At 72.2% G+C, this 41071-nt stretch carries 29 protein-coding genes, 6 tRNA genes, 1 pseudogene and 1 riboswitch; of the genes and pseudogenes, 17 read left to right on the plus strand and 19 right to left on the minus strand.

All coding sequences use genetic code 11. From position 1 onward, the window contains the following. Positions 1–304 precede the first annotated feature (304 nt). Complete coding sequence (locus ABZ154_RS28745; RefSeq protein WP_356837292.1) at positions 305–862, minus strand: MarR family transcriptional regulator; 558 nt, start codon at positions 860–862, stop codon at positions 305–307. Between the two features lie 173 nt (positions 863–1035). On the opposite strand from ABZ154_RS28745, the gene ABZ154_RS28750 reads away from it, so the two are divergent. Then, positions 1036–2385: an MFS transporter gene (locus ABZ154_RS28750; protein ID WP_356837316.1), complete on the plus strand. Its 1350-nt coding sequence runs from the start codon at positions 1036–1038 to the stop codon at positions 2383–2385. Positions 2386–2432: 47 nt separating this feature from the next. Here the strand turns inward: ABZ154_RS28750 and ABZ154_RS28755 are convergent, their stop codons facing one another. Next, entirely contained in the window at positions 2433–4175 is a 1743-nt protein-coding gene (locus ABZ154_RS28755; protein ID WP_356837293.1) for a SpoIIE family protein phosphatase, read from the minus strand. Positions 4176–4409: 234 nt separating this feature from the next. Further along, positions 4410–5876 (minus strand): NAD(P)/FAD-dependent oxidoreductase, encoded by a 1467-nt coding sequence (locus ABZ154_RS28760; protein WP_356837294.1) that lies wholly within the window; start codon positions 5874–5876, stop codon positions 4410–4412. A gap of 432 nt (positions 5877–6308) precedes the next feature. Between ABZ154_RS28760 and ABZ154_RS28765 the strand changes: the two genes are divergently transcribed. Continuing rightward, positions 6309–7139, plus strand: coding sequence for a helix-turn-helix domain-containing protein (locus tag ABZ154_RS28765; protein WP_356837295.1), 831 nt, complete (start codon positions 6309–6311; stop codon positions 7137–7139). A 320-nt stretch (positions 7140–7459) separates the two neighbouring features. Next, complete coding sequence (locus ABZ154_RS28770) at positions 7460–9547, plus strand: sigma-70 family RNA polymerase sigma factor (protein ID WP_356837296.1); 2088 nt, start codon at positions 7460–7462, stop codon at positions 9545–9547. A gap of 36 nt (positions 9548–9583) precedes the next feature. On the opposite strand, the gene ABZ154_RS28775 is transcribed toward ABZ154_RS28770, so the two are convergent. Continuing rightward, a complete protein-coding gene (locus tag ABZ154_RS28775) occupies positions 9584–11695 on the minus strand; it encodes an asparagine synthase-related protein (protein ID WP_356837297.1) in 2112 nt (703 codons plus the stop codon). An 868-nt stretch (positions 11696–12563) separates the two neighbouring features. On the opposite strand from ABZ154_RS28775, the gene ABZ154_RS28780 reads away from it, so the two are divergent. The 4 genes from ABZ154_RS28780 (at position 12564) to ABZ154_RS28795 (ending at position 17983) form a co-directional block, all read left to right on the plus strand. Then, positions 12564–14147: a sporulation protein gene (locus tag ABZ154_RS28780; RefSeq protein ID WP_356837298.1), complete on the plus strand. Its 1584-nt coding sequence runs from the start codon at positions 12564–12566 to the stop codon at positions 14145–14147. 108 nt (positions 14148–14255) lie between these two features. Beyond that, positions 14256–15512: an L-2-hydroxyglutarate oxidase gene (lhgO, locus tag ABZ154_RS28785; protein ID WP_356837299.1), complete on the plus strand. Its 1257-nt coding sequence runs from the start codon at positions 14256–14258 to the stop codon at positions 15510–15512. After that, a complete protein-coding gene (trmB, locus tag ABZ154_RS28790; RefSeq protein ID WP_356837300.1) occupies positions 15505–16350 on the plus strand; it encodes a tRNA (guanosine(46)-N7)-methyltransferase TrmB in 846 nt (281 codons plus the stop codon). Before lhgO ends, trmB begins: the two co-directional genes overlap by 8 nt. A gap of 142 nt (positions 16351–16492) precedes the next feature. Further along, a complete protein-coding gene (locus tag ABZ154_RS28795) occupies positions 16493–17983 on the plus strand; it encodes a PrsW family glutamic-type intramembrane protease (protein WP_356837301.1) in 1491 nt (496 codons plus the stop codon). Positions 17984–18069: 86 nt separating this feature from the next. Here ABZ154_RS28795 and ABZ154_RS28800 read toward each other — a convergent pair whose 3' ends face one another. From ABZ154_RS28800 to ABZ154_RS28815, 4 genes are all read right to left on the minus strand, one after another. Further along, positions 18070–19113, minus strand: coding sequence for a M23 family metallopeptidase (locus ABZ154_RS28800; RefSeq protein ID WP_356837302.1), 1044 nt, complete (start codon positions 19111–19113; stop codon positions 18070–18072). An 11-nt stretch (positions 19114–19124) separates the two neighbouring features. After that, a riboswitch (cyclic di-AMP (ydaO/yuaA leader) is annotated at positions 19125–19277 on the minus strand. A 207-nt stretch (positions 19278–19484) separates the two neighbouring features. Continuing rightward, positions 19485–20672, minus strand: coding sequence for a PP2C family protein-serine/threonine phosphatase (locus tag ABZ154_RS28805; RefSeq protein WP_356837303.1), 1188 nt, complete (start codon positions 20670–20672; stop codon positions 19485–19487). 223 nt (positions 20673–20895) lie between these two features. Then, positions 20896–21642 carry a MerR family transcriptional regulator gene (locus ABZ154_RS28810; protein ID WP_356837304.1) on the minus strand — a complete coding sequence of 249 codons (747 nt, stop codon included), beginning with the start codon at positions 21640–21642 and terminating at the stop codon, positions 20896–20898. A gap of 114 nt (positions 21643–21756) precedes the next feature. Further along, a tRNA-Met gene (locus ABZ154_RS28815) sits at positions 21757–21830 on the minus strand. A 114-nt stretch (positions 21831–21944) separates the two neighbouring features. On the opposite strand from ABZ154_RS28815, the pseudogene ABZ154_RS28820 reads away from it, so the two are divergent. Then, a pseudogene (locus ABZ154_RS28820) lies at positions 21945–22142 on the plus strand (tRNA (adenosine(37)-N6)-threonylcarbamoyltransferase complex transferase subunit TsaD); the annotation flags it as partial. A gap of 549 nt (positions 22143–22691) precedes the next feature. Here the strand turns inward: ABZ154_RS28820 and ABZ154_RS28825 are convergent. From ABZ154_RS28825 to ABZ154_RS28850, 6 genes are all read right to left on the minus strand, one after another. Continuing rightward, a tRNA-Lys gene (locus ABZ154_RS28825) sits at positions 22692–22765 on the minus strand. 219 nt (positions 22766–22984) lie between these two features. Then, positions 22985–25363: a DEAD/DEAH box helicase gene (locus ABZ154_RS28830; protein WP_356837305.1), complete on the minus strand. Its 2379-nt coding sequence runs from the start codon at positions 25361–25363 to the stop codon at positions 22985–22987. 238 nt (positions 25364–25601) lie between these two features. Then, positions 25602–26198: a hypothetical protein gene (locus ABZ154_RS28835; protein WP_356837306.1), complete on the minus strand. Its 597-nt coding sequence runs from the start codon at positions 26196–26198 to the stop codon at positions 25602–25604. A 210-nt stretch (positions 26199–26408) separates the two neighbouring features. Further along, positions 26409–26783, minus strand: coding sequence for a fluoride efflux transporter CrcB (gene crcB, locus ABZ154_RS28840; RefSeq protein ID WP_356837307.1), 375 nt, complete (start codon positions 26781–26783; stop codon positions 26409–26411). Further along, entirely contained in the window at positions 26780–27286 is a 507-nt protein-coding gene (locus ABZ154_RS28845; RefSeq protein ID WP_356837308.1) for a CrcB family protein, read from the minus strand. The genes crcB and ABZ154_RS28845 overlap by 4 nt, the downstream gene beginning before the upstream one ends. Further along, positions 27283–27633, minus strand: coding sequence for a metallopeptidase family protein (locus ABZ154_RS28850; RefSeq protein WP_199863126.1), 351 nt, complete (start codon positions 27631–27633; stop codon positions 27283–27285). Before ABZ154_RS28850 ends, ABZ154_RS28845 begins: the two co-directional genes overlap by 4 nt. 204 nt (positions 27634–27837) lie before the next feature. Here ABZ154_RS28850 and ABZ154_RS28855 point away from each other — a divergent pair, with 204 nt between their 5' ends. From ABZ154_RS28855 to ABZ154_RS28870, 4 genes are all read left to right on the plus strand, one after another. Beyond that, positions 27838–29436, plus strand: a complete 1599-nt coding sequence (locus ABZ154_RS28855) for a metallophosphoesterase (RefSeq protein WP_356837309.1) — start codon at positions 27838–27840, stop codon at positions 29434–29436. Between the two features lie 80 nt (positions 29437–29516). Further along, positions 29517–29589 (plus strand) — tRNA-Glu (locus tag ABZ154_RS28860). A 38-nt stretch (positions 29590–29627) separates the two neighbouring features. Next, positions 29628–29702: transfer RNA gene (locus ABZ154_RS28865), tRNA-Asp, on the plus strand. A gap of 21 nt (positions 29703–29723) precedes the next feature. Then, positions 29724–29797: transfer RNA gene (locus tag ABZ154_RS28870), tRNA-Phe, on the plus strand. Between the two features lie 43 nt (positions 29798–29840). On the opposite strand, the gene ABZ154_RS28875 is transcribed toward ABZ154_RS28870, so the two are convergent. The 3 genes from ABZ154_RS28875 to ABZ154_RS28885 form a co-directional block, all read right to left on the minus strand. After that, positions 29841–30695, minus strand: a complete 855-nt coding sequence (locus ABZ154_RS28875) for a cytochrome c biogenesis CcdA family protein (RefSeq protein WP_356837310.1) — start codon at positions 30693–30695, stop codon at positions 29841–29843. After that, positions 30692–31471, minus strand: a complete 780-nt coding sequence (locus ABZ154_RS28880; protein WP_356837311.1) for a DsbA family protein — start codon at positions 31469–31471, stop codon at positions 30692–30694. The genes ABZ154_RS28875 and ABZ154_RS28880 overlap by 4 nt, the downstream gene beginning before the upstream one ends. Before the next feature lie 64 nt (positions 31472–31535). Then, entirely contained in the window at positions 31536–31976 is a 441-nt protein-coding gene (locus ABZ154_RS28885; RefSeq protein ID WP_356837312.1) for a hypothetical protein, read from the minus strand. Positions 31977–32167: 191 nt separating this feature from the next. Here ABZ154_RS28885 and hrpA point away from each other — a divergent pair, with 191 nt between their 5' ends. The 3 genes from hrpA (at position 32168) to ABZ154_RS28900 (ending at position 36738) form a co-directional block, all read left to right on the plus strand. Then, a complete protein-coding gene (gene hrpA / locus ABZ154_RS28890; protein ID WP_356837313.1) occupies positions 32168–36109 on the plus strand; it encodes an ATP-dependent RNA helicase HrpA in 3942 nt (1313 codons plus the stop codon). A gap of 114 nt (positions 36110–36223) precedes the next feature. Then, positions 36224–36298 (plus strand) — tRNA-Asp (locus ABZ154_RS28895). Between the two features lie 140 nt (positions 36299–36438). After that, a complete protein-coding gene (locus tag ABZ154_RS28900) occupies positions 36439–36738 on the plus strand; it encodes a DUF6274 family protein (protein WP_356837314.1) in 300 nt (99 codons plus the stop codon). A 625-nt stretch (positions 36739–37363) separates the two neighbouring features. Here the strand turns inward: ABZ154_RS28900 and bldC are convergent. Together bldC and ABZ154_RS28910 are read right to left on the minus strand one after the other, a co-directional pair. Beyond that, on the minus strand, positions 37364–37570 hold the full coding sequence (gene bldC / locus ABZ154_RS28905; protein ID WP_003949541.1) for a developmental transcriptional regulator BldC: 207 nt from the start codon (positions 37568–37570) through the stop codon (positions 37364–37366). 667 nt (positions 37571–38237) lie between these two features. Beyond that, the gene (locus ABZ154_RS28910) at positions 38238–39101 is read right to left on the minus strand and encodes a hypothetical protein (protein ID WP_356837317.1); all 864 of its coding nucleotides are present in this window, start codon (positions 39099–39101) and stop codon (positions 38238–38240) included. Between the two features lie 176 nt (positions 39102–39277). Between ABZ154_RS28910 and ABZ154_RS28915 the strand changes: the two genes are divergently transcribed. Further along, positions 39278–40360 carry a Glu/Leu/Phe/Val dehydrogenase dimerization domain-containing protein gene (locus tag ABZ154_RS28915; RefSeq protein ID WP_356837315.1) on the plus strand — a complete coding sequence of 361 codons (1083 nt, stop codon included), beginning with the start codon at positions 39278–39280 and terminating at the stop codon, positions 40358–40360. Positions 40361–40641: 281 nt separating this feature from the next. Continuing rightward, positions 40642–40899: a DUF3073 domain-containing protein gene (locus ABZ154_RS28920; protein ID WP_007447468.1), complete on the plus strand. Its 258-nt coding sequence runs from the start codon at positions 40642–40644 to the stop codon at positions 40897–40899. Positions 40900–41071: the final 172 nt, after the last annotated feature.

The following is a 41071-nucleotide window of genomic DNA, read 5'->3' on the forward strand; positions in this document are numbered from 1 at the left end:
TTTCCCTTTCCGGCGAGTCCGACTCTATCAGATCCTTTCGGGCCTGATTCCCAGTCAGCGGGGCTTGTCTTCCCGGCTGTTGGGCCGTTCCGACGTTCAAACTCTAGCGGATTTTCTCGGCGGCTCATAATCGAGCCTTCGAAATTAATTCCGGCATGCCGAAATTCTCCCGGCTGGGAGATCGTGCTGAAGTTTGGTTGCCGCGTATGCGGCGGGATGGTTGCCGCAGAACCGTTCCGGCCCCGTGACAACTCGAAGAACTCTACGGATCGGGCTGGGGCGTGTCAACCCCGCCCCACCGCCGTCAGTCCAGGCCGGTGAGGCGGCCGCCGGCGTCCGGCTGGGCGTGCTCCACACGGCGCAGGAGGCGGACCAGCATTTCGCCGAGGACCCCGCGTTCGTCACCGGAGAGGTCCTGGAGGATGTCCTCCTCGAAATCGGTGGCCATGCGCATCGCCTCCAGCCACTTCGTACGGCCCTCGTCGGTCAGCTCGACGATGACGCGGACCCGGTTGTTCTCGTCGCGGTCCCGGGTGACCAGGCCCTCGCCGGCCATCCGGTCGACGCGGTGGGTCATGGCGGCCGGGGTGAGGCCGAGGCGCTTCGCCAGTTCACCGGGGCCCAGGCGGTAGGGGGCGCCCGACAGGACGAGGGTCTTCAGGACCTCCCACTCGGCGTTGCTGATGCCGAGGGCGGCGACCTGTCTCCCGTACGCGACGTTCATCCGGCGGTTCAGGCGGCCCAGCGCGGAGACGACCTGTTCGACCTGGGGGTCGAGGTCGCGGAACTCGCGCTGGTAGGCGGCGATCTGTTCGTCGAGGCTCGGCTCGTGAGGGCCGGGCTCCTCGGTGCTCTCAGACATGGCGGGCAGTATGGCACGCCCTCACCACCCTTGAAGTCCTTCAGGCTGTAGTTTTCACCTTCTAACTTTAGTGTTAAAGTCTTCGAGTCTGAGTTCATCCGAGATCCACCTCGGGAGCTCAAGGACCTTCTGAAACCTTCTAGACCTTGAGGTAGGTGAGTGTGACCAGGGAGATGGGCGCAGCGCTGCGGCAGATCCAGCTGGGCAGCGCGCTGAGCGCGTTCGGGCTCGGATTCACCGTTCCGTATCTGTACGTCTACGTGGCGCAGGTGCGGGATCTGGGCGCCGGTACGGCGGGAGTCGTGCTGGCGGCCTTCGCGATGGCAGCGCTGGCCATTCTGCCGTTCACCGGGCGGGCCATCGACCGGCGGGGCCCGCTGCCCGTGCTGGTGGTGGCCGCCGGACTCGCCGCCGCGGGCGCCGCGGCCCTGGGGTACGCGAGCAGCGTGCCGGCCGCCGTGCTGTCGGCCGCGATCCTCGGTGCGGGTACCGCCGTCATGCAGCCCGCGCTGGCCACCATGCTCGTCTGGTGCTCCAGCACCGCCACCCGTACGCGCGCCTTCGCCATGCAGTTCTTCCTCCAGAACCTGGGCCTCGGGCTCGGTGGGCTGGTGGGTGGTCAGCTCGTGGACGTGAGCCGGCCCGCGAGCTTCACCATGCTGTTCCTGATCGAAGCCGTGATGTTCGTGGTCCTCGGTGTCGTCACGGTGACCGTGCGGATACCCCGTACGGCTTCCATCGGCGGAGCTCGACCGACCGACGGCTCAGCCAAGGGCGGGATGCGGGCGCTGCTCTCGAACCGGGCCATGGTCCAGCTGTGCGTGCTCGGGTTCGTGCTCTTCTTCGCCTGCTACGGACAGTTCGAGTCCGGGCTCGCCGCGTACGGCACCGAGGCCGCCGGCATCCAGCCCTCGACGCTGGGCTTCGCGCTGGCCGCCAACACCGCGGTCATCGTCATCGCCCAGTTCGTCGTGCTGCGGCTCGTCGAGCGGCGGCGGCGCAGCCGGGTCATCGCGGCCGTCGGGCTCATCTGGGCCTTCGCCTGGATCGTCGCCGGGTACGCGGGGCTCGGGCACGGCAGCCAGGCCATGGCGACGGCCGCGTTCATCTCGACGTATGCGCTGTTCGGGCTGGGCGAGGCGATGCTGTCGCCGACCGTCGCCCCGCTGGTAGCGGATCTGGCGCCGGAGTCGATGGTCGGGCAGTACAACTCGGCGTTCGCCCTGTGCAAGCAGCTCGCGCTCGCCGTCGGACCCGCTGTCGGCGGGCCGATGGGGGCCTCGCTCCACGGGCCGTACATCGTGACGTTCGTGCTCTTCTCGCTGGGCATCACGGTGCTCGCGCTGCGGCTGGGGCGCCGGCTCACCGCCGTACAGGATCAGCCGTCGCTGGCCCTCACCCCCTCGCGGGTGGTGGCCGTGTCGCTGCCCGAGGGTGGGGAGAGCGGTGCGGAGGCGGCCGACCGGGCTGCGTCGGTCTCCGCACCCGCGGCTGCCGCCGCGTCCGCCGCTGCCGGTCGCTGAGCCCGGCCCCAGGTCCGGGTCACCCGGTCACAGAGCCCTGTTCCGCGTCAGCGGGGCAGGGCGAACTCGCACCAGACCGCCTTGCCGCCGCCCGGAGTGCGGCGACTGCCCCACGAGGTGGCGATCGACGCGATGATCTCGATGCCGCGTCCCGCCTCGTCCGCCGGTTCGGCCTGGCGGCGACGCGGCAGGTGGTCGTCGCCGTCGGTCACTTCGATGATCAGCCGCCGGTCCGTGCGGCGCAGGCCCAGGCGCATCGGCGGGGTGCCGTGCTGGAGCGAGTTGGCGACCAGCTCGCTGGCGGCGAGGACGCCGAGGTCGCGGAGCTCGACCGGGAAGCGCCAGGAGGTCAGGACCCCGGTGGCGAAGGCTCGGGCGCGCGGGGTGGCCTCGATGCCGCCGAGGAGGTCGAGCGCGGCGTTGTGGAACAGCTCCGCGTTCGTCCCCGTACGGGCGGGGTGCTGGACCACCAGGACCGCCACGTCGTCGTCATGCTCGGCGGTCACCCCCAGCGAGCGGATCAGCCGGTCGCAGACCACCTGCGGTGATCCCTTGGCGCCGGAGAGCGCGCGGGCGAGGGAGGCGACGCCCTCGTCGATGTCCTCGCTGCGGCGCTCGACCAGGCCGTCGGTGTAGAGGACCGCGGTGGAGCCGGGAGGCAGCGCGATCGTGCCCGAGGTGTGGACCCAGCCGCCGGTGCCGAGCGGTGGCCCCGTGGGGTCGGCGGCGCGGTGGACCGTGCCGCCCTCGTCGCAGACGAGGATCGGGAGGTGGCCCGCGGAGGCGTAGACAAGCTGTCCCTCGTTCGGGTCGTGGACGGCGTAGACGCAGGTGGCGATCTGGCTGGCGTCGATCTCTGAGGCGAGGCCGTCCAGCAGCTGGATCACCTCGTGCGGCGGGAGGTCGAGCCGGGCGTAGGCGCGGACCGCGGTGCGGAGCTGGCCCATGACAGCGGCGGCGCGGACCCCGCGGCCCATGACGTCACCGATCACCAGGGCGGTGCGGCCGGCGCCGAGGGTGATCACGTCGTACCAGTCGCCGCCGACGGCCGCGTCGGTGCCGCCGGGCTGGTAGGTGGCGGCGATACGGAGGTCGTCGGGCTGCTCCAGCTCCTGCGGGAGCAGGGAGCGCTGGAGGGTGACGGCCGTTTCACGGTGGCGGCGCTCGCTGGTGCGCAGGCGCTCGGCGGCTTCGGCGTGGTCGGTGACGTCGGCCGCGTAGACGAGGACGCCACCCTCGCCCCTGTTCTCCTTCTCCCTCTCCTGCTCCTCGCCCTTGTCCTCCGTGCTGGCCCATGGGGCGACCGGAGTGCAGGTCACGGTGTACGAACCGCCTCCGGCCGTTCTGCGGGACTTGACCGTCCGGGCGGTGCCGCTGCGCAGGACCTGGTCCAGCAGCGGCAGCACGCTCAGCTCGGCGAGCTCGGGCAGGGCCTCGGCGGCGGGCACGCCGGAGGGGCGGGGGCCGAACGCGGTTTCGTACGCCTCGTTGACGTACGCGACGCGGTGGTCCGGGCCGCGCAGCAGGGCGACGGCGGCGGGGAGGCGGCCGAGGATCTCGCGGGCGGAGAGGTCGTCCAGGGCGGGCCCGGGGGCAGCCGGGCCGGGCCCGGGGGCAGCCGGGGCAGGGGCGGGGTCGGGTGGTACCGGAAGCGCGCCGTCCGGCAGGGTGGCCGCGGCCTGCGCCTGGGCGTACTCCGCCCGGGCCGCCGGGACGGGACTGCGGTCGTCCCGCGCGGCGGCTCGACGCTGCGTTCCGGGAAGGCGGGCGCTCCAACGCGTGAAGTTCACGGAATCTCTGGCCTCGTGTGTCGGTTCGGTGCGTCGCTGCTGGTCACTGTCGGTCACTGCCGGCCGGGTCACTCTGTGCAGGTGTGGGCCCACCTATGGTCACACGTCCAGTGTGACCGACCGTACTGACAGTCGCCGTCCGGACGCTGTTTGGACGGCGTCCTGGCGGCATCCGAGCGGCGCACGCCGGTGATGGAGTCGGCGTGGCCGGTGACGGCGGTGCAGAGGCCGTGGTCAGTGGGAGGGCCGGGGCGGCGGTCCGCCCGGCGGGTCCTCCGGGCTTCCGTCGGTGTCGGGGCGTGGCAGGGTTCCGGGGCGATGCGGAGCCACCGAGCCGCCACCGGCCGCGAGTTCGAATTCGGCCCGGGGGTGTTCGAGCGAGCCGAGGGAGACGATCTCCCGTTTGAAGAGTCCGGCCAGGGTCCATTCGGCAAGGACGCGCGCCTTCCGGTTGAACGTCGGCACCCGGCTGAGGTGGTACGCACGGTGCATCAGCCAGGCGGGGTAACCCTTGAGCTTGCGACCGTAGACGTGGGCGACGCCTTTGTGCAGGCCCAGGGAGGCGACGGATCCCGCGTATCTGTGCCGGTACTCCTTCGTCGGGCGGCCGTCGAGCGCCGCGAGGACGTTGTCGGCGAGCACCTTCGCCTGGCGGACGGCGTGCTGGGCGTTGGGCGCGGTCTCCTTGCCCGGCTCGGCGGCGGTGAGGTCGGGGACGGCGGCGGCGTCGCCCGCGGCCCAGGCGTGCGGCGTTCCCTCGACGCCGAGGGTGGCGGTACAGCGGAGCCGGCCGCGTTCGGTGAGGGGCAGGTCGGTGCCGGCGAGGAACGGCGCCGGTTTGACGCCCGCGGTCCACACGAGCGTGCGGGTGGGGAAGCGGGAGCCGTCGCTCAGGACGGCGACGCGGTCCTCGCAGGTGTCGAGGCGGGTTTCGAGGCGTACGTCGACGCTGCGGCCGCGCAGCTCCCCGACGGCGTACCGGCCCATGGCCTCACCGACCTCGGGGAGGATGCGGTCGGAGGCCTCGACCAGGATCCATCTCAGGTCCGTGGCCTTGATGTTGTGGTAGTACCGCGAGGTGTAGCGGGCCATGTCCTCCAGCTCGGCGAGTGCTTCCACGCCCGCGTAGCCGCCGCCGACGAAGACGAAGGTGAGGGCGGCGTCGCGGATCGCGGGGTCGCGGGTGGCGGACGCGATGTCCATCTGCTCGATGACGTGATTACGCAGCCCGATGGCTTCCTCGACCGTCTTGAACCCGATGCCGAAGTCGGCGAGGCCGGGCACGGGGAGGGTGCGCGAGACGGATCCGGGGGCGATGACGATCTCGTCGTACCCGATCTCCAGGGCGCCGGTGCCGTCCTCCGCCGTGGCCAGGGTGGTGACGGTGGCCGTGCGTTTGGCGTGGTCGATCCGTCCGGCCTCGCCGATGACGATCGTGCAGTGGTTCAGGACGCGGCGCAGCGGCACGACCACGTGGCGCGGCGAGATCGAGCCGGCGGCCGCTTCGGGGAGGAACGGCTGGTACGTCATGTACGGCTCGGGCGTGACGACCACGATCTCGGCGTCCCCGCTCTTGAGTCTCTGCTTCAACTTCCGTTGGAGACGCAGCGCTGTGTACATCCCGACGTAGCCGCCGCCGACGACGAGAATGCGCACACCGGGCCGGGTGCCGGGGGCCGTCCCCCGGGAATCTGGAGCCATCACCACCCCATGACGCAACGGAGTCGGTGGTTTGTCCACAGGCCCGGCAAATTGTGTGACCGGAGGGCCCTGCGGGGCGGTTCCGGCCTGTCGGCGGGGCGATAGGGAAGCGGTGCAGGTCAGGCGGTGTGCGGAGGGCGAATGGGCGGGGGCTGACGGGGGAGCGGCGCGCTCCTGCTCCGACCGGGGGGCGCACCATGCGGAACTACCCCCTTCTGAATTGACGCGGGCTCAACTATGTTCGTAACCCGTCGGGAGTCGGGTGCGGATTTCGTCGTGCTCGCTCACCGGCTGACACGGCGGGGAAGTCTCCGGGGGGAGACGTCATAACCGGGGGAATTTATGCAGATTCAGGATTCGCATGGGCAGTCCGCGCGCACACACACGCCCAAGGATCACGGGCGTCTGGGCTCCGTGGGAGCGCTCGGTGTCATGAGCTCGGCCGACGCGGTGCGCTCCGCGGCGGCGATGAGCGCCGCGGCGATCGGAGCGCCCACGACAGGAGCGGCTCCGGTCGGTCCCGCCGCGAGCGGGCCGGCACCCACCTCACCTGCGGGCTCCACGCGTTCGGCTCCGCTGCGCGTCGACGCGCAGCGCAATCTGGAGCATGTGCTGCGGGCCGCGCGCGAGGTGTTCGGTGAGCTGGGGTACGGCGCTCCGATGGAGGACGTGGCACGCCGCGCCCGGGTCGGAGTGGGCACGGTCTACCGGCGGTTCCCCAGCAAGGACGTGCTGGTGCGGCGGATAGCAGAGGAGGAGACCTCCCGGCTGACCGAGCAGGCGCGTACGGCTCTGGGGCAGGAAGAGGAGCCCTGGTCGGCGCTTTCCCGCTTCCTGCGGACCTCGGTGGCGTCGGGCGCGGGCAGGCTGCTGCCCCCGCAGGTGCTGCGGGTCCGGGCCGAGACGGAGGAGCCGGAGGCGCCGGTGAAGGGTGGCGCGGGGGACGAGACCCGCGTTCCGCAGCAGCGGCAGGGCGTGTCCCAGGCCGGCTTCCGCGTCGTCGGCGGGCGCACCGGGGGCGGGGACGAGCTCGACGGCCTCGGTGAGGACTCGGGCGCGGGCGAGCTGCTGGAGGTCGTGGGCCGGCTGGTGGACCGGGCGAGGGAGTCGGGCGAGCTGCGGGGGGATGTGACGGTGGCCGATGTGCTGCTGGTCATCGCCACGGCCGCCCCGTCCCTGCCGGACGCCGCCCACCAGGCGGCGGCTTCGGCCCGGCTGCTGGACATCCTGCTGGAGGGGCTGCGGTCCCGGCCTGCTGTCTGACGTCGGCGTCCGAAGTCCGCCCGGCCGCCCTGAGCGCCCCCGGCCGCCGTTCACGCAGCGCTCCGACCGCCGTTCACGTCCCGTGCGGTGGGGTGGTCGGGGCGGGCGGTCGGGGAGCCTCTCGCGTCGGCGGACAGGCGAACGGGTTCCGGTGACCGAAACAGCCAGGATTCATTCCCCGAAAAGGAGTGCCTCCAGCACTCGCATTCGAGAAAACGCCCCGGATGAGTGGTTGGCAGGACTGACGGGCCATCGCGATTGAGCCATGTGGCAGTCTTGGCCGGTATTCGGGTCCGAGGGTGTATACGGGGGCTTCCGCGATGAGCGGTAACGAGCAGCAGGAAGAGCCGCTCGACGAGATCGCTGCGGCGGGCGGGGGCACGAAGGCCGACGGGACGTCCTCCGGGCAGGTGCCGGTCCAGGCGGGGCGTGGACCGTCGGACGGTTCGGGGAGTTCGGACGGTGAGGCCGATGGCGGCACCGTCCTGCCCGGCCCGTGGCCGGCCGTCACCGAGGCCGGTGCCGGGGACGACGCCTCCGGTGGAGCCGGCGCGTACGTGGTGCCCTCGCAGCGCGAGGGCCGCGGCGGGTCCCCCGACACCGGGCTGTCCGACGCCCAGTTGATCGAGGGCATGCGCGAGGGGGACGACCTCGCCTACGAGGAGCTGTTCCGGCGCCACTCGGGCGCGGTCCGCCGGTACGCCCGCAGCTGCTGCCGGGACGGGCACACCGCCGACGACCTGACCGCCGAGGTGTTCGCGCGCACCCTCCAGGCCGTACGGGGCGGCAAGGGCCCGCAGGAGTCCGTCCGGGCCTACCTGATGACCGCCGTCCGCCATGTCGCCGCCGCCTGGACGAAGAGCGCCAGACGGGAGCACCTGGTCGACGACTTCGCTGTGTTCGCCGCACAGGCCTCGCGTACCTCGGAGCTCTCCGACGGCGGCACCCTCGACCTCGGCGCCGATGTGCTGGCGATGCACGAGGCCGAGCGGTCGATGGCCATGGAGGCGTTCCGGAGCCTGCCGGAGCGCTGGCAGGCGGTGCTCTGGCACACCACGGTGGAGGAGGAGTCGCCCAGCGAGATCGCCCCGCTGTTCGGCCTGACCGCCAACGCCACCGCCGTACTGGCGAGTCGGGCCCGCGAAGGTCTCAAGCAGGCCTATCTCCAGGCCCATGTGAGCCAGGCGCTCACCACCGGGGGCGACTGCGCTCAGTACGCCGACCGGCTCGGCGCCTACGCCCGGGGCGGGCTGCGGATGCGGGCCGAGCGCGGGCTGCGCAAGCACCTCGACGAGTGCGCGAAGTGCCGGGTGGCGGCGGGCGAGCTGGAGCACGTGAACGCCGGGATCCCGGCGCTGCTGCCCATCGCGGTCATCGGCTGGTTCGCCGCCGGGTACTCACTCAAGGCCGCGGGCGTCGTGGCGGGCGGTGCCGTCGGCGCCGCCGGTGCGGGAGCCGCCGCCGCGGCCACCGGGTCGGGCACCACCGGTGCCGCTGCCGGGGGCGCCACCGGGGGGGCCTCCTCGGGCTCTGCCGGGGGTGCCGCGGCCTCCGAAGGGCTCGGCGCGCCCGCCAAGGCCGGGATCGCGGCCGCCGTCGCCGTGGCGGCCGCCGCCGGTCTGGTGTGGGCGCTCGTCGGCGACGACCAGCCGAAGCCGGCGCCCAAGCCGGTCGCGAAGCCCCCCGCGGTGGCGCCCGCGGTCCCGGCGCCGGAGCCGCCCGCACCGGAACCTCCGGTCCCGCCCGCCCCCGACCCCGTACCGCCCGCGTCGCCCGAGCCGGCCCCCGAGCCGGAGCCGGAACCGGAACCGGAGCCCCCCGCGCCGGATCCCGAGCCGACCCCTACCCCGCCGCCGAGCGCCGAGCCCACGCCCTCCCCCGAGCCGCCGGACCCCGCACCGCCCGCGCCCAGCCCTCCGCCGTCCCCGCGGCCCACTCCCAGCCCGAAGCCGCCCCCGCCGCCGCCCGCCCCGGCCGTCTACCAGGTCAGCGAGCTCGCGTACTCCCTGCTCGGCGACCACACCGAGCCGGAGGTCGTCACGGGGCGGAGCAGCTGGGTCTGGCAGCGTACGAACGTGGCCATCGCCGAGACGCGGTACGCGCACGGGGTGACCGTGCACGCCCGGTCCTCCGTCACCATCCAGCTGAACCGCCCGTGCACCCGCTACGAGGCGATGGTCGGCGTGGACGACCTGACGATGGGGCTCGGCGCGGTCCGCTTCTCCGTCTACGACGGGGACGGGGCGCGGCTGTGGCGCTCCCCCGTGATGGCGGGCGGGGCGCCCGCCGTCCCGGTCAGCGTCCAGATCGCCGGCCAGTCGTCGATCCGGCTCGTGGTGGAGCCCGAGGGGCCGCTCGGCGGGGTGGCCCTGGCCGACTGGGCGGAGTCCCGGATCAGCTGCGCCTGAGCCTCTTCAGGGCGGGGCCGCCGGCCCGGTTCCCCGTCACGGCTGCAGCGTGCGCCGGGACGGGGCCACGCCGCCCGCCACCGCGCGCTGGCGCGGCGCCGCCGTCCCCGTCCAGCAGGTGCCCCGACGGGTCACCAGCCGGCGCAGCCACAGCTCGGTGGAGGCCAGCTCCGCCAGGCCGTCCAGCGGGAGCGGCTCGCCCTCGGAGGCGGCGCGCAGGGCCTTGCGTACGACGCGGGCCTCGACCAGGCCCGCGTCGGCCAGGAGCGGCGCGTCGAACAGGGCCATCAGGTCGGGCAGCGCGGTGCGCAGGCCGGTCCGGGTGACGGCGGTGGAGGTGGCCTGGGACGGGGCGCCCCAGCCTGGCGGCAGGTCGTGGATGCCCGCCCCGCCCAGCACCCGGCGCAGGATCGCGGCCCGGGCGCCCGGCTGGACGCGGAGCGACTCGGGCAGCGCGCGGGCGGCCCGTACGACCTGGTTGTCGAGGAACGGGGCGTGCAGGCGCTGGCTGCGGATCTCGGCCGCCTGCTCCAGGATCCGGTGGTCGGCGGCGCTGCGGGCGAGTGCGGCGCGGGCCCGGGCCTCGCCGGGTCGCTGGACGGAGGTGGGCCGGATCGCCGCCTCCTGGAGGCGAACCGATACTTCCGCCAGTGCCTCGCCCGTCAGCCAGCGGGCCGCCGGGCCCGGGCGCGACCAGGCGAGGGCGGCCAGTGAGGCGTCGGCGGGGGTGGCGAGGTCGGGGGCGTACCGGTTGGCGTCGGGGAGGAGCCCGGCGGCGGTCTCCAGGCCGGTGCGGTACGACGTACGGGCCAGGCGGCGGGCGGCGCGGTAGAGCGTCAGCGGGACGAACAGGGAGTGCGCCGAAGGGCCTTCGGCCTTGGTGAGGGCGGCGACGGGGCGCAGGAGGTGGCGTCTGCGCCGGTCCATCAGGAGGTCGGCGAGGCGGGCCGGGTGGGCGTCCAGGACCTGCCGGGCGCCGTGGCCCACCAGGTGGTCGGCACTGCCCGCGGCGAGGCGGCGGCGGTGGCGTTCGGCGACGACGAGGGAGGGGCCCGGCTCGTCGGTGAGTGCGCCGGTCTCCAACGAGGCGTAGGGGAGGGCCTCTTCACCCGCCGCGACGACCACGTGGTGCAGGCGCGGGTTGGCGGCGATGGCGCGGGCGCGCTCCAGCTCGTCCTCGTGGCCGCGGGTGGTGAGGTCGTTGAAGGTGACGGCGAGCAGCCGCTCCCCCGCCCCGGTGCCGTGGCCGAGGAGGGTGCCGGGCAGTCCGGGCAGCCCGGCGGCGAGCAGGGCGAGGGTGGCGGAGGCGCTGCCTCCGGAGAGGTCGGCGCCGATTCCGGCCACGGGGGCGCCCCGGGCCGCGCGCCGGTCGGCGGGTCCCATGCCGGGGACGGGCCCCGGGTCAGGCGGCAGGGTCTCCGGGGCGTGCCGGGGCGCGGTGAGCCGGGCGCGTACGGCTTCGACGAGCGCGTCGCGTACGCCCTCCACCGCGTGCACCGGGTCGGCCTGGGGCGCGGCGACGGCGAGGGAGGCGACGGCCTCGTACCCGGTGATCTCCCGCGAGCCCTCCCGCAGGATGAGCGCATGGCCCGGCGGGACCCGCTTCACCCCGGCGTACGGGGTGCCGTCGCCGAGCGCCTCCGGGCTCTCCGGGCAGGCGAGCAGGGCGGCGAGGTGGCCGATGTCGAGCTGGGCCTCGATGAGGTCGGCCAGGGGCAGCGCGGCGGTGGCGTAGGCAGTTCCGTTGGCCCACGGGGTGTGGAAGACGGGCCGGGCGCCGGCGAGGTCGCCCGCGACGGTGATGCGGCGGCCGATCTGGACGACGGCGGTGTAGCTGCCCGGCCAGGCGGTGAGGTGGCGCATCGCCCCGCCGCGTGCGGCGAGCAGTCCGACGCGCAGCTGCTCGTCGGTGGCGCCGCAGCAGCCGAGTACGGCGAGGCGGGCGGTGGGGGCGCCTTCGGGCGTGGCGACCCCGATGACGCGGATCTCGTCGGGGCGCCAGTCGCCGACCGCCCAGAGCGGATCCGGGTCGCCCCACAGGAGTTGGGAGCCCACCGGGTGGACCGTGCGCCCCTCACCGCCGTTGCCGACCGCCCCGACCGTGCCGAAGCTCGCGGCGATACTGCTCCATCCCACCAACCAACGCATCGCCGCCTCCACAGGCTGTGGACAAGCGGCGCACCGTACCGAGTCGCATCGCCGCTGCGGGACATGCTGCCACGACAGGACCGCAGGAGAGGGGGTACGGGCAGCGCACGCCGGATGAGCATGCGCCCCTGGCAAAGGACGGGAGCCCGCATCGCCGCCGTCTTCACCGCATCACCGGCAACGGAAGTGCCGATTCCGGGAGTTAAGGGGGCACCGCGGAATCACCACAGACCCCCGACCCCGCACGGAGGCGCATCAGACACGGACGTCGCCACCCCGGGAGAGCGGTCGAAATCCGGCCATAGCCGGACCGTTGGCCAGACCGTCACCGGACAGTCGATATTCAGCCATTCTCGTCAGGCTCCGCCGCTCGCGCGCACCCGTCCGCGCCCCCGCGGCGGACCCTTCCACGCACAGTCCGGGAGGTGGGCCTCACCTCCCGGACCGGTCCGCCGCCCGCGGGGAATGGAGCGGCGGTATCCCCCAGCCCACTGAGTCCAGTGCAGTGAGCCGACCCACGCGGTACTCAGCCAAGCCCCTCCCGTACGGGCCGGGCCAGAGCGCACGGCCGGGCGCACGGCCACACGCCAGGGGCACGCCCCGCCCCGGCGCGCGCACCCCCGGAGCGCGGACCCCGCCGCCCACACGGACAACAATCCCGCCATACGGACGTCTGCCCCTTAACGGTAGGGATGGGGAGAACTACGCTGTGTTTACTGGTGTTCTCAGCAGGGGGGCATATTCCTCGGGGCTCGGCCACATGCGTGTGCAGGCGGAGTACGAGGGTTCGAACCTGGGGAGCATCGGTACGAATGCCGCGCGCCGTCCTCGGTGACGCGGCGGCTGTCTGTGTGTCGAGGGGTGGCGCATGTCCAGGGAGCAACGCGGGCCGAACGAGAAGCTCGGCACGGTTCTCGCCCTCGCGGGAATCAGTAACGCCGGGCTCGCCCGGCGGGTCAACGACCTCGGAGCACAGCGCGGTCTGACACTTCGCTACGACAAGACCTCGGTGGCCCGGTGGGTCGCCAAGGGGATGGTGCCGCAAGGTGCGGCACCCCATCTGATCGCGGCGGCGATCGGGGCCAAGCTCGGCCGGCCGGTACCGCTGCACGAGATCGGTCTCGCCGACGCGGACCCCGCGCCGGAGGTCGGCCTCGCCTTCCCCCGGGACGTGGGGGAGGCGGTCAGGTCGGCGACCGAGCTGTACCGGCTGGATCTGGCCGGGCGCAGGGGCGGCGGCGGGATCTGGCAGTCGCTGGCCGGTTCGTTCGCGGTGAGCGCCTATGCGACCCCCGCGTCGCGCTGGCTGATAACCCCCGCCGATCCGTCGGTCGCCCGCGACCCGACGGCGGCACGGGCGGCGATCCTCGGCGCCCGGAGCGGCGGCCAGGACGGCGGCGGCGCGCCCGGTCCCCGGGGGCCGCAGGGCGCCCCGGACGGCCGCGGCGCACACATCCCGCACACACCCGGGGGCGCGCCGAGCGGCTCCGTGCCCGTCCAGCCCGGCCCGGAGTCCGTCGCGGACGCCTCGCCGCTGCGGGTGGGCCACAGCGACGTCATGAAGCTGCGCGAGGCGGCCCAGGACGCCCGGCGCTGGGACTCCAAGTACGGCGGCGGCGACTGGCGTTCCTCCATGGTCCCCGAGTGCTTACGCGTGGACGCGGCACCCCTGCTCCTCGGCTCGTACACCGACGAGGTGGGCCGGGCCCTGTTCGGCGCGTCGGCCGAGCTGACCCGGCTCGCGGGCTGGATGGCGTTCGACACCGGCCAGCAGGAGGCCGCCCAGCGCTATTACATCCAGGCCCTGCGCCTGGCCCGCGCCGCCGCTGACGTACCGCTCGGCGGCTATGTCCTCGCCTCGATGTCCCTCCAGGCCACCTACCGCGGCTTCGCCGACGAGGGCGTCGACCTCGCCCAGGCCGCCGTGGAGCGCAACCGGGGGCTGGCGACCGCCCGCACCATGAGCTTCTTCCGGCTGGTGGAGGCCCGCGCCCACGCCAAGGCCGGCGACGCACCGGCCGCGGGGGCCGCGCTCAAGGGCGCCGAGAGCTGGCTGGAGCGGTCCCGGGCGGGCGACGCCGACCCGCCCTGGCTCGGCTTCTACAGCTACGACCGGTTCGCCGCGGACGCCGCCGAGTGTTACCGGGACCTCAAGGCGCCCCGTCAGGTGAGGCGCTTCACCGAGCAGGCGCTCTCCCGGCCGACCGACGAGTTCGTGCGCAGCCACGGACTGCGGCTCGTCGTCTCCGCGGTCGCCGAACTGGAGTCGGGCAACCTGGACGCGGCCTGCGCGGCGGGCACCCGGGCGGTCGAGGTGGCCGGCCGGATCTCCTCGGCGCGCACCACGGAGTACGTACGCGATCTGCTCCACCGGCTGGAGCCGTACGGGGACGAGCCGCGCGTCGCCGAGCTGCGGGAGCGCGCCCGCCCGCTGCTGGTGACCCCGGTCTGAGCCGGGGCGTCCGGTGCGGGCGCCCCGGTTGTGCGCCACGCCCTGCCCGGATCGGGTTTGAGCCCGTTGTCAGTGGGTCAGTGCACTATCGGGGTGGGAGGTGGCGTGATGATGACGCACGCGGCGTACGACTGCGATGTGCTGGTGATCGGCGGCGGGATCGTCGGTCTGTCGACCGCGTATGCCCTGCAGCGCTCCGCTCCCGGCACCCGGGTGACGGTCCTGGAGAAGGAGCGCGGCCCCGCCCGCCACCAGACCGGACGCAACAGCGGAGTGGTCCACAGCGGGATCTACTACCGCCCCGGTTCGCTCAAGGCGCGGTACGCGCTGCGCGGCTCCGCCGAGCTGGCCGACTTCTGCGCCGAGCACTCCATCGCCCACGCCACCACCGGCAAGCTGATCGTCGCCACCGAGCGCTCCGAGCTGCCCCGGCTGCACGGCCTGGTCCAGCGCGGCCGCGAGCACGGACTGCCCGTGCGGGAGCTGGGCCCGGCGCAGATCGCGGAGTACGAGCCCGAGGTCCGGGGCCTCGCCGCGATCCGGGTCGGCACGACCGGCGTCTGCGACTTCACCGCCGTCGCCACCCGCTTCGCGACCGAGGTCACCGCCGCCGGCGGCATCGTGCGCTACGGGGCGGAGGTCATCGCGATAGACCGGCGCGCCTGGGGCGTGGCGGTGCGCACGGCGGACGGGCTGGTGGTCCGCGCCCGCACCCTGGTCAACTGCGCGGGGCTGCACTGCGACCGGGTGGCCCGGCTCGCGGGCGATGACCCGGGGGTGCGGATCGTGCCGTTCCGCGGCGAATACTACGAGCTGGCCCGCCCCGAGCTGGTGCGCGGCCTGGTCTACCCGGTGCCGGACCCGGCTTTCCCCTTCCTCGGCGTCCACCTGACCCGCGGCTTCGACGGCTCCGTCCACGTCGGGCCGAACGCGGTCCCCGCCCTGGCCCGCGAGGGGTACGGCTGGCCGGTGGTGCGCCCCGCCGAACTGCTGTCCACGCTGAGCTGGCCGGGCACCTGGCACATCGCCCGCAGGCACTGGCGGTACGGGGCGGGCGAGGTGCACCGCTCGCTCTCGAAGTCCGCCTTCACCCAGGCCGTGCGACGGCTGCTGCCCGCGGTGCGGGAGGGGGACCTGCACCCGTCGCCCGCCGGGGTCCGGGCCCAGGCGGTGCTGAAGGACGGCACGCTGGTCGACGACTTCCTCATCCGCGAGGCCCCGCACACCGTGCATGTGCTCAACGCCCCCTCCCCCGCCGCGACGGCGTGCCTGCCGATCGGGCGGGAGGTGGCGCGACGGGCGCTGCGCCGGGCTCAGGAGACGGGGTGGAGGCCGCCCGCCGTAGAATCGGGTCATTGTGTCTGAGCAGCCTCTGAACCCCACCACCGCCGCGGCCCCCGAACCCGGGGCGGCCGACGAAGCCGCCGCGCTGCGGGCCGCCTCCTTCGAGCGCGCGCGCCGGCTGCGCCAGGAGCCCCGCTTCCCCGGCGGCCCCGCCGCCGACCCGGCCGGCTCACACCACGAGCGCCGGATCCGCAGCTTCCAGCCGCGCCGCAGCCGGGTCACCACCGGCCAGCAGGACGCCCTGGAGCGGCTGTGGCCGAAGTGGGGCCTGGACATCGACGGCAGAAGCGTCCTGGACCTCGACCAGCTCTTCGACGGCCTGCCCGTCGTCCTGGAGATCGGTTTCGGCATGGGCGAGGCCACCGCGCAGATGGCGGCCGACGACCCGGGCACCGGCATCCTCGCCGTCGACGTCCACACCCCCGGCCAGGGCAACCTGCTGGGCCTCGCGGACAAGGCGGGCTCCACCAACGTGCGGGTGGCCAACGGCGACGCGGTGATCCTGCTCCGCGAGATGCTGGCCCCCGCCTCCCTCGACGGCCTGCGGGTCTACTTCCCCGATCCGTGGCCCAAGGCCCGCCACCACAAGCGGCGGCTGATCCAGCCCGAGTTCCTGGACCTGGTGGCCCCGGTGCTGAAGCCCGGCGCGGTCATCCACTGCGCGACGGACTGGGAGCCGTACGCGGAGCAGATGCTGGAGGTGCTGACCGCGCACCCCCGCTTCGAGAACACGGCGGCGGACGGCGGATACGCGCCGCGCCCGGCGTTCCGGCCGCTGACCCGCTTCGAGGGCCAGGGCCTGGACAAGGGCCACGTCGTGCACGACCTGCTGTTCGCCCGTATCCGAGGCGCTGCCTGACGCACGCCCGACGCGCTGCGGACGCACACCTGACGCACGCCCGACGCGCTGCGGACGCACGCCTGACGCACCGCCTGGAACGGCCACTTCCTGGCCGGATGCACCGTCGCCGGGTGTCAGTGCTCCTCGTTAGGGTCGAGGGGTGTCCGACGGTTCCGTGCAGTACCAGCAGCGGCAGCCGGCGGTCCCGGTCCCCCACGAGCAGCGGTTCGAGGAGGTGCTGGGCGCCGTGCCGGAGCGCGGCCGGTGGAAGTACCGGCCGCGCCGCGTCGGCATGGTGTGGCGCAGCAAGGTGTTCCGCGCCGGGACGGTGATCGTGGCGCTCTCGCTGTGCTGGCTGGTGATCCTGGCCCTCGTCCGCCAGCAGACGGGCCCGGAGGGATTCCTGGTGGGCCTCGGCCTGGCGGTGCTTCCGGTGCCGCTCCTGCTGGCCGCCTTCCGCTGGCTGGACCGCGTCGAACCGGGCCCCTGGCGGAACCTGCTCTTCTCCTTCGCCTGGGGCGCGTGCGCCGCCGCGCTCGTCGCGATCATCGCCAACTCGTTCGCGGTGCGCTGGATAGCCACCGCGACGGCCGACCCGGCGAGCGCCGACACCCTGGGGGCGACGGTGATCGCCCCGGTCGTGGAGGAGAGCGCCAAGGCCGTCTCGGTCCTGCTGATCTTCGTCTTCCGGAGGCGGGAGTTCCGGGGCGTGGTCGACGGCGTCGTGGTAGCGGGTTTCACCGCGACCGGCTTCGCCTTCACCGAGAACATCCTCTACCTGGGCAACGCCTTCGACGAGGACCAGCAGCTGGGCAGCTCCGGGATCGCCTCGGTGACCGCCGGGACGTTCTTCGTACGGATCGTGATGTCGCCGTTCGCGCATCCGCTGTTCACCGTGCTCACCGGCCTCGGCTTCGGCTTCGCGGTCATCAGCGCCCGCCACCACCGGGTCCGCCGGATCGCGTGGCCGCTGCTCGGCCTGCTGTTCGCGATGGGCCTGCACGCCCTGTGGAACGGCTCGTCGGCCTTCGGCCCGTACGGCTTCTACGCGGTGTACGGAATGGTGATGGTCCCGGTGTTCGCGCTGGTGACCTGGCTGGCGGTCTGGTGGCGCCGGCGGGAGCTGCGGACGCTCGCCGCCGAACTCCCCGCGTACGCCACGGCCGGCTGGCTGACCCCGGCCGAACCCCTGGCACTCTCCTCGATGCGGACCCGGGGCGTGGCCCGCGACCTGGCCCGCCACTGGCACGGGAAGCAGGACCGGTCCCGGGGCCGGGCGGCCGCCCGCGCGGTCGCCGAGTACGAGTCGTTCGCGACGACCCTGGCCGGCCTGCGCCGCCGCGCCCGCCACGACGCGGTGGGCCCGGACTTCGCCGAGCGGGAGCGGGAGCTGCTGCACCACCTCTGGCAGCGCCGGGCCATCGCGGCCCCGGCTCTCACCCGCGCGGCCGACATGACCGGCAGGGGCCCGCGACCGCACCCGCGCCCGCCGATGCCCTATGGGTACGGGTACGGGCAGAGCCAGGGGTACGGGTACGCCGAGGGACACGGCCACGGGCAGGGTTACCCAACCGGGTACGGCACCCCGCCCCCGTACCAACTCCCCCACGGCCCGTACGGCACCCACCGCCGGACAGACCGGCAGCCCTGACGTCGGGGGGTGAGCGTCAGGGCTGCCGGGGTTTCGGGGACCGAGGGGCGCGTGCCCTCGTCAGTGCGGAGGCGGGTGCGGGATCCTCAGACGGAGAGGCCCTTGCTGTTCAGCCACGCCGTCGGGTCCATCGCCGAGCCGCCGGCGGTGCGGACCTCCAGGTGGAGGTGGACGCCGGTCACGTTGCCGGTGGCGCCCATGCGGCCGATGGTTTCGCCGGTGCTGACCTGCTGGCCGACCGAGACGTCGATCGAGGACTGGTGGGCGTACCAGATCTCCGTACCGTCCTCCAGCTGGAGGACCGTGCGGTAGCCGTACGAACCGGACCAGCCGGCCGCCGTGATCGTGCCGCCGTGCACGGCCTTGAGCGGCGAACCGGCCGCCCCCGCGAAGTCCAGGCCCGTGTGCTGGCCGGAGGACCACATCGCACCGGACTGACCGTAGGTCGAGGTGAGCGTGTACGAGGAGACGGGCAGGGTGTAGCTGGCGCGGAGCTTGGCGAGGCGCTCCTCCTCGGCCTTCTTCGCCGCCGCCTCCTCCGCCGCCTTCTTCTCGGCGGCGATCCGGGCCTTGACCTCGGCCTCGGCCTCGTCCTGCTGCTTCTTCGCGTCGGCGGCGGCCTTCTCGGCGGCGGCCTTCTCCTCGGCGGCCTTGGCCTCGGCGTCGGCGCTGGCCTGCTGCTGCTCGGCCTGCTGGAGGATGCGGGCGCGCAGGGCCTCGCCGGCGTCGGTGGTGCCCTGATCGGCCTCGGCGGTCGTGATGCCCGCGGAGGTGAGCGGAGCGGCGGTGACCGGTGCGGCCTCGGCCTCGTCGGACATGAAGGACCCGACGCCGGGAAGGGACTTGGCGTCGGGGAGATTGTCCGCGATGGAATCGGGAAGAGAGATGGAGACCGGCGGCTTGCTCTGCGCGGTGGCCATGCCACCCGCACCGACGGCCGCTATGACGCCGACTCCGAGGACGGTGGAGCTACGGGCGAGACCCCGCTGCTTGGCCACGCGGTGCTTGCCGCGCACGGGACGGATGGACTCCGCGGTGGGATTCCACTCCTCCCACGTCCGCTCCGGACCACCGAGGCCATCGGCAGTGAAGGGTGACGGGGCCTCAGGGGCAGGCTTGTTGGACGCCACGTGGGCGCACTCCTTTCCTTCCTTCTCGCCTACCGGGTTAGCTGACGGGTTCGGAGCAGGAAGGTCTCCTACGGGCCCCTCCGTCTCTCACGAGACACAGGCGTCCGATTCACCCCATGTAGGTGGTTCCCCGGTTCCCTTGCGGGATTCGGCGCTCGCGCACGGCGCCGTCTCTGACGACGGCTGGGACGACCGCGCTGCGTTATCGAACGTTAATAGACAGACGGGCCCGATTCCAAGCTGTTCTTGTTGATCATTAACGGCTTCGACGGGGACTTACCGCACACAAGCGGTCTGAATCGGCCGACTTGACGACCGCTCACCCACACCTCTTTTTCTGATGGTGTGTCAACTGTTATGCGGAGCGGTGCTTATCGATTACGCACCGTGTCACCGCCCCGGCCGACAATCTTCACCGTCGTCCGCCGCGGCGGCTGCCCCTCCGCCGGCCGGCTGACGGCGAGCAGCGCCATGTCGTCCGTCGACCGGCCGCCGGTGTGCAGCCGTACGTCGTCGGTGAGCGCCGAGAGCAGCTCCTCGGGACCGGGGAAGATCCGGCCGCGCAGCCGGGCCTCCGGGTCGTAGAACGCCCCCTTCGCGTCCCGCGCCTCGGAGAGTCCGTCCGTGAAGGCGAGCAGCGTCGAACCGGCTGGGAGCTCCCACTCGTCGGACCGGTCGGGCCACACCCCGAGGTCCATCCCCAGCGGCAGCGCGGGCACGGACGGCGCAAGGACCTCCAGGGATCCGTCCGCGTGCAGCAGGACCGGCTCGGGGTGGCCGCGGTTGACCAGCCGCAGCGAGGCCGAACCCGGCGGGATCTCGGCCAGTACGGCGGTGATGAACCCCTCCATGGCGTCCAGCCCGTACCGCCGCGTCCCCTCCCGCGCGAGCGCCCGCTCCAGCCGCTGGGCCACGCCCTCCAGGGACCGCTCCTGCTCGGCGGCCTCCCGGAACGCCCCGATGATCACAGCCACCGCCTCCACGGCGTCCAGCCCCTTGCCGCGCACGTCGCCGACGACCAGGCGTACGCCGTACGGGGTGTCCGCCACCGCGAACAGGTCCCCGCCGACGAACTCGTCCGCCTGCGCCGCCTCGTACCGCGCGGCCACCTGGAGCCCGCCGATCCGCTCCGCCGGGGTGGGCAGCACGGCCCGCATGGCGGTCTCCGCGATGACCCGGGCCGAGGCCAGCTGCTCGTTGCTGCGGCGGACGACCCCGTTGATGACGAGGGCCAGGGCCGCGGCGGTGAGGACCGTGATCATCTCGATGACCGGGACGACCTGGGTGGACGTGCCGTCGGAGAGCCGCATCGCGATGACGGAGAGGAGCGAGGCCACGCCCGTACGGATCGTGCTGGCGAGCGAGAAGAAGGGGGCGGCGATCAGCGGCGCGGCCACGAACAGGGGGACGGCGGTGAAGTTGGGCGGGGCGAGCCAGTCGAAGAGGAGCCCGCCGCCGATGAGCAGCACCGGCAGCAGCCGGACGAACCGCCGGGTGCCGGCACTCCGGGCCACCACCGGCTTTCCCTTCCCGGCGGAGCCGGACTTGCCACGCCCCATGGCGCCCCCTGTGGAGCCGGACAGCCCGCGCCCCGGGACGCCGAAGCTCCCCCTCACGCGTCCGCGCCCCTTCTCCGCCATCCCCACCTGTGCACTCCTGCCCGGTCCAGCCACGGCTGCGGACGGTACCGCGCCCCGTCCAGGCTTCCCGGAGCCGCGCCGTGCGGCGACTCGTCATCGGCCAAATAGGGGGAAGCGGCCCGGAACCCAGCGCTCCGAGTGGTCAGTCGGAGAGCCGTCGTTCCGCGTAGACCGTCAATGCATCCCGTACGAAGGCGGCGGTGCCGTCCCCGTAGCGATCGTAGTTCTTTCCGAAGCGCGGATCGGCGACATACATCTCGCCGAGTCCGATGACGTACGACCGGCTCGGCTCGGCCGTCGTGGACAGCCACGCGCAGTGCCGCCGGGCGATCTCCTGCGCTGCGTCACCGTCGGCACGGGCCCCGGCCTCCCTGGCCAGCCCCCAGTCCCGCGCGATGGCTTCGTGCTCGTCCTGGAAGGCCTTCTTCTCGGCCTCCCCGAGCGAACGCCACCACCGGTCGCCCTTCTCGTACGCCTCGCGGCCCCAGCGCTCGGTCACCTCCCGCTCATGAGCGGTGTGGTCGAAACCGTCGAATACTTCGTCGGCCATGAGCTCCATCCCCTCCTGCGTCTTGTGGAGAGTGGTCCGCACCGAGGCGATCTGCCGCCCGATGCGCGCCTGTTCCTGTTCGAGCAGGCGCAGATGCGCCCGCAACGCCACGGCGGTGTCCCGCTGCCCCTCCAGCACGTCCTTGATCGCGGGCAACGAGAGCCCGAGCTCCCGCAGCAGCAGGATGCGCTGCAGCCGGACGAGGGCGTCCTGGTCGTAGTAGCGGTAGCCGTTGCTCCCGAGCCGGCTCGGGACCAGGAGACCGAGGTCTCCGTAGTGCCGGAGGGTGCGGCTCGTGGTGCCGGCCTTTCTGGCGATTTCCTGGATGGACCACTCCATGCCGGAAACGCTAGATCTTTACGCTGCGTCAAAGTCAAGCGTCTTCGGCGGGGCTCCGGCTCCCGGAAACGACTCGGGCCCGGCACGCTGTGCGTGCCGGGCCCGGATCTTCAGTAGCGGGGACAGGATTTGAACCTGCGACCTCTGGGTTATGAGCCCAGCGAGCTACCGAGCTGCTCCACCCCGCGTCGGTAAACACCACTCTACGCCATCGGAGCGGCCGCTCCGACCACTTTTCCACCGGCCCCCCGACCCGGGCCGCGCAGGTCAGTCGGTCCGGCGCTGGCAGTAGCGGGCGACGCGGGCCCGAGTCGTCGTGAGACGAGACGGGAGCGGGGGTCGTCTCCGGCGGCCGTCTGCTCGCGCACGCCGTGGCGTCGAGCATGGACGAGCCCGCGTACTTCGGCGGGGTCGTACCGGAGATCGCCGCCCGCGCCCATCTCCAGGCGTTCACCCTCGTCGTCAGGGAAACCCTCGCGCAGGCCGGGCTCGGCATGCGGGGCGATGATCGCGGCGGTCGGCGACCTCCTGGTGCGGGCGGGCGCCGACCCGGCGCAGCCGACCTGTCCATCGACCCGTCGGCACCACTGGAGTACGCCGCTCTGCACCCGGCCGCCGCGCCGACGAGGGCCGCGTGCGCTGCGCCGCCTGTCCGGCGCCGAGCTCCTCGCCGGGAATCCGTTCTTTCGCGTCTCGCCGACGAAGGGGCGCGGGGCTCCGACTTGGAAGCGGTACGCGTGCACGCCGGCGTGTGGTTGAACTTCCCGCAGGTGTTCGGCTGTGGCCGCGCACCTCTGTGAGCGCTGCTGTTGTCAGTCGAACTGCTCAACCGTGCTTTGCAGCGGCATCGCCCCCACGCTGCCACGTTTCACCGTTCCCGCATTCTGCCGCGATCTCGGCCGCCGCCTGAGCTCGGCACGGCGCGGCTACGGGTGAACCGGTGGCGATCGCTCACGCACAGGGCCCTGAACACGGGAGCGCCCCGACCGGTCGAAACCGGTCGGGGCGCTCCGCCACAGGTCGGAAGGCTGCCCTTCCCCTGCTGCCGGTAGGCCGTGTGGGACTCGAACCCACAACCAACGGATTAAAAGTCCGCTGCTCTGACCAATTGAGCTAACGGCCCCTGCAACATCACCCCCGAGCATAGCCCGCCCGGTCCCGGCAGCCGATCCGGTATCGGTCTTGGGCCCTGTCGCGCCCCCGCCCTGTCCGTTTCGCGCCGGTTCACGCCACCGGGAACAGCAACAGGGCCCGTACGTCACCGAGTCGGTTCGGTGGCGTACGGGCCCTGCCGGTCTGTCAGGCGGACCTGCTCAGCCGCTTGTCAGCGGCTGGGCGGTGGTCAGCCGTTGCGCTTCCAGCGCGGCTTGTCGTCGCGGCGGCCGAAGGTGCCGGTGTTGGTGCCGGTGTTGGCGCCGCGGTGGTCGTCACGACGGCCGGTCGGGCGGTCGGTACCACCCGAGCGGAAGCCGCCCGCGGGGCGGTCGTCGCGACGGTCACGGTTGAACGGGCGGTCGCTGCCGCCGGAGCGGAAGCCACCCGAGGGGCGCTCGTCGCGGCGGTCACGGTTGAACGCGGGGCGGTCGTTGTCCCTGCGCTCGAACGGACGGCCACCACGGTCGTCCCGACGGTCGCTGCTGCCACCGGAGCGGAAGCCGCCCGAGGGGCGGTCGCTGCCACCGGAGCGGAAGCCACCCGAGCCACCCGAGGGGCGCTCGTCGCGGCGGTCACGGTTGAACGCGGGGCGGTCGTTGTCCCTGCGCTCGAACGGACGGCCACCACGGTCGTCCCGACGGTCGCTGCTGCCACCGGAGCGGAAGCCGCCCGAGGGGCGCTCGTCGCGGCGGTCGCGGTTGAAGGACGGGCGGTCGTTGTCCCTGCGCTCGAACGGACGGCCACCACGGTCGTCCCGACGGTCGCCACCACCGGAGCGGAAGCCACCGGACGGGCGGTCGTCACGGCGGTCGTTGCCGCCGCGGTAGCCGCCACGGTTGTCACGGCGCTCGTAGTTGCCCCGCTCGTCGCGGCGCTGCTCGTCACGGGCGGCCGGCTGCTCCGGCACGGACACGGCTGCCACGAGGGCTGCCTCGGCCTCGGCGGCCACCTCGGCCACCGCCGCCTCCGGGTCGTCGCCCCGCTCACGCGCGGCACGGGCGACCAGGCGGTCGGCCTCCTCGCGGAGCTCCACGGCGCGGCGCTGGATGCGCTCCAGCTGCTTCGTCAGGTCGGCGGCCTCGCGCTCGGCCTGCTTGGCGGCGTTGTTCGCGGAGTCGGCCTGGACCTCGGTGAGCGAGCGGGCGCCGGTGATCTCGGCGACCTCCGGCTCGAAGACGCCCGCGCCCTGGACGATGTGGCGCGAGGCATCGACGCCCGCGTCCTCCATCAGGCGGAAGATCTGGCGGCGCTGGTGCGGGAGCGCCAGCGAGACGACGACACCGGACTTGCCGGCACGGGCGGTACGGCCCGAGCGGTGCAGGTAGTCCTTGTGGTCGCCGGCCGGGTCCACGTTCAGGACCAGGTCGATGCCGTCGACGTGGATGCCTCGGGCGGCCACGTCGGTCGCGACGAGCGCGTTGACGTAACCCTTCTTGAAGTCCTCCAGGACCCGCGTACGGGCGCCCTGGGTCATGCCGCCGTGCAGCGCGTCGGCCTTCACGCCGGACTCGATGAGCTGCTCGGCGATGCGGTCGGCGCCCAGCTGGGTGCGGACGAAGATGATCGTGCGGCCCTTGCGGGCGGCGATGGCGGACGTGACCGGCGCCTTGTCCTTCGGCTTCACGACGAGGACGTGGTGCGACATGGTCGTGACGTTGCCCTGGGCGCTGTCGACCTCGTGCGTCACCGGGCTGGAGAGGTAGCGCTTGACCAGCGTGCCGATCTCGTTCTCCATGGTGGCGGAGAAGAGCATCCGCTGACCGCCACCGGGGATCTGGTCGAGCAGCTCGGTGACCTCGGGCAGGAAGCCCAGGTCGGACATCTGGTCGGCCTCGTCGAGGACGGCGACCTGGACGTTCTCGAGCGAGCAGGCGCCGCGGTTGATGATGTCGCGCAGACGGCCCGGGGTGGCGACGAGGACGTCGACACCGCGCTCCAGCGCGTAGATCTGGTTGCTCATCGACGTACCGCCGCAGACGACCTTCATCTTGAGGCCGAGCACGTCGCCGTACGGCTGCAGCGCGTCCGCGACCTGCATCGCGAGCTCGCGGGTCGGGGTGAGGATGATGCCGCGCGGCTTCTTCTTCTCGGTGCTGCCACCGGAGAGCGTGGCCAGCAGCGGCAGACCGAAGGAGAGCGTCTTGCCGGAGCCCGTACGGCCGCGGCCGAGGATGTCCTTGCCGGCCAGGGCGTCCGGGATGGTCGCCGCCTGGATCGGGAAGGGGGCGGTCACACCGTTCTGCGCGAGCTTGCGGACGATGCCGTCGGGCAGGCCCAGCGAACCGAAGGTGACGGTCGGCTCGGCGTCGGCGTCAGCCTCGGCCTCGGGAGCCGCGTCAGCCTCGGTCGTCGCCGTGACCTCGGGAGCCGCGTCGGCCTCGACCTGGGCGGAAGCCTCGGGAGCCTTGGCCGGCTTGTCCTCGGTGATGAAGTCGGCGACGGACTTCTCGGCCGCCTTCTCGGCCACCGGAGCCTTCTCGGCTGCGGCGGTGGCGCCGGCGGGGGCCTCGGTCACAGCGGCCTCGACGAGCTCGGTGAGCTCGGCGTTGTCGATGTTCTCGGGCATGACGGTGTGGTCAGAACTGGAAATTGACATGCGAAATGCGAAACCTTCCGGAGTCTCGGCACGCGCCCGTAACTCCGTGATTCGCAATTTCGACCGCCTCAATGCGGTCCAGCCACGGCAAGGGAGAGTACGCGCCACACGGCGCTCTTCTGTGTCGGCGCCGGGCAATGGATCAAACGATCTACTACCATACGCACTCCCGCCCACATTGCGCAACCCGGCCGCTTCGAGCCCCTTGCTACACCGGCCCCACCTGCGGTGATGCCTCCGGCGTCCGCAACGGTCGGCCCTCCTCCGCACCGCCCATCGCCTGCGTCCGCAGCTGCGCGGCGGGCGACGCCGAGGGGGGCGGCTCGGGCGGTTCGGTGGGCTCCGGCTCGGGTTCCGGGTCCGGGTCGGGGGCGGGCGGCGGGGCCGGCGGTTCCGGGACGACCGGCGGCGGCTCCCCCGGTCCCGGCGTGGAGGGCGTCGGCGCCGGCGGATGGCCGGGGCGGGAGGGCTGCGGGGCGCCGGGCTCGGGGCGCGGGCCCTTCGGTGTGGTGGACGGCGCAGCACCGGACGCCTCGGGGCTCGGCGTGCCCCCGGGCTTCTTCCGGTCGGAGTCGGAGTCGCCATCGGCGTCGGAGTGGGTGTGGGCGTCACCGCCGTGGTGCCCGGCGCCACCGGATCCGGCCACCGTCTCACCGTTCGGCTCGACGGCCCGGCCCTTCGAGTCGGAGGAGCCCGAGGGCCCCGGCCTGGCACCGTCGTCGCCGACGCTCATACAGCCGGTGGACGCGGCGATCGTCAGCGCGGTGACGGCTGCCCAACGGGCAGGGGCGGACAGTGTGTGCACGGGTGGCACCTCCGGGGCGAGGAGAGGGGGCGGAGAAGGGGGCGGGGGCCGGGCGGGCTGTACGGCACGGAGCACGCCGTACGCGGTGGCGGTTGCCGTGCCCAACTCCCCGGACCCCGCCGGAGACACGCCCGAAGCGCCGACCGCGCGCCGGACCCGGCCCCCCGGCGCCTCGGCCGGGGCCGGAGACCCGGGCCGCGGGCCCCGCCCCTACCCCCCGAACCCGCCCGCCAGCTCCGCCCCCAGGAACACCGCCCCCAGCCCCACGAGCAGGGACGCCACCACGTTGGCCGCGGCCAGGAAGGCCCGGCCCGTCTCGGCGAGGCGCAGGGTCTCGTAGGAGAACGTCGAGTACGTCGTCAGCGCCCCGCACAGCCCCGCCGCCAGCAGGACGTGCACCTGCGCGGAGACCGCGGCCCCGGTCAGCACCCCGAGGATCAGGCTGCCCGCCGCGTTGGCCGCGAACGTGCCCCAGGGGAAGACGTACGCGACGCCCCGCCCCTGGTGCGCCTGGACCGCCCGGTCCGTCAGATAGCGCAGGGGCGCGCCCACCGCGCCGCCGACCACCACCAGCAGCCAGTTCACACGGACCGCCCCCTGCCACGCGCGGGCCCGCGTTCCCCGTCCCGTACTCCCGCTCCCCGGACGCCCCGGTCCAGCAGACGCCGCGTCACCACCGCCCCGGCCCACACGGCCGCCAGCGCCGCCACGACCGTCGCCGCCATGTACGCCAGCGCCGTGAGGAGTTCCTGACGCACCAGCAGGCCGGACACATCGGCCGCGTACGTCGAGAACGTCGTGAACCCGCCGAGCACGCCGACCCCGAGGAAGGGCCGGACCAGCGGGTGGGCCACCCGGCCCCGCTCGACGGTCAGCACCATCAGGACCCCGATCAGGGCGCAGCCGCTCACATTGACGACGGACACCGTCCACGGGAACCCGCCCTCGGCGGCCGGCCAGAGCACCAGGGCCCCGTACCGCGCGACAGCGCCCAGCGCGCCGCCCGCCGCGACCGCGCCCAGCACCCGGGCCTGCGGGGCGGCGGGCGGTCCCGGCGTCGGCGGCTCCACCGGCAGCGCGTCGCTCACCCGTAACCCAGGGCGTGCAGCCGTTCGTCGTCGATGCCGAAGTGGTGGGCGATCTCATGGACCACGGTGATCTCGGTCTCGGCCACGACGTCCTCGTGCGACTCGCACATCCGCAGCGTCGGGCCGCGGTAGATGGTGATCCGGTCCGGCAGCACCCCGGCGTACCACTCCCCCCGGTCGGTGAGCGGCGTGCCCTCGTAGAGCCCGAGCAGGTCGGGGTCGCCGGGCTCCGGTTCGTCCTCGACGAAGACCGCCACGTTGTCCATCAGCCGCATCAGCTCCGGCGGAATCCGGTCAAGTGCCTGGCTCACCAGCTCTTCGAACTGCTCCCGCGTCATCTCCAGCACCCCGCCATTGTCACGTACCGGGGCCCGCCACGGGCAGGTGGCGGCCGCCACCGATCCGCTTGACGGCCGGGGCCTGGTCCACTCCACGGCCGAGGCCGGAAAACCACTTCGCGGCCGAGGCCCGAGCCACTTCACACCGCCGCCTGATCCACTCCGCTGCCGGCACCCCGCATGGGCGGAGCCGTACCAGGGCATACGCGCCCAATGGTCCGCGCCCCGTTCCGTGCCGCTGCCGATCGCGTCCGGCACCGCCTCACCCGGTTCACCCGCCCGAAGTCCGCCGCCCGCACCCGCTCTCGTACCCCCGGCGACCTGACGGGCGGCCCGGCCCCGAAGCCCTACGTACGCGCCCTCGGCATGCTCGCCGTCGTCGTGCTCGGGGCCTGGCTCGGGCTGCTCGCCGTGGGGTCCATCCGGACGCCGGTCGGCCCCATGGACACCAACATGACCCTGCGCCCGTCCCTCACCGGCGGCAGCAAGATCAACGTGTCCCCGCTCGGTGCCCTGGAGCTGGACTCGCACACCGCCCCGCTCCGCCTCGACGTGGACGTGGACCGCCTCGACCCCGTGCGCTCCCAGGCCCTGGTGGACCAGCCGGAACGGTTCTCCGGCCTTCAGGACGAGGTCACCCGGGACGTCGCCGCCGGCACCCGGGAGCTGGCCGTGCGCTCCTGCGTCGCCGTGATCTCCGGGGCGACCGCGCTCGGCCTCGTCGTCTACCGCCGCCCGCGCCGGGCCCTGGCCGCCGGCGGGCTCGCCCTCACCCTGCTGGCCGCGTCCGGCGTCAGCGCGTACGCGACCTGGAACCCGAAGTCCGTCCTGGAGCCCAAGTTCTCCGGGCTGCTCTCCAGCGCCCCGTCCCTCGTCGGCGACGCCCGGTCGATCGTCACCGAGTTCGACATCTACCAGCAGGAGCTGGCGCGCCTGGTCACCAACGTCACCCGGCTGTACGACGCCACCTCCACGCTCCCCGTCTACCAGCCGGACCCCGGGACCATCCGCGCCCTGCACGTCTCCGACATCCATCTGAACCCGGCGGCCTGGCACATCATCGCCTCGCTGGTGAAGCAGTACGAGATCGACGTGATCATCGATTCCGGCGACACGATGGACCACGGCTCGGCCGCCGAGAACGGCTTCCTCGACCCGATCCGCGACCTCGGGGCGCCGTACGTCTGGGTGCGCGGCAACCACGACTCCAAGGTCACGCAGGCGTACCTGGAGAGGTTCCGGAACGTACGCGTCCTGGACAACGGCCGGACCGTGAACGTGGCCGGACTCCGGATTGCGGGCACCGGCGACGCCTCGTTCACCCCGGACCGCACCAAGCCGGTCGGCGGCAAGGCGGCCGCGGAGCTGGAAGGCATGCGTCTGGCGTCCGCTCTCCGCGACCAGGAACAGGCCGGCACCCCGGTCGACATCGCGGTCGCCCACGACCCGAACACCGCCCGGCAGACCGACGGCACCGTCCCCCTCGTCCTCGCGGGCCACCTCCACAACCGGATCAACGAACAGCTCAAGCTCGGTACGCGGCTCAAGGTCGAGGGCTCCACGGGCGGCGGCGGGCTGCGCGCGGTGCAGAACGACAAGCCCGAGAAGGTGCGTGCCTCGGTGCTCTACCTGGACCGCTCGACCCGCCGTCTCCAGGCCTGGGACGAGATCACGCTCGGCGGTCTCGGACTGACGACCGCCGAGGTCAGCCGCCATCTGCCGGAGGAGAACCTGAAGAAGGACGCACCCGTATCGCCCTCTCCGACGCCCTCCCCGGCGGGCTCTCCGACGCGGCCGACGCCCTCGCCGTAAACCGTTTTGGCGATAGCTCCACCCATCCCATATGCTTCTCACGTCCCCGACGCGCTGCAAAGCGAACAGGCGGGCCAATAGCCCTCATCGTCTAGTGGCCCAGGACGCCGCCCTTTCAAGGCGGTAGCACGGGTTCGAATCCCGTTGGGGGCACGTTTCACCGTGTGCGAGACTTGTTTCGCACATTGCTTGGTCCTGTGGAGCAGTTTGGAGTGCTCGCCACCCTGTCAAGGTGGAGGCCGCGGGTTCAAATCCCGTCAGGACCGCTGCAGCCCCAGCGGCTGCGTGGCTGGGTAGCTCAGTTGGTACGAGCGATCGCCTGAAAAGCGATAGGTCGCCGGTTCGATCCCGGCCCCAGCCACCTCTCGAAGGCCCCGTCCTCAAGGACGGGGCCTTCGCCGTTCTCACACCTTCTCGGTCTCCCTGGCCTCCCCTGCGGTGTCGCGTCGCCGCCAGGTCCGTACGCCGAGAGCCAGCAGCACCACCAGCACCACGCCCCCCAGCAGCACCGCGTCCGACACGCGCTCGCCCAGCTTCTGCGCCCACTGCTCCACCGCGAACGAGGCGTCGACCCCGAGCAAGCCCGGCAGCGCGGTCGTCCCGTCGTAGACGAGGAAGAGCGCGCCCAGGCCGATGAAGAACAGGCCCGACAGCAGCGACGTGGTGTGCAGCTCGAACCGGCCGAGCCGGACGGTCCTGCCGCGCAGCCAGGTGCGGCGGCCGAGGTCGAACCGCTCCCAGAGCAGGGCGAGCACGAAGAGCGGTACGGCCATCCCGAGCGCGTAGACCGCCAGCAGCAGCCCGCCGTAGACCGGGCTGCCGCTGACCGCCGCCACGGTCAGGACGCTGCCGAGGATCGGACCCGCGCAGAAGCCCGCGAGGCCGTAGACCGCGCCCAGGGCGTAGACGGAGAACGCGGTGGTCGGGCGGATCCGGCCGCTGAGCGCGGCGATGCGCCGGGAGGCGAAGCCGAGGCCGATGACCTGCGCGACGCCGAGCCCGATGATCAGCCAGCCCGCGCCCGTGACCAGGGCGTCGCGGTGCCCGTAGAAGAGCCGGCCGGCGTACGAACCGGCGGCGCCGAGCGGGACGAGGGTGGTGGCGAGCCCGGCGTAGAAGATGCCGGTACGGGCGAGCAGGCGCGAGGTGGAGTCGATGGAGTACGCGAAGAAGGCCGGCAGCAGCAGCGCGCTGCACGGGCTGACCAGCGCGAGCAGTCCGCCGAGGAAGGCCGCGAAGTAGCCGATGTCCGCGGTCACTTGGCGGAGTCCCCGGTGCTGCCTGCCCCAGCCGTGGTCTTCGCCTGTTCGGCGGCCGCCTCGATCGCCCGCGTGAACGTCTCCTTCGGCTGGGCCCCCGCGATCGGGCGGCCGTTGATCAGGAACGACGGGGTGGACGTGGCGCCGATCCCGTATGCCTGCTCCTGGTCCTTCGCGACGGCCGCGCGGGCGTCCGGGCCGTCCAGGTCCTTCATGAACCGGGCCAGGTCCTTGACCCCGGCCTCCTGCGCGAGGGCCTTGACCCGGCCCTTGGCGAACCCCTTCTCCTTCGCCCCTTCGGCGTAGGCGGCCGCGTGGAACTCCCAGAAGCGGCCCTGCCGGCCGGCGGCCCAGGCTCCGCGTGCGGCGTTCTCGGACTCCTCGCCGAAGATCGGGAAGTTGCGCCACTCGATGCGCAGGGTCCCGTCCTGCACGTACTCCTTGATCAGCTCGGGCTCGGTGTCCCGGGCGAACTTGCCGCAGTAGCCGCACTTGAAGTCGGCGTACTCGATCAGGACGACGGGCGCGTCGGCGCGGCCGACCGCCAGCTTGTCGCCGGCGTCGCGGCGGGCCAGCTTCGCGAGCTCGGGATAGATGCCCGCCCGCGGGTCGGCGGAGACCTCGGCGGCGGGGGTGGTGGAGGTGCCGGTGGAGGAGTTGCCGGGGGCGGTGGCCTTGTAGGAGGCGAATCCGAGGAGGCCGGCGGCGACGACGATCACGGCGCCGTAGACGAAGGGCTTGCGGGAGGAGGGCTTGGTGTTCCTGGGCGTGGGCATGCGGCACTCCGTGCTGGTGGTGCGGAAGGAGAAAGGAGGGTCTGGGCAGCGGTGGGGAGCCGGCCTACACCCTCAGCACGGAGAGCTCGACGGGGGTCGGTGTGGCCGGCACCGGGGCCCTGACCCGTATCCCCGGCGGCGGTTCGGCCGCCGGGGCGCCCGTCGCGGCGGGCAGCCCCCACGGCGCGAGGCCGGGGGCCTGGTCGTACGCGGCGCGGGCCCGGGCCGGGACGGCGGGCTCGCCGTCGTGGTCGCCGGGCTCCCGGCAGCCGGGGACCGGGGTGCCTGCGTCGAACGCCTCCACGAGGGGGGCGGGGGCGGACTCGGCGACAGGCACCGTCACGGCTTCCGCGACAGGCACCGTCACGGCTTTCCCAACAGTGACCGCGACAGCCTCAGAAGGTGACGCGTCGGCAAAGGAAGGAGCCGCGCCCACCGGCCCGCACAGCAGCCCCATCACGACCGCGAGCAGCGCCGTCAGGCAGCACCACTGCGTACGGGACACGGGGGCGGACCTTTCTCGCAGCGGCACGAGGGCACAAGGGGCTGAGCGTTCGGCTGCCCGAAATGGTACGTGCCGTGACCGCGCTCGCCGCATCGGTCACCGCCGCTCGTGCCCCCGCTCCCACGGCGTGACGCAGTCCGCGCGAAATGAGGTCGCCACTCCTCGCGCCCGGGTGAGATCCTGGGATCCGTATGTCTACTTCTTTCGCCGATCTCCAGTCCCAGCTCGGACAGCTCTCGCTCCGTGACGCGAACCGGCTCGGCCGGCGCCTCGAAGGAGCGCGCCGCATCCGCAAGCCCGAGGCCCGCCAGTCCGTGCTGGACGAGATCGCGGCCGAGGCGGGCAAGGCGGCCGAACGGCTCGCCACGCGCGCGGCCCGGCTGCCGGCCCTGTCGTACCCGGAAGAGCTGCCGGTCAGCCAGAAGAAGGACGAGATCCTGGAGGCGATACGCGACCACCAGGTCGTGATCGTCGCCGGTGAGACGGGGTCCGGGAAGACCACGCAGATCCCCAAGATCTGTATGGAGCTCGGGCGTGGCGTCCGGGGCATGATCGGACACACCCAGCCCCGCCGGATCGCCGCCCGCACGGTCGCGGAGCGGGTCGCGGACGAGCTGAAGACGCCGCTGGGTGAGACCGTCGGCTGGAAGGTCCGCTTCACCGATCAGGTGAACCCGGAGTCGACGTATCTGAAACTGATGACCGACGGCATCCTGCTCGCCGAGATCCAGACGGACCGCGAGCTGCTGGCGTACGACACGATCATCATCGACGAGGCCCACGAGCGGTCCCTGAACATCGACTTCCTGCTCGGTTATCTGGCCCGGCTGCTGCCGAAGCGCCCGGACCTCAAGGTCGTCATCACCTCGGCGACCATCGACCCGGAGCGGTTCGCACGCCACTTCGGCGAGGCGCCGATCGTGGAGGTCAGCGGGCGGACGTACCCGGTGGAGGTGCGGTACCGGCCCCTACTGGAGGGGGCCGACGAAGACACGGCGGACTCCGACCGCGACCAGATCACCGCGATCTGCGACGCTGTCGACGAGCTGAGCCACGAGGCCCCGGGTGACGTGCTGGTCTTCCTCTCCGGTGAGCGCGAGATCCGGGACACGGCGGACGCGCTGAACAAGCGCAACCTCAGGCACACCGAGGTGCTCCCCCTCTACGCGCGCCTCTCGCACGCCGAGCAGCACCGCGTGTTCCAGCGCCACACGGGACGCCGCATCGTCCTCGCGACGAACGTCGCCGAGACCTCGCTGACCGTCCCCGGCATCAAGTACGTGATCGACCCGGGCAACGCCCGCATCTCCCGCTACAGCCACCGCACCAAGGTCCAGCGGCTGCCGATCGAGCGGATCTCCCAGGCCAGCGCCAACCAGCGCAAGGGCCGCTGCGGCCGTACGTCGGACGGCATCTGCATCCGGCTGTTCTCCGAGGACGACTTCCTCACCCGGCCGGAGTTCACCGACCCGGAGATCCTGCGGACCAACCTGGCCTCCGTCATCCTCCAGATGACCGCCGCCGGGCTCGGCGACATCGAGAAGTTCCCCTTCATCGACCCGCCGGACCACCGCAACATCCGCGACGGCGTGCAGCTCCTCCAGGAGCTGGGGGCCCTCGACCCGGGTGAGAAGGATCCGAAGAAGCGCCTCACCCCCCTCGGCCGCAAGCTCTCCCAGCTGCCCGTCGACCCGCGTCTGGCCCGGATGGTCATCGAGGCCGACAAGAACGGCTGCGCCCGCGAGGTCATGGTCATCGCCGCCGCGCTCTCCATCCAGGATCCGCGCGAGCGGCCACAGGAGAAGCAGACGCAGGCCGACCAGAACCACGCCCGGTTCAAGGACGAGACGTCCGACTTCCTGGCGTACCTGAATCTGTGGGCCTACGTCCGCGAGCAGCAGAAGGAGCGTGGCTCGTCCTCGTTCCGCCGGATGTGCAAGCAGGAGTATCTGAACTTCCTGCGCATCCGCGAATGGCAGGACATCTACGCGCAGCTGCGTACGGTCGCGAAGCAGATGGGCATCGTCGTCGAGGAGCCCAAGGCCGAGGCGTCCGTCCCCGAGCAGGCGGTACACACCTCGCTGCTGGCCGGGCTGCTGTCGCACATCGGGCTGAAGGACACCGAGAAGAACGAGTACGTGGGCGCGCGCAACGCCAAGTTCGCGATCTTCCCGGGGTCGGCGCTGTTCAAGAAGCAGCCGCGGTTCGTGATGTCGGCGGAGCTGGTGGAGACCTCCCGCCTCTGGGCGCGGGTCAACGCCAAGGTCGAGCCCGAGTGGATCGAACCGCTGGCCCAGCATCTGCTGAAGCGCACCTACAGCGAGCCACACTGGGAGAAGGACCAGGCCGCGGTGATGGCGTACGAGCGGGTCACGCTCTACGGGGTGCCGATCGTCGCTCAGCGCAAGGTCAATTTCGGTCGTATCGACCAGGAGGCCTCGCGGGATCTGTTCATCCGCAACGCCCTGGTCGAGGGCGACTGGCGCACCCATCACCAGTTCTTCCACGACAACCGCAAACTCCTCGGCGAGGTCGAGGAGTTGGAGCACCGGGCGCGACGCCGCGACATCCTCGTGGACGACGAGACGCTCTTCGACTTCTACGACCAGCGCATTCCGGAACACATCGTCTCCGGGGCGCACTTCGACTCCTGGTGGAAGAACAAGAAGCGCGAGGAGCCGGACGCCCTCGACTTCGAGCGCTCCATGCTGATCAACGAGAAGGCCGGGGCCGTCACCAAGGACGACTACCCGGACTCCTGGCGGCAGGGGAAGCTCAAGTTCAAGGTGACGTACCAGTTCGAGCCCGGCGCGGACGCGGACGGGGTGACCGTCCACATCCCGCTCCAGGTGCTCAACCAGGTCACGTCCGAGGGCTTCGACTGGCAGATCCCGGGGCTGCGCGAGGAGGTCGTCACCGAGCTGATCCGCTCGCTGCCGAAGCCGATCCGCCGGCACTACGTGCCCGCGCCGAACTACGCGGACAAGTTCCTGGACCGGGCGGTTCCGCTCCAGGAGCCGCTGCCGTTCACCCTGGCGCGGGAGCTCCAGCGGATGGTCGGCGTGCCGGTCACGGCGGACGACTTCGACCTCTCCCGCGTTCCGGACCACTTGAAGATCACGTTCCGGATCGTCGACGAACGGCGCCGCAAGGTGGCCGAGGACAAGGACCTGGAGGCGCTGAAGCTCCAGCTGCGCCCGAAGGCCCGCCAGGCGCTCTCCAAGGCCGCTGCGGCGACCGCAGGGCCCTCCGGCGAATCCATCGAGCGGTCGGGCCTCACGGACTGGACGATCGGCACGCTGAACAAGGTCTTCGAGACGCGGCGGGCCGGGCAGCCGGTGAAGGCGTACCCGGCCCTCGTCGACCAGGGCGACACCGTCGCCGTACGCCTCTTCGACACCGCGGCCGAGCAGCAGCAGGCGATGTGGCGCGGGACCCGGAAGCTGATCCTGCTGAACATCCCGGTCAACCCGGCGAAGTTCGCCTCGGACCGGCTCACCAACCAGCAGAAGCTCGCGCTCTCCCGCAATCCGCACGGCTCGGTCCAGGCCCTCTTCGAGGACTGCGCCACCGCCGCCGCCGACCGGCTGATCGCCGCGCACGGCGGGCCGGCATGGGACGAGAAGGCCTTCCGGACGCTGTACGACAAGGTGCGCGCCGATCTGGTGGACCTGACCGTCCGCACGATCGACCAGGTGCAGCAGATCCTGGCCGCCTGGCAGGCGTGCGAGCGGCGGCTGAAGTCGACGAACAGCCTGACGCTGGTCGCCAACGTCACCGACGTACGGGAGCAGCTGGCCCGTCTCGTACCGCCCGGTTTCGTTACGGCCACCGGGCTGCGCCGGCTGCCCGACCTGATGCGGTACCTCGTGGCGGCCGACCGCCGGCTCCAGCAGATGCCGACGGCCGTCCAGCGGGACACCACGCGGATGGCCAAGGTCCACGAGATGCAGGACGAGTACGCGTGGCTGCTCGAACAGCTCCCGCAGGGGCGGCCGGTGGGGCAGGAGGTGCTGGACGTCCGCTGGATGATCGAGGAGCTGCGCGTCAGCTACTTCGCGCACGCGCTGGGCACGGCGTTCCCCGTCTCGGACAAGCGGATCGTGAAGGCGATCGACGCTCTGGCGCCCTGAAACAGGGGTGGCGAGGCGGTGACGGTGTCACCACCAGGAGTGAAGTCGACCTGGGCCTCCCACCTCCTGTACAGTCTGGTTTCGCAGCAAGCCGCAAGGCAGCAGCGAAAACCTGGTCCTGTGGAGCAGTTTGGAGTGCTCGCCACCCTGTCAAGGTGGAGGCCGCGGGTTCAAATCCCGTCAGGACCGCAGTGACGAAAGCCCGGATCATTTTGATCCGGGCTTTCGTGCGTCTTGACGGCGCCTTCCGCCCCAGGTACCCCGTAGAGACGAGGCTGCCCCTGTTTCCCTCGGCGAGGGGCGGCCGGGTCCACCGGGAGGTGGCTCGCATGTCCGCGCCCACAGCACGACACGAGACCCGCGCACTGCTCCGCGCCCATCTGGCGGCCGCCTACGGCTACGGACACGTCACCCGCCACTGCCCGGTCTGCCACCGGCTGCTGCGCCTCGCCATGGAGCCGGGAGACGGCGGACGGGACGGCGGCAGGGAGGCGCGGGAGCCCGGCGCGGCTCCAGGGCCCCCGGACGAGCCGCAGAAGTCCGGGAACCGGGCCGGAAGCCCCGCGGACCCGGACAGCACCGCCGTCCCCCTCGAAGGAGACGAGGACGAAAGGCCCGTCGCTCCATGACCATCGGCCGGATGTTTCCACGTCCGCACAGTGGCAGGCTCGGAGTTGGCAAGCATCAGGTGGTGTGACGGGTGTCACCGAAAGAGTTTTCAGACCGCGGCACTTTACCCCTCCCTTACAACTGGCGAATTTAATATGTGCAATTGCACCAGGTCGGCCCTTCGGCCGGACCGTTCCGTCCGGGGCTGTCCCACCGAGTCCGGGACGCTCGACCACACTCCCGCACAGACCCGCCCACAGACCCACGAACGGCGCCGGGACGGACGGCCGGGCAGCCTGCCGACCGGCCCACGGGACGCCCGGAAGCCGACCGACCACCCGGTTATCGCTCACCAGTTCCCGGCCCCCCGCAGGGTGTGAGAGGGGCGTACGGGGGCACGAGAGGCGTCGGTGGAGCGGTACCGGCCCAGAAGGGCCCCGAGAACGGCCCGGGGCACAAAAAGATCGCGCTGGACCCGGCGGAGTCCAGCGCGATCGAGAACGACGCACCCGTACACAGGTATGACGCCCGTTGGGGCAGGCGTCCGTCGAGTGGAGCTATGTATGGGCGGCCTGGGGTTGGGGGACCTGGCGGCTGCCCGGTTGTGATGCTGTTGCTGCTGCTGAGCTGCGGGGCAGGGGTGTGTCAGGCCTCGCTGCGCTGCTGCGGAATACCCGCAAGCAGTGCGCGGACCTCTGCCTCGCGGTACCGGCGGTGTCCACCGAGCGTGCGGATGGACGTGAGCTTGCCAGCCTTGGCCCAACGGGTGACCGTCTTCGGGTCCACGCGGAACATCGTGGCAACCTCAGCCGGGGTCAGCAGCGGCTCGGCATCAGGGGTGCGAGCGGTCATGAGCGGCCTCCTCGGGAGAACCGAACCTTCTCGGTTCTTTCCTCTAAATTCTGCACCTTGACCCGCGTTGCCCGAAATGGCGGACGCGGGCCGAGTCGGTTATAGGACGAACGGCTTGTCCTCGGCACTACAACTACACCATCCGTCCAGCCGCGTCGGCCAAACCGATGGAATTGCCCTCCCAGGTGTTCATCAGCGACGGAAGCCGATGGACCATGCCATAGCGGACAGTCACACCACCGTGACGATCAGTCACAGAGCGATCAGGAGTCCTCAGACCCCCCATAGCGTGCAATGCTGAGCATTCCGCCCTTACTTGGACAGAAGGAGCCCTCCCCGGACTCCTTGTCCTATTTTGGCACGAGGAGCAGGGATGAGCGCAAGGGCCCCGTTAGTGCTATCCATCACGCTTGAGGCAAAGGCCCGGTTCGGGACGTAGGTCCTGGGTCAGAAGGCGCACTTCCCCGCCTCACCCACCCCACGTGTCCCACGGGGCGCAGGTTCACGGCCCGTCAGTTCCCCTTCACGGCCCCCGCTCAGGCGCTCCGGCCGACTCACTCGCCGGGCTGCTGTTTCTCCTCCTTCCCGCCCGCTCGCGCTTCCGGTCCGTCCTGGATGAAGGATGCCCCGGTTCCGTCATGTTGATGCCGCTGTGGGTCTTTTCACGTCAATTGGTGAACTGGCGATCCCGCACTGCCCGCCAACGCTCCGCGAGGCGCGCGTACGCCTCCCCGGCGCCCTCGCTGTCGCCGTTCCCCAGCGCGGCGAGCCCCTCCGCCACATCTGCTGCCGACCGGTCCCCGGCGAGCTGCTCGGCCGGGAGGGCGTGCACCAGGCCCCCGTAGTCCAGCTCCACGAGCGAGTGCGGATGGAACTCCTCCAGCCAGCGCCCCACGTCCACCAGGCCCTCGACGAGGGGCCCGTCGGAGACGTTCTCGCGCAGGGTGCGCAGCGCCCGGGCGAGCCGGCGCCGGGCCTCCACCATCGGCGTCCGGTAGCGCAGCACCGGCTCCCCGCCCTCGCCGTCGCCCGCCGCGTACTCCCGCTCCTCGTCCCGGAAAAGGACGAACCACCGCACCGGGACCTGCCACACCGTCGTACGGATCCACGGCCGCGCGTCCGGGTTCCGGCGCTGCCAGCGCTCGTGGTCCGCCCGTGCCTGACCCCGCACCACCTCGGGCAGCAGGGTGTCCAGCACGTTGGCCGGAAACATCCCCCCCTGCCCGCCCGTCCCCTCCAGCTCCTCCAGCGCGAGCCACCCCCGCAGCCGGGTCCGCCACGGGCAGACGCACACCACCCCGTCCAGCTCCGCCACGAACGCGTCGCCGCTCTCGTGCACGGGCACCCCGACCGGCGGGGTCGGCACCAGGTCGGCCAGCGAGCGGCGCAGTTCGTCCTGGGCGGTCGGCAGCACCGGGCGCTGCGCGTAACGGGCCCAGTGACCGCGCTCGGGCTCCGCGAAGGCGGCGAGCGGTTCGTACACCCGGAGGTAGGACGTGTAAGGGACGACCACTGAAGACACCACCGACATGCAGCGCATCGTGCCACGCGCGTACACCCCCATGGGGTGATCCTCGGCACGGGGGCAGATCCGCGCCGCCGGAGGACTTACGCTCTTGCTCATCGGACCGGCCGTGCCGGTCGGTCCGGGGTCCTCCCCACCCCTAGGAGGGCCTCCCCGCCGCTTCGTACTTGGGAGTCACCACAGTGACCGATGTGACTGACGGCGTCCTGCACACCCTGTTCCACTCGGATCAGGGGGGCCACGAGCAAGTCGTGATCTGCCAGGACCGTGCCACCGGCCTCAAGGCCGTCATCGCCCTCCACTCCACCGCCCTCGGCCCCGGCCTCGGCGGTACCCGCTTCTACCCGTACGTGACCGAGGCCGAGGCCATCGCCGACGCGCTGAACCTGTCGCGCGGAATGTCGTACAAGAACGCCCTCGCCGGGCTCGACCACGGTGGCGGCAAGGCCGTCATCATCGGCGACCCGGAGAAGATCAAGACGGACGAACTCCTCCTGGCCTACGGCCGGTTCGTCGCCTCGCTCGGCGGCCGCTACGTCACCGCCTGCGACGTCGGCACCTACGTCGCCGACATGGACGTAGTCGCCCGGGAGTGCCGCTGGACCACCGGCCGCTCCCCCGAGAACGGCGGCGCCGGCGACTCCTCCGTCCTCACCGCGTTCGGCGTCTTCCAGGGCATGCGGGCCTCGGCCCAGCACCTGTGGGGCGACCCGACGCTGCGCGGCCGCAAGGTCGGCGTCGCCGGGGTCGGCAAGGTGGGGCACCACCTCGTCGAGCACCTGCTCTCCGACGGGGCCGAGGTCGTGATCACCGATGTCCGCGAGGAGTCGGTGCGCCGCATCACCGACCTGCACCCCGAGGTCACCGTGGTGGCCGACACCGAGACCCTGATCCGCACCGAGGGCCTCGACGTCTACGCGCCCTGCGCGCTCGGCGGCGCCCTGAACGACGAGACCGTGCCGGTGCTCACGGCGAAGGTGGTCTGCGGCGCGGCCAACAACCAGCTGGCCCACCCGGGCGTCGAGAAGGACCTGGCCGACCGGTCGGTTCTCTACGCCCCCGACTACGTGGTCAACGCCGGCGGCGTGATCCAGGTCGCCGACGAGCTGAACGGGTTCGACTTCGACCGGTGCAAGGCCAAGGCCACGAAGATCTTCGACACCACGCTGGAAATATTCGCACGTGCGAAGACGGATGGGATTCCGCCCGCCGCGGCGGCCGACCGGATCGCCGAGCAGCGGATGGCCGAGGCGCGCGGCCGCTGACGCGCACGCGTACGACCCGCCGACCGGCAGGAGACAAGACTCACGCCGGTCGGCGGGTCGTACGCTCAGAAGAGGTTAAAATCGCAGTTGACCAGCGGGGACGGGGCTCCTCACTGGCCCTGCACCGGGGCGCAAGACGCGGGCGGCGTACCGTATGGCCACGGAAGCAGGTACCGTTAAAGCCCTACGGGCGCGGTCTCTCTGTCGAGAGTCCGTCCTGAAACATGAACGCGTGTCAAGACTCTGGGGCCGTCGAGCCCCGTCACCGAGGGGGTCGAGCCATGGGGCGCGGCCGGGCAAAGGCCAAGCAGACCAAGGTCGCCCGCCAGCTGAAGTACAGCAGCGGCGGGACGGACCTGTCGCGTCTGGCCAATGAGCTGGGCGCATCGCCTTCGAGTCAGCCACCGAACGCCGAGCCGTTCGAGGATGACGACGAGGAAGATGACCCGTACGCACAGTACGCGGATCGCTACAACCAGGACGATGACGAGGATCAGGACGATCAGTCCGGTCCGTCGTCACAGCGCCGCGGCGCTTGACCTCGCGCTGACACATCAACCCGGTCCGGGCCTGCCCCGGGCCGGGTTCTGTGTGTCCTGACCCGGTCCCGCTGCGCCCTGGTCCATGGCTGGCGCGGGGCGGCGGTGTTCGCGGCGCTCCAGGTGGTGATCGTCTTAGGCGTGTACACGAGTGTCCCGAAGCTGGAGGCGG

Source organism: Streptomyces sp. NPDC006261, from assembly GCF_040613515.1.
In the GTDB taxonomy this organism is placed as follows: domain Bacteria; phylum Actinomycetota; class Actinomycetes; order Streptomycetales; family Streptomycetaceae; genus Streptomyces.

Coding starts and splice junctions, on each gene's coding strand:
- ABZ154_RS28775 (WP_356837297.1), bottom strand. CDS start 11,695: ATGCGTTGGTTGGTGGGATGGAGCAGTATCGCCGCGAGCTTCGGCACG.
- ABZ154_RS28830 (WP_356837305.1), bottom strand. CDS start 25,363: ATGCCCGAGAACATCGACAACGCCGAGCTCACCGAGCTCGTCGAGGCC.
- ABZ154_RS28780 (WP_356837298.1), top strand. CDS start 12,564: ATGTCCAGGGAGCAACGCGGGCCGAACGAGAAGCTCGGCACGGTTCTC.
- ABZ154_RS28910 (WP_356837317.1), bottom strand. CDS start 39,101: ATGTCGGTGGTGTCTTCAGTGGTCGTCCCTTACACGTCCTACCTCCGG.
- ABZ154_RS28760 (WP_356837294.1), bottom strand. CDS start 5,876: ATGGCTCCAGATTCCCGGGGGACGGCCCCCGGCACCCGGCCCGGTGTG.
- ABZ154_RS28920 (WP_007447468.1), top strand. CDS start 40,642: ATGGGGCGCGGCCGGGCAAAGGCCAAGCAGACCAAGGTCGCCCGCCAG.
- bldC (WP_003949541.1), bottom strand. CDS start 37,570: ATGACCGCTCGCACCCCTGATGCCGAGCCGCTGCTGACCCCGGCTGAG.
- ABZ154_RS28750 (WP_356837316.1), top strand. CDS start 1,036: ATGGGCGCAGCGCTGCGGCAGATCCAGCTGGGCAGCGCGCTGAGCGCG.
- ABZ154_RS28810 (WP_356837304.1), bottom strand. CDS start 21,642: ATGGAGTGGTCCATCCAGGAAATCGCCAGAAAGGCCGGCACCACGAGC.
- ABZ154_RS28745 (WP_356837292.1), bottom strand. CDS start 862: ATGTCTGAGAGCACCGAGGAGCCCGGCCCTCACGAGCCGAGCCTCGAC.
- ABZ154_RS28900 (WP_356837314.1), top strand. CDS start 36,439: ATGTCCGCGCCCACAGCACGACACGAGACCCGCGCACTGCTCCGCGCC.
- lhgO (WP_356837299.1), top strand. CDS start 14,256: ATGATGACGCACGCGGCGTACGACTGCGATGTGCTGGTGATCGGCGGC.
- ABZ154_RS28770 (WP_356837296.1), top strand. CDS start 7,460: ATGAGCGGTAACGAGCAGCAGGAAGAGCCGCTCGACGAGATCGCTGCG.
- ABZ154_RS28765 (WP_356837295.1), top strand. CDS start 6,309: ATGAGCTCGGCCGACGCGGTGCGCTCCGCGGCGGCGATGAGCGCCGCG.
- ABZ154_RS28855 (WP_356837309.1), top strand. CDS start 27,838: ATGGTCCGCGCCCCGTTCCGTGCCGCTGCCGATCGCGTCCGGCACCGC.
- hrpA (WP_356837313.1), top strand. CDS start 32,168: ATGTCTACTTCTTTCGCCGATCTCCAGTCCCAGCTCGGACAGCTCTCG.
- ABZ154_RS28880 (WP_356837311.1), bottom strand. CDS start 31,471: ATGCCCACGCCCAGGAACACCAAGCCCTCCTCCCGCAAGCCCTTCGTC.
- ABZ154_RS28805 (WP_356837303.1), bottom strand. CDS start 20,672: ATGGGGCGTGGCAAGTCCGGCTCCGCCGGGAAGGGAAAGCCGGTGGTG.